General features: G+C 67.1%; 47 protein-coding genes, 1 tRNA gene and 1 pseudogene (1 of these 49 running past the window's edge). 12 read left to right on the top strand and 37 right to left on the bottom strand.

Going from position 1 to position 57,013, the window contains the following annotated elements:
* Positions 1 to 431 precede the first annotated feature (431 nt).
* The 3 genes from ABE543_RS11865 to mtnC all read left to right on the top strand — a co-directional run bounded on the left by ABE543_RS11865 (position 432) and on the right by mtnC (position 2,407).
* The gene (locus tag ABE543_RS11865; protein WP_053516701.1) at positions 432 to 1,073 is read left to right on the top strand and encodes a methylthioribulose 1-phosphate dehydratase; all 642 of its coding nucleotides are present in this window, start codon (positions 432 to 434) and stop codon (positions 1,071 to 1,073) included.
* A 77-nt stretch (positions 1,074 to 1,150) separates the two neighbouring features.
* A complete protein-coding gene (locus ABE543_RS11860; RefSeq protein ID WP_053516703.1) occupies positions 1,151 to 1,708 on the top strand; it encodes an acireductone dioxygenase in 558 nt (185 codons plus the stop codon).
* Between the two features lie 3 nt (positions 1,709 to 1,711).
* The gene (gene mtnC, locus ABE543_RS11855) at positions 1,712 to 2,407 is read left to right on the top strand and encodes an acireductone synthase (protein WP_065182688.1); all 696 of its coding nucleotides are present in this window, start codon (positions 1,712 to 1,714) and stop codon (positions 2,405 to 2,407) included.
* A gap of 87 nt (positions 2,408 to 2,494) precedes the next feature.
* Here the strand turns inward: mtnC and ABE543_RS11850 are convergent.
* The 6 genes and pseudogenes from ABE543_RS11850 to ABE543_RS11825 all read right to left on the bottom strand — a co-directional run.
* A pseudogene (locus ABE543_RS11850) lies at positions 2,495 to 4,996 on the bottom strand (glycoside hydrolase family 2 protein); the annotation flags it as partial.
* A 201-nt stretch (positions 4,997 to 5,197) separates the two neighbouring features.
* Entirely contained in the window at positions 5,198 to 6,424 is a 1,227-nt protein-coding gene (locus ABE543_RS11845; RefSeq protein WP_346475715.1) for an AGE family epimerase/isomerase, read from the bottom strand.
* Positions 6,421 to 7,416, bottom strand: a complete 996-nt coding sequence (locus ABE543_RS11840; protein WP_053516706.1) for a carbohydrate kinase — start codon at positions 7,414 to 7,416, stop codon at positions 6,421 to 6,423. The genes ABE543_RS11845 and ABE543_RS11840 overlap by 4 nt, the downstream gene beginning before the upstream one ends.
* Positions 7,417 to 7,423: 7 nt before the next feature.
* The gene (gene fucP / locus ABE543_RS11835) at positions 7,424 to 8,737 is read right to left on the bottom strand and encodes an L-fucose:H+ symporter permease (protein ID WP_262101333.1); all 1,314 of its coding nucleotides are present in this window, start codon (positions 8,735 to 8,737) and stop codon (positions 7,424 to 7,426) included.
* Positions 8,738 to 8,796: 59 nt separating this feature from the next.
* Positions 8,797 to 9,849: a LacI family DNA-binding transcriptional regulator gene (locus ABE543_RS11830; protein ID WP_053516709.1), complete on the bottom strand. Its 1,053-nt coding sequence runs from the start codon at positions 9,847 to 9,849 to the stop codon at positions 8,797 to 8,799.
* 96 nt (positions 9,850 to 9,945) lie between these two features.
* On the bottom strand, positions 9,946 to 12,330 hold the full coding sequence (locus ABE543_RS11825; RefSeq protein ID WP_262101352.1) for a GH92 family glycosyl hydrolase: 2,385 nt from the start codon (positions 12,328 to 12,330) through the stop codon (positions 9,946 to 9,948).
* Between the two features lie 611 nt (positions 12,331 to 12,941).
* Here ABE543_RS11825 and ABE543_RS11820 point away from each other — a divergent pair.
* Together ABE543_RS11820 and ABE543_RS11815 are read left to right on the top strand one after the other, a co-directional pair.
* Positions 12,942 to 16,016, top strand: a complete 3,075-nt coding sequence (locus ABE543_RS11820; RefSeq protein ID WP_193396325.1) for a TonB-dependent receptor — start codon at positions 12,942 to 12,944, stop codon at positions 16,014 to 16,016.
* Positions 16,017 to 16,173: 157 nt separating this feature from the next.
* Positions 16,174 to 16,368: a heavy-metal-associated domain-containing protein gene (locus ABE543_RS11815; RefSeq protein WP_053516712.1), complete on the top strand. Its 195-nt coding sequence runs from the start codon at positions 16,174 to 16,176 to the stop codon at positions 16,366 to 16,368.
* 88 nt (positions 16,369 to 16,456) lie between these two features.
* Here the strand turns inward: ABE543_RS11815 and cueR are convergent, their stop codons facing one another.
* From cueR to hisS, 17 genes are all read right to left on the bottom strand, one after another.
* Positions 16,457 to 16,897, bottom strand: a complete 441-nt coding sequence (cueR, locus tag ABE543_RS11810) for a Cu(I)-responsive transcriptional regulator (RefSeq protein WP_322523465.1) — start codon at positions 16,895 to 16,897, stop codon at positions 16,457 to 16,459.
* Positions 16,898 to 16,910: 13 nt separating this feature from the next.
* On the bottom strand, positions 16,911 to 19,403 hold the full coding sequence (locus ABE543_RS11805) for a heavy metal translocating P-type ATPase (RefSeq protein WP_346475714.1): 2,493 nt from the start codon (positions 19,401 to 19,403) through the stop codon (positions 16,911 to 16,913).
* 151 nt (positions 19,404 to 19,554) lie between these two features.
* Positions 19,555 to 22,512, bottom strand: coding sequence for a TonB-dependent receptor (locus ABE543_RS11800; RefSeq protein WP_346475713.1), 2,958 nt, complete (start codon positions 22,510 to 22,512; stop codon positions 19,555 to 19,557).
* 295 nt (positions 22,513 to 22,807) lie between these two features.
* Positions 22,808 to 23,548: a copper homeostasis protein CutC gene (locus tag ABE543_RS11795; RefSeq protein WP_197600509.1), complete on the bottom strand. Its 741-nt coding sequence runs from the start codon at positions 23,546 to 23,548 to the stop codon at positions 22,808 to 22,810.
* Entirely contained in the window at positions 23,545 to 24,543 is a 999-nt protein-coding gene (locus ABE543_RS11790; RefSeq protein WP_053516718.1) for a N(4)-(beta-N-acetylglucosaminyl)-L-asparaginase, read from the bottom strand. The genes ABE543_RS11795 and ABE543_RS11790 overlap by 4 nt, the downstream gene beginning before the upstream one ends.
* A gap of 50 nt (positions 24,544 to 24,593) precedes the next feature.
* Positions 24,594 to 25,616, bottom strand: coding sequence for a glucokinase (locus ABE543_RS11785; protein ID WP_346475712.1), 1,023 nt, complete (start codon positions 25,614 to 25,616; stop codon positions 24,594 to 24,596).
* 156 nt (positions 25,617 to 25,772) lie between these two features.
* Positions 25,773 to 27,362, bottom strand: a complete 1,590-nt coding sequence (locus tag ABE543_RS11780; RefSeq protein ID WP_253118761.1) for a calcineurin-like phosphoesterase family protein — start codon at positions 27,360 to 27,362, stop codon at positions 25,773 to 25,775.
* 124 nt (positions 27,363 to 27,486) lie between these two features.
* On the bottom strand, positions 27,487 to 28,107 hold the full coding sequence (gene hisIE, locus ABE543_RS11775) for a bifunctional phosphoribosyl-AMP cyclohydrolase/phosphoribosyl-ATP diphosphatase HisIE (protein WP_053516720.1): 621 nt from the start codon (positions 28,105 to 28,107) through the stop codon (positions 27,487 to 27,489).
* The gene (hisF, locus tag ABE543_RS11770; protein ID WP_053516721.1) at positions 28,097 to 28,873 is read right to left on the bottom strand and encodes an imidazole glycerol phosphate synthase subunit HisF; all 777 of its coding nucleotides are present in this window, start codon (positions 28,871 to 28,873) and stop codon (positions 28,097 to 28,099) included. The genes hisIE and hisF overlap by 11 nt, the downstream gene beginning before the upstream one ends.
* Positions 28,867 to 29,601: a 1-(5-phosphoribosyl)-5-[(5-phosphoribosylamino)methylideneamino]imidazole-4-carboxamide isomerase gene (hisA, locus tag ABE543_RS11765; protein ID WP_053516723.1), complete on the bottom strand. Its 735-nt coding sequence runs from the start codon at positions 29,599 to 29,601 to the stop codon at positions 28,867 to 28,869. The genes hisF and hisA overlap by 7 nt, the downstream gene beginning before the upstream one ends.
* Positions 29,598 to 30,200, bottom strand: coding sequence for an imidazole glycerol phosphate synthase subunit HisH (hisH, locus tag ABE543_RS11760; RefSeq protein WP_346475711.1), 603 nt, complete (start codon positions 30,198 to 30,200; stop codon positions 29,598 to 29,600). The genes hisA and hisH overlap by 4 nt, the downstream gene beginning before the upstream one ends.
* Entirely contained in the window at positions 30,197 to 31,270 is a 1,074-nt protein-coding gene (gene hisB / locus ABE543_RS11755) for a bifunctional histidinol-phosphatase/imidazoleglycerol-phosphate dehydratase HisB (RefSeq protein ID WP_111186555.1), read from the bottom strand. The genes hisH and hisB overlap by 4 nt, the downstream gene beginning before the upstream one ends.
* Positions 31,267 to 32,361 carry a histidinol-phosphate transaminase gene (gene hisC / locus ABE543_RS11750; RefSeq protein ID WP_263178068.1) on the bottom strand — a complete coding sequence of 365 codons (1,095 nt, stop codon included), beginning with the start codon at positions 32,359 to 32,361 and terminating at the stop codon, positions 31,267 to 31,269. The genes hisB and hisC overlap by 4 nt, the downstream gene beginning before the upstream one ends.
* The gene (hisD, locus tag ABE543_RS11745) at positions 32,358 to 33,653 is read right to left on the bottom strand and encodes a histidinol dehydrogenase (RefSeq protein WP_065175580.1); all 1,296 of its coding nucleotides are present in this window, start codon (positions 33,651 to 33,653) and stop codon (positions 32,358 to 32,360) included. The genes hisC and hisD overlap by 4 nt, the downstream gene beginning before the upstream one ends.
* Positions 33,650 to 34,561 carry an ATP phosphoribosyltransferase gene (hisG, locus tag ABE543_RS11740; RefSeq protein WP_053516728.1) on the bottom strand — a complete coding sequence of 304 codons (912 nt, stop codon included), beginning with the start codon at positions 34,559 to 34,561 and terminating at the stop codon, positions 33,650 to 33,652. The genes hisD and hisG overlap by 4 nt, the downstream gene beginning before the upstream one ends.
* Positions 34,562 to 34,594: 33 nt before the next feature.
* Positions 34,595 to 34,921 (bottom strand): YerC/YecD family TrpR-related protein, encoded by a 327-nt coding sequence (locus ABE543_RS11735; RefSeq protein ID WP_065182704.1) that lies wholly within the window; start codon positions 34,919 to 34,921, stop codon positions 34,595 to 34,597.
* Positions 34,922 to 35,091: 170 nt separating this feature from the next.
* The gene (gene hisS, locus ABE543_RS11730; RefSeq protein ID WP_346475710.1) at positions 35,092 to 36,489 is read right to left on the bottom strand and encodes a histidine--tRNA ligase; all 1,398 of its coding nucleotides are present in this window, start codon (positions 36,487 to 36,489) and stop codon (positions 35,092 to 35,094) included.
* A gap of 138 nt (positions 36,490 to 36,627) precedes the next feature.
* Here hisS and ABE543_RS11725 point away from each other — a divergent pair, with 138 nt between their 5' ends.
* Entirely contained in the window at positions 36,628 to 37,380 is a 753-nt protein-coding gene (locus ABE543_RS11725) for a helix-turn-helix domain-containing protein (RefSeq protein ID WP_053516731.1), read from the top strand.
* A gap of 91 nt (positions 37,381 to 37,471) precedes the next feature.
* Here the strand turns inward: ABE543_RS11725 and thrC are convergent, their stop codons facing one another.
* The 5 genes from thrC to ABE543_RS11700 form a co-directional block, all read right to left on the bottom strand.
* Positions 37,472 to 38,758 (bottom strand): threonine synthase, encoded by a 1,287-nt coding sequence (gene thrC, locus ABE543_RS11720; RefSeq protein ID WP_346475709.1) that lies wholly within the window; start codon positions 38,756 to 38,758, stop codon positions 37,472 to 37,474.
* Between the two features lie 29 nt (positions 38,759 to 38,787).
* A complete protein-coding gene (locus tag ABE543_RS11715; RefSeq protein WP_346475708.1) occupies positions 38,788 to 39,702 on the bottom strand; it encodes a homoserine kinase in 915 nt (304 codons plus the stop codon).
* Positions 39,699 to 42,203, bottom strand: a complete 2,505-nt coding sequence (thrA, locus tag ABE543_RS11710) for a bifunctional aspartate kinase/homoserine dehydrogenase I (protein ID WP_346475707.1) — start codon at positions 42,201 to 42,203, stop codon at positions 39,699 to 39,701. The genes ABE543_RS11715 and thrA overlap by 4 nt, the downstream gene beginning before the upstream one ends.
* 357 nt (positions 42,204 to 42,560) lie before the next feature.
* The gene (locus ABE543_RS11705) at positions 42,561 to 43,511 is read right to left on the bottom strand and encodes a DMT family transporter (protein WP_065182708.1); all 951 of its coding nucleotides are present in this window, start codon (positions 43,509 to 43,511) and stop codon (positions 42,561 to 42,563) included.
* A gap of 126 nt (positions 43,512 to 43,637) precedes the next feature.
* Positions 43,638 to 44,333: an AraC family transcriptional regulator gene (locus ABE543_RS11700; protein ID WP_346475706.1), complete on the bottom strand. Its 696-nt coding sequence runs from the start codon at positions 44,331 to 44,333 to the stop codon at positions 43,638 to 43,640.
* 80 nt (positions 44,334 to 44,413) lie between these two features.
* On the opposite strand from ABE543_RS11700, the gene ABE543_RS11695 reads away from it, so the two are divergent.
* Positions 44,414 to 45,187: a DUF6491 family protein gene (locus tag ABE543_RS11695; protein ID WP_065175574.1), complete on the top strand. Its 774-nt coding sequence runs from the start codon at positions 44,414 to 44,416 to the stop codon at positions 45,185 to 45,187.
* On the opposite strand, the gene ABE543_RS11690 is transcribed toward ABE543_RS11695, so the two are convergent.
* The 6 genes from ABE543_RS11690 to ABE543_RS11665 all read right to left on the bottom strand — a co-directional run bounded on the left by ABE543_RS11690 (position 45,184) and on the right by ABE543_RS11665 (position 52,462).
* Entirely contained in the window at positions 45,184 to 46,227 is a 1,044-nt protein-coding gene (locus ABE543_RS11690; protein ID WP_229765795.1) for a linear amide C-N hydrolase, read from the bottom strand. The genes ABE543_RS11695 and ABE543_RS11690 overlap by 4 nt on opposite strands.
* 95 nt (positions 46,228 to 46,322) lie before the next feature.
* Positions 46,323 to 46,751 (bottom strand): BLUF domain-containing protein, encoded by a 429-nt coding sequence (locus ABE543_RS11685; protein ID WP_128988643.1) that lies wholly within the window; start codon positions 46,749 to 46,751, stop codon positions 46,323 to 46,325.
* A gap of 89 nt (positions 46,752 to 46,840) precedes the next feature.
* Positions 46,841 to 47,968 carry a hybrid sensor histidine kinase/response regulator gene (locus ABE543_RS11680; RefSeq protein ID WP_053516742.1) on the bottom strand — a complete coding sequence of 376 codons (1,128 nt, stop codon included), beginning with the start codon at positions 47,966 to 47,968 and terminating at the stop codon, positions 46,841 to 46,843.
* Positions 47,965 to 48,540, bottom strand: a complete 576-nt coding sequence (locus ABE543_RS11675) for a chemotaxis protein CheB (protein ID WP_128988641.1) — start codon at positions 48,538 to 48,540, stop codon at positions 47,965 to 47,967. The genes ABE543_RS11680 and ABE543_RS11675 overlap by 4 nt, the downstream gene beginning before the upstream one ends.
* On the bottom strand, positions 48,540 to 49,364 hold the full coding sequence (locus ABE543_RS11670; protein ID WP_065175572.1) for a CheR family methyltransferase: 825 nt from the start codon (positions 49,362 to 49,364) through the stop codon (positions 48,540 to 48,542). Before ABE543_RS11670 ends, ABE543_RS11675 begins: the two co-directional genes overlap by 1 nt.
* Complete coding sequence (locus tag ABE543_RS11665; protein ID WP_346475705.1) at positions 49,361 to 52,462, bottom strand: response regulator; 3,102 nt, start codon at positions 52,460 to 52,462, stop codon at positions 49,361 to 49,363. The genes ABE543_RS11670 and ABE543_RS11665 overlap by 4 nt, the downstream gene beginning before the upstream one ends.
* Before the next feature lie 152 nt (positions 52,463 to 52,614).
* Here ABE543_RS11665 and ABE543_RS11660 point away from each other — a divergent pair, with 152 nt between their 5' ends.
* Together ABE543_RS11660 and ABE543_RS11655 are read left to right on the top strand one after the other, a co-directional pair.
* Positions 52,615 to 53,769, top strand: a complete 1,155-nt coding sequence (locus ABE543_RS11660) for a PAS domain-containing sensor histidine kinase (RefSeq protein WP_053516751.1) — start codon at positions 52,615 to 52,617, stop codon at positions 53,767 to 53,769.
* The gene (locus ABE543_RS11655) at positions 53,766 to 54,125 is read left to right on the top strand and encodes a response regulator (protein ID WP_053516753.1); all 360 of its coding nucleotides are present in this window, start codon (positions 53,766 to 53,768) and stop codon (positions 54,123 to 54,125) included. The genes ABE543_RS11660 and ABE543_RS11655 overlap by 4 nt, the downstream gene beginning before the upstream one ends.
* 15 nt (positions 54,126 to 54,140) lie before the next feature.
* Here ABE543_RS11655 and ABE543_RS11650 read toward each other — a convergent pair whose 3' ends face one another.
* The 3 genes from ABE543_RS11650 to ABE543_RS11640 all read right to left on the bottom strand — a co-directional run bounded on the left by ABE543_RS11650 (position 54,141) and on the right by ABE543_RS11640 (position 55,553).
* Positions 54,141 to 54,275 carry a hypothetical protein gene (locus tag ABE543_RS11650; RefSeq protein WP_258012811.1) on the bottom strand — a complete coding sequence of 45 codons (135 nt, stop codon included), beginning with the start codon at positions 54,273 to 54,275 and terminating at the stop codon, positions 54,141 to 54,143.
* 132 nt (positions 54,276 to 54,407) lie between these two features.
* On the bottom strand, positions 54,408 to 54,590 hold the full coding sequence (locus ABE543_RS11645; RefSeq protein ID WP_053516755.1) for a hypothetical protein: 183 nt from the start codon (positions 54,588 to 54,590) through the stop codon (positions 54,408 to 54,410).
* A gap of 886 nt (positions 54,591 to 55,476) precedes the next feature.
* Positions 55,477 to 55,553 (bottom strand) — tRNA-Arg (locus tag ABE543_RS11640).
* Between the two features lie 109 nt (positions 55,554 to 55,662).
* Here ABE543_RS11640 and ABE543_RS11635 point away from each other — a divergent pair.
* From ABE543_RS11635 to ABE543_RS11625, 3 genes are all read left to right on the top strand, one after another.
* A complete protein-coding gene (locus ABE543_RS11635) occupies positions 55,663 to 56,265 on the top strand; it encodes a phosphatase PAP2 family protein (protein ID WP_180875943.1) in 603 nt (200 codons plus the stop codon).
* 77 nt (positions 56,266 to 56,342) lie between these two features.
* Entirely contained in the window at positions 56,343 to 56,675 is a 333-nt protein-coding gene (locus ABE543_RS11630) for a hypothetical protein (protein ID WP_053516758.1), read from the top strand.
* Positions 56,676 to 56,758: 83 nt separating this feature from the next.
* Positions 56,759 to 57,013, top strand: the start of a protein-coding gene (locus ABE543_RS11625) for a polysaccharide biosynthesis/export family protein (protein ID WP_180875995.1). Its footprint extends 846 nt past the window's final position; only the first 255 of its 1,101 coding nucleotides appear in the window; its start codon is at positions 56,759 to 56,761; its stop codon lies off the right edge, out of view.

Raw genomic sequence — 57,013 nt, 5'->3', positions numbered from 1 at the left:
GGGGGCGGGTGGCGCGGGCCACCCTGGCCGGGCCCCCCCCCGCCCCCCCACCCCACCCCACCTCCGACAGTCTCCTGGCGCGTCTGGTTGGTCCACGTCTTGCGTGGATGAATTCGTCCAGGGAATGAATTTTCGTAGGTCGATGAATCCTCTGTAGAGCGGAGCCATGCTCCGCTCCGAGCAAGCGCAGCGAAGCGACCCGCTTTTCGCTTTTCCTTCTTCACTCCGTGGCTGACGCGCACGGAACCTGTCCGTGGCCGGGCGGGTGGGCTGTGCAGGGATGTCCGCGGCAGGGATGCCGCGGCCAAGCCCCCAAGGATGGGTTTGGCGTCCTCTGCACAGCCCACCCGCCCGGCCAAAGCAAGAAATCCCGCCCGGCGAGACAGCCACGAGGGGCTCAGCCGTTGGCCGAATCCAGTAAAATCGCCCGCATGAACGCCGCCCCCCTCCCCTACGACACCGCGCGCCTGAGCGAGCTCGCCCAGCTGCTGATCGACAACGTCCGCGAACTGGCCCAGGCCGGCTGGACCCCGGCCACCAGCAGCAACTTCTCCCATCGGCTCGACGACCGCCATGCGGCAATCACCGTCTCCGGCAAGGACAAGGGGCGGCTGATCGAGGACGACATCATGGTCGTCGACTTCGATGGCCAGGCCGTCGGCCGTCCCCTGCGCCCGTCCGCCGAGACGCTGCTGCACACGCAGCTGTACCGGCGTTTCCCGGAAGTCGGCTGCGTCCTGCATACGCATTCGCCGGTGCAGACCGTCGCCTCGCGCCTGTATGCACCGCAGGGGCACATCCGCCTGGAAGGCTATGAGCTGCTGAAAGCCTTTGCCGGCAACAGCACGCACGAGATGGCCATCGACGTTCCGGTGTTCGCCAACACCCAGGACATGAACGTGCTGTCGGCCCAGGTCGAGGATCTGCTGGACCGCCAGACGCTGTGGGGCTACCTGATCGATGGCCACGGCCTGTACGCCTGGGGCCGCGACATGGCCGAAGCGCGCCGCCACCTTGAGGCATTCGAGTTCCTGCTGCACTGCGAACTGGAACTGCGCAGGCTGCGTGGCTAGCAGATTCCAAACCGCAATCTGCGCCCGCCCGCCACCCTGCTACCCTGTCCTCCCCCCGAGACGTTCAAGCTGCCGCCATGAGCCGACTGCGCATCTACGACGACACCCGCCCCGAATCCCCGCTGCTGGACAGCCAGGACGGCGCCATCATCGCTGCCGAGCTGCAGAAGATCGGCGTGACCTTCGAGCGCTGGCAGGCCACCGCACCGGTCGCGCCGGGCGCCAGCCAGGACGAGGTGTTCGCCGCTTACCGCGCCGACATCGATCGCCTGGTCGCCGAACGCGGCTTCAAGAGCGTGGATGTGGCGTCGATCGCGCCGGACAATCCCAACCGCGCCGAGCTGCGCAGGAAGTTCCTCGACGAGCACTTCCACAAGGAAGACGAAGTGCGCTTCTTCGTTGCCGGCTCGGGGCTGTTCACCCTGCACGTGGGTGACAAGGTCTACGAGATCGAATGCGTGAAGGACGACCTGATCGCCGTGCCCGATGGCACCACGCACTGGTTCGACATGGGCGAGGAGCCGAGTTTCGTGGCCATCCGCTTCTTCACCGAGCCGGATGGCTGGGTCGGCCACTTCACCGGCACCGACATCGCGCAGAAGTTCCCCCGTTACGTTCCGACCCAGGCATCCTGATCCATGCAGCCCCGCGTCATCCTGACCGACATCGAAGGCACCACCAGCAGCATCTCGTTCGTCAAGAACGTGCTGTTCCCCTATGCGCGCCAGGCCCTGCCCGGCTTCGTGGCCGAGCATGGCCAGCGACCGGACGTGCGCCGCTGGCTGGACACGGTGGCCAGCGAAATCGGCGGCGCCTGCCAGGACAGCCTGGTCGCCGAGACCCTGCAGGGCTGGATCGACCAGGACCGCAAGCACACGGCGCTGAAGGCGCTGCAGGGCCTGATCTGGGACGCCGGCTATCGCCGTGGCGACTACACCGCGCACTTCTATCCGGAAGTGGCGCCGGTGCTGAAGGGATGGCATGCCTCGGGCCTGCCGCTGTACGTCTACTCCTCCGGTTCGGTGCCGGCGCAGAAGCTGTTTTTCGGTTTCAGCGACGCGGGCGATCTCAGCCCGCTGGTGTCAGGCTGGTTCGATACCGAGATCGGCGGCAAGCGTGAGGCCGACAGTTACCGCCGCATCGTCCAGTCCATCGGCGTGCCGGCAGGCGAGATCCTGTTCCTGTCCGACGTGGTGGAAGAGCTTGATGCCGCGCGCGAGGCGGGTCTGCAGACCCGCCTGCTGGACCGTCTGGACGACTATCCGATGCCGCGCGTCGGCGACGCCGCCCACGGTCACGAGCGGGTCGAGAACTTCCAGCAGATCCAGCTGTAACACGATCCCTTTCTGGTCGCTGCCAACCCGGGTTGGCACCGGCCCAGGCCAGGTACCGCCGACGGGGCAGCCTCCACCATCGGTGTGGCTGCGCACCTCCAGCGCCTCGCGCAGCGTGGCCAGATCCACCGGGCCGCGCACGCTGATGTCGCGGCTCTCGCCCGGCAGCAGATCGAGCAGGTTGTCCTCCAGTTGCACCTCCAGGGCACCGAAGTCCACCCATGCCGCGCGCACGAATGCGCTGCTCTGCAGCCGCAGCCGGTAGTGGTCCCCCTCGATGTCCAGCGTGGCCCTGAGCGCCTGGGGGGGCAGCACCTGATCCTTGGCCTCGACGAATCCCACGACCTGACGTGCAGTCGTCTTCCCTCCCTGCAGCACCTCGAACACGGCAATCGTGCGCTTCGGATCGGCACCCGCCAGCAGTTCGGCATCACTGAAATCGCCGACCGCCGTCACGCCCGCAGCCGCCAGGGTCACCGCCTGTTCGCGACGACGTAGCACTTTGCCGTCGACATCCATCACCCGCAGCCGCCAGCGCGCCTCGCCGGCGTCGCCATCGTTGAGCAGACGCACGCGTGTCGTGCCCTCGTCACGCAGCGCCGCCACGGCAACGGGAGCGAAGAAGCGCCGCGCCTGGTAGTGCAGCGCCTTCCAGCGCCCGAAGTAGTCCACACTCGACCAGGACGCACCCGGCCATACGTCATTGAGCTGCCAGTAGAGCGAGCCCATCGTGTAGGGGCGTGAGGCGCGATGGTGCAGCGCTGCCAGAGCGATGCCATCGGCCTGCATCACCTGGCTGAGATACACGAAGTCCCCGAAATCCTTCGGCGTACCGTAACCCCGCTCGATATAGTGCAGCAGACGGCTGTTGCCCTCGCCCGCCATGAATTTCTGGTGCGCGCGAATCACCGGGCTGTCGATCCGCTGCTCGGCGCGGGTTGCGATCTGGTCCACCGTAGCCACGGCCGGCCACGCCTGCAGGCCGTACTCGGACATGAAGCGCGGCATCTCGCGCAGATAGGCCTGCACCGGCAGCGCCGGATTGCCCCACACCTGCCAGTAGTGCTTGTCGCCACGGGTGGAGTCGTTGGCCTTCTCGTCGAGGTCGTTGCTGGGCGAACTGGACCAGTACGGCACCCCCAGCCCTTCTTCACGGACCACCGCACGCAGGTCATTGCCGAACAGGTCCACATAGCCCTGCCAGACCTTTGCTGCAAAGGCCGGATCCGCGGCCTTCAGGTCGCGGCCATGGCCCCAGTCCTTCCACGCGGTTTCCTCTTCGTTGTTGCCACACCACAACACGATGCTCGGGTGATGGCGCAGGCGGCGCACGTTGTCGCGTGCCTCGGCAACCACGCTGGCGCGGAATGCCGGGTCGTAACCGGGCTGCATGCCGCCGCCGAACATGAAGTCCTGCCAGACCAGCAGGCCCAGTTCATCGGCAATATCGAAGAACACATCGTCTTCGTAGTAGCCGCCGCCCCAGTTGCGCAGCATGTTCATGTTGGCGTCGCGCGCGGCGGTCAGCACCTGGCGCATGCGCGCGGAATCCACATGGGCCGGGAACGCGTCGAAGGGAATCACGTTCGCGCCCTTGGCGAAGACCGGCACGCCGTTGATCACGAATGCGAAGCCCTGGCCGCCGTCAGCGTCCTTGTCGCGGCGCAGTTCGACCGTGCGCAGGCCGATGCGCTGCTCGCGCGCGAGCGACTCGCTATCGCCGCCGTCCAGGCGGACCGCCACCACGTAGCGATCCTGTGCCCCGTAGCCGACCGGCCACCAGCGGCGCGGCTGGGCAAGCGCCACCGGCAGCTCCACCGTATTCGCTCCCGGGGCCACTGCAACCTGCCGCTGCACCCGCGCGACACTGCGCATCTCCGGATCGAACACCTCCACATCGACGGCCGCGGTACCCGCGGCAGCGTCCTGTTCCACCTGCAGCACGACCGCAAGCTTCGCCTGCTGCGCGTCCAGCATCTCGGTGCGTACGGCCACATCGCCGAGGCGGCGCTCCCCCCAGGAATCCAGGTCGATGCCACGCCAGACCCCGGCGGTGACATAGCGCGGACCCCAGTCCCAGCCGAAATGGTAGGCCGGCTTGCGCGCGAAATTACCGACCATCGCATCCTTCGGCTCGTCACCGTAGGGCGAAGGATAATTGCCAGCAATCCTGTTCGGCATCGCCTGGACAGCGGGCAGCAGCGTGCGGATCGGCGAACGGAACACGATCTGCAGCGTGTTGCCCGTCGCCTTCAGGCGGCCGTCCACGCGCACGCGCCAGCTGCGGTGAGCGTTGTCGGCGCGCAGCAGCGGCCTGCCGTTGAGGGTGACTTCCGCGTACGTATCCAGACCGTCAAAGCGCAGTTCCGCGTTCGGCCTGGCCAGGGTCGCGGCGTCCACATCAAAGCGTGCACGGTATTCCCATGCCGCCAGGCCGATCCACTGCAGCTCGGCCTCGGCGGCGCCGACGTAAGGATCACGGATCAGTTCATGCGCCAGCAGGTCGGTGTGGATGCTGCCCGGCACCTGCGCGCTGCGCCATTGCTGCAGGCCGGGATGCGCCGCGCCCTGCGCGTCGCCCGGCAGCATGCGGAACTCCCAGCTTGCCTGTAACGGAGCGGCCGCTGCCGGGAATACGAGAGTGGCAATCCACAACAGGGCCAGAGAGGCGAATGGGCAAACGGCACGGAAAGGGCGATGCACGGGCGGGACTCCTGTTGTGTCCGCCGGGCATGGCCCGGCGCTACCGATCATGCTTCGCCGGGCATGGCCCGGCGCTGCCGGTCATGCTCAACGCACGACGTTCAGCACTTCGTAGCAGGCACCCATGGTGTGGTAATCCACCTTGCCTGCGGGGCTCTTTTCATCGCTGTACTTGCGGTTGTCTGCATCGAGGATGCGGAACCAGGCGCCGTAGCGGTGATCGACGAAGTGCTCCCAGGAATAGGCCCAGATGCGGTCGTACCACTGCCAGTAGCGGTCATCACCGGTGCGCGCAGCCATCAGCGCAGCGGTTGCCAGGGTTTCGGCCTGTACCCAGAAGTACTTGTCGTCGTCGCAGACGAAGCTGTCGCCGCCGATCGGCGCGCCGTCCATGCCCGGCTGCCGCCGTGACTCCGGCGCGAAACCGTAGTACAGGCCACCACGGGCCTCGTCCCAGCTGCGCTCCACGGCCACGTCGAACAGATGACGCGCCGTCGGCACCAGCCAGTCGGCCTGCACGTGCCGATCCAGGATCAGCAGCAGTTTGGCCCACTCCGTCTGGTGGCCCGGCTGGAAGCCCCAGGGACGGAACAGATGCTTGGGGTCGTCCAGGTTGTAGTTCCAGTCGATCTCCCAGTTGGAATCGTAGTGCTCCCATACCAGGCCACCGGCCTTGGCTGCCTGTCGACGGGTCATGGTGTCGGCCAGCTGCAGGGCACGTTCCACATAGCGCTGTTCGCCACTGGCCTCGAACGCAGCCAGCATGGCCTCGCACATGTGCATGTTGGCGTTCTGTCCACGGTAACCGGTGAAGTTCCACTGGCCGTCCGCCTCGTCCCGGTACAGACCGTGCTGCGGCTCCCAGAAGCGCGCCTCCAGCAGCTGCCAGGTCTCATCCATCCACGCGCGGGCCTGCTCGATGCCGGCCTTCAACGCGCAGCTGTAGGCCAGCAGGACGAACGCCACGCCGTAGCAGTGATTCATGTCGTCCTCGACCTGGCCATCGCGCAGGGTCCAGGCATAGCCACCGGTGGCCGGATTGCGGTGCACCTCACGCAGATAGCGCACGCCATGCTCGACGGCCTCGCGGTACTCGGCCTTGCCGAACTCGCGATAGGCCATCGCGTAGTTGAAGACGAAACGGGTGCTGCTTACCAGATGGCGATGGCTGGCATCGTAGACGCTGCCGTCGTCACGGAAATAATGGAAGAAACCACCGGCCGGATCGATGCAGCGCGGATGATAGAACGCCAGGGTATCGGCGATATGCGCGCGCAGGAACGCGGGCGAACGGAAGTCGGGCGAGGTGCTCATGCGGTAATGTCCTGTGCCTGCAGCAGCTGCTGCACTTCGTCGAGCGAGGGCATCGCGGCGAACGCGCCCTTGCGGGTAACGGCCAGCGCGCCGACCGCGGCACCGAAGCGCAGCGTGGCGTCGATGGCCTGCGGGTCCCGGCAGAACGCGCTGAATCCCGCGCCTGCGCCACCCCGCTCCAGCAGTCCCACCAGCACGCCTCCCACGAAGGCATCACCGGCTGCGGTGGTATCGACAGCGGCGACCTGGAAGCTGGTCACCGTGCCCTGCGCTTGGCGGGTGTACCAGCGCAGCGTGGCCGCACCATCGGTCACGATCACCCAGCGAGCCTGCGCCGCCAGCAGCCGCTGCAGCACCGCGTCCTCGCCGCCGTCGCCCAGGGGCGCCGCCAGGTAGTCCAGTTCTTCGCGCGACAGCTTGACCAGGTCCGCGCGTTCGAGCGCCTGCCACAGGCGCGGCGACGGATCGACATCGGCCGGCCACAGCGCCGGCCGCAGGTTGAGGTCGAGACTGACCACAGCCCCGGCAGCGCGCGCGCGCTCCATGCCCGCGAAGGTTGCGTCCGCGATGGCCGCCTCGGTCAGGCTGTTGGAGCAGACGTGGAAGCACTGCGCACTGTCGAAGCAGGCGGCCTGGAAATCACTGTCGCGGAACAGCAGATCGGCCGCCGGCGGACGGTAGAAGCTGAAGCTGCGCTCCCCCTCTGCATCGAGAGCGACGAACGCCAGCGCGGTCTTGGCGGCATCGGTGCGGACGATGTAATCGGTACCGACACCGTGCTCGGCCAGGCTTTCGGCCAGGAAGTCGCCGAACATGTCGCGGCCCAGCATGCCGACGAACTGGGTCTTCGCGCCCAGCCGCGCGGCAGCCACCGCGACGTTGGCCGGTGCCCCGCCGGCGTATTGCAGGAACGCGCGCGGCGTGTCCGCATTGGCCGGCGGCTGCGCCAGTAGATCGATCAAAATTTCGCCGAAGCAGACAATCGCACCCATTCCGGACTCAGCCTCCCTGCGTTGCGGAGGCCGGCGTACGTGCGCCGACCAGTCCGTAGAAAATGATGTAGACGTAGCACAGCAGCGGCAGGATGAAGCTGGCCTGCACCCCGATGTGGTCGGCCAGCACGCCCTGCAGGTACGGCACCACGGCGCCGCCGACGATGGCCATGATCAGCAGGCTCGAGCCCTTGTTGGTCAGCGGCCCCAGGCGCTCGATGCTGAGCGCGAAGATGGTGGGGAACATGATCGAGTTGAACAGGCCGATCGCCACCACCGAGTACAGCGCGACACTGCCGGCGCTGGCCATGGTCAGCGCCAGCAGTCCGACGTTGACCAGTGCGAAGATCGCCAGCAGGCGGCTCGGCGAGAAGCGAGCCAGCAGCGCCGAGCCGGCAAAGCGGCCGACCATCGCCATCGTCCAGTAGGCGGAAACGTAGTGTGTGGCCTCCTGCTCGCTGAATCCGCCGATGTCGGGCATCGACAGGTAGTTCACCAGGAAGCTGCCGATCGACACTTCCGCACCGACATAGAAGAAGATGCCAAGCACGCCCAGCAGCAGATGACGCTGGCGCAGCGCATCCAGATAGCTGTGGTGATGCCCCTGGTCGGCCTGTTCGGTCGCATCGCTCAGCGCCGGCAGGCGGAACAGGAACACGAACAACGCCAGCAGCACCAGCGCCACCGCGAGGCCCACATACGGGCCCTGCACGGCCTGCGCCTCGGCAGCACGATAGGCCAGCTGTTCGGCGGCCGGCATCGCCGCCATTTCATCGGCGCTCTTGACCGTATTGGAGAGAATCAGCATGCCGCCGAAGATCGGCGCGATTGCCGTACCCAGCGAGTTCAACGCCTGCGCCAGGGTCAGCCGGCTGGAGCTGGTCTGCTCCGGGCCCAGCAGCGCCACATAGGGATTGGCCGCCACCTGCAGCACGGTGATGCCGGTAGCGAGCACGAACAATGCACCCAGGAAGGCGCCGTAGATCCGCAGTTCGGCCGCCGGCCAGAAGCCCAGCGCACCCACACCTGCAATCAGCAGGCCGGCCACGATGCCCTTCTTGTAGCCGAGAGCCGCGACCAGGCGGCCAGCGGGCAGCGACATCAGGAAGTACGTACCGAAGAAGGTGAACTGCACCAGCATCGCCCGCGCGTAGTTCAGCTCGAACACCGCCTTCAGGTGTGGAATCAGGATGTCGTTGAGGCAGGTCAGGAAGCCCCACATGAAGAAGATGGTGGTCACCACGGCCAGGGCCTTGCTGTTGGTGACGGCCGGTGCGTTGCCCGGGGAACCCGACGGACGGGGCGTTGCTGAGATCGGCATGCGGAACGCGCCTCGTTGCGCGGAATCGTTGTTGCGTGGAAGGAGTAACGGCAGTGAAATCAGGTCGGCCGGGCGGCACTGCTTTCGCGGATCCGCAGCTGCACCGGAGCCACCGTGCGCCGTGGCGGCGCATCCGGTTCGTCCAGGCGCTGCAGCAGCAGTGCCGCCGCCTGCCGGCCACGCTCGCGCGGGTCGGCGGTCAGCGTCGTCAACGGTGGCACCGCCACCGAAGCCTCGGAAATATCGTCGAAGCCGGTGACAGCGAAATCGCCGCCCGGCCGGATGCCGCGCGAGTTCAGGCCCAGCATCAGCCCCAGCGCGACGGTGTCGTTGTAGCAGACCGCTGCGCTCGGCCGATGGCCATCGGCGAACAGTTCGTCGGTGCGTGCAGCCGCCTCCAGCCGGTTCGGCGCCGATTCGATCATCCAGCCGGGTGGCAGCGACAGTCCAGCCTCAGCCAGCGCCTGCTGGAAGCCGGCACGGCGCTGGTGGCAGGAACTGGACGCCGCGTGGCCGCCGAAGAAGGCGATATGGCGATGGCCGCGCTCGATCAGGTGGCGGGTGGCCAGATAGGCCCCATGCTGGTTGTCCAGCGTCAGGAAGTCCCAATCGGCCCCGTCCAGCTCACGGTTGAACAGCAGGACGTTGGCATTGGCTCCCAGTGCCTGGCGCAGCTGCGTGGCATCGCTGCCTTCGGCCGGCGACAGGATCAGCCCCGCCGGGGTGTGTTCCATCAGCGTGGACAGCACCGCCTGCTGGCGTTCCGGCGATTCGCCGGTGCTGCCCAGCAGGGTCACGTAGCCACGCCCACCCAGCGCCTCGTCGACGCCGGAGGCGAATTCGGCGAAGAATGGATTGGACAGGTCGTTGATCACCAGTGCGATGCTGGAGGACGTGCGCCGCCGCAGGTTGGCTGCTGCGCGGTTGTAGACATAGCGCTGGCGCCGCAGCTCGGCCTCGACCTTGGCCCGGGTATCGACGTTGACCAGCGGGCTGCCGCGCAGCACCAGCGACACGGTCGCCCGCGACACGCCGATGGCGCGCGCGATGTCGGTCACCGTCACTGCCTTGCCGGCGCGTTTGCTGGAAGTGCTGCTGCCGTTGTCGTTCATCGTATTCCCGGGCTCCGCTGAGGGCTCAAGCCTAATGGATCGCGGCCGTCTCGTGCCGTGCCGTTCGCTGGGTCGCCGCGAACGGCACAGCCCCGATCAACGCAGCTGGCTGCCAGGTGCCGCGCACCAGGACACCGGCAGATCCTTCACCGCCGTGCCCCACCCCTGGGTCGGCGCCTGCGCGTCGAGGGCGAAGTGCAGGCGCGGGCCCTGCTGCAGGCGCTCCCAGTCCAGCCAGACCGGGGCATGCGCCTGGCCATCGACCTGCACGCCCTGCACGTACTGCAGGCGGCGGCCGTCCGCCCCCGGGGCATTGATGCGCAGGGTGCGGCCATTGCCCATGTCGACCTCGACCCGGGCAAAGCGCGGCGTATGCAGCAGGAACTGGCCACTGCCCGGTACTGCCGGGTACATGCCGATCGCACTGAACAGGTACCACGCCGACATCGTTCCAAGATCGTCGTTGCCGGTCACGCCATTGGGCGCATTGGTGAACAGCTGCTGCGCGGCCCGCACCACCGCGGCGGTCTTCCACGGCTGGCCGATCAGGGTGTAGAGCCACGGCGCGTGCAGATCGGGTTCGTTGTTCGGGTTGTAGCGGAACTGGTTGTAGTAGCTGTAGGGTCCGACCACCCATTCGCGCCGCGCGGCATTGAGCGGGTCGGCCTGCAGTGCATCCATCGCGAAGAAGGCATCGAGCCGGCGCCCGGCCTGCTCACGACCGTCCATCGCCTCGACCAGCCCCGGCATGTCCTGCTGCGCCAGCCACTGGTACTGCCACGCGGTGCCTTCATGGAAGCCGTGGTGGGAACGGGGGCTGTAGTGCCCGTCGGCCGGGGTGTACCACTGCCCATCCTCGGTGCGAGGCCGCGGGAAGCCGCTGAAGCCGGTCTCGGCGTCGCGGACCTGCGGGTCCCACACCTTGCGCCAGTTGCGGCCGCGCTCTCGCAGCGTCGCCGCATCCCGGGCGTGACCCAGGCCATCGGCCATCTGCGAAAGCGCGCAGTCGGCCAGTGCATATTCCAGAGTGGCCGAGCCGCCGTGATGCGGATCGACGTCCATGCCCTTGGACGGGAACGCACGGTCGTAGACCACGTAGCCCTTGTCCAGATAGGTCGGATTGCCCGACCGGCCCGCATGACGGGAATTCAACGGCGGGGTGCCGAACGCATTGCGGCGCAGCGCATCCCACGCCTGCGATTCACGGCCCTTGAACGCACCGAAACGCCACAGGTCGACCATGAACGGGGTCACCGGATCGCCGGTCATGATGTTCGTCTCAAAGTTGGCGTAACCCCAGCGTGGCAGCCAGCCCCCCTGCTCGTCGATCGCCAGCAGCGTGCGGCCGATGTCACGCGCCACATCGGGGCGGGTCAGCGCCAGCCATTGGTTCTGTGCACGGTAGGTATCCCACAGCGAGAAGTACTCGTAGTAGGTCCAGCCATCCGCGCGATGGATGCCATCGTCGTAGCCGCGGTAGCGGCCGTCGGCATCGCTGCCGGTCAGCGGCTGCAGCAGCGCGTGGTAGGCGGCGCTGTAGAACACCGTGCGGTCATCAGCACTGCCGCCCTGCACGCGCACCCGGCCCAGCTCCTCGCGCCACGCCTGCTGCGACAGCGCGCGCATGCGGTCGAACCCCATCAGCGCTCCGCCCTGCATGCCCTCGGTGCGCAGGTTGGTGCGCGCGCCTTCGGCATCGACGTGCGAAATCGCGCTCACCGCCGTGACCGACTGCCCCTTGTCCAGGTCGAAGCTCAACCAGGCACCGTTCGGCTTCTGCTCGCCTTCCATGCTGTGGCGCGCCCCCGGCAGGCCACCGGCCTCGCCCCAGGTACCATGCGCCTTGAACGGGCGATCGAACTCGATGCGGAACCACGTCGTGTACTGGTGGCCACCGCAGAAACTCTTGGTGACCAGCTTGCCCTCGACCACGCGGTCGCCGACCACGTCGATCACGCTGCCGATCACCGAATGGCGTTCATTCGCCTGGCCGACATTCACCAGCACGTGGCCATCGCCGCTTCGCTGGCTGAAGGTGTAGCGCTCGGCGGCGGCACGGGTGCGCGCGGTCGCCTCGGCATCGATGCCACCGTAGCTGGTCAGGCGCACCTTGTAGTAGCCGGCCTGGCCGATTTCGCCGTCATGCGTGTACGACGCGGCGTAGGTCTTGTGGTTGAAGCTCTTGGCGTCGGCGGTGTCGAAATCGCCACCGGGACCGATGCTGCCGGTCACGGGCAGGACCGAGACCTGGCCGCCCTGCTCCCAGCACCCGGCACCGGACAGGAAGGAGTGGCCGAAGCCACGGATCTTCTCGTCGTCGTAGCGCCACCCCGAATAGTGGCTGCCGATGGGGCTGACCTGGATCAGGCCGAAGGGTGCCGAGGCGCCCGGGAACGTGTTGCCATCGTCCTTGCTGCCGATGAAGGTGTTCACCTCGCGCTCGAGTGCGGCCGGGGCGGCCTGCAGCATCACCGGCGACATCGCCAGTGCGAGCAGCCAGGCCAATCGCGTCAACGGGCGCGGCGTCGAGGGGACAGCGGGAGCGGACGGCACTGGGCGCATGTCGGGTTCCTGTGGTCGATGGTGCGGTGGCAGACGGCTGGAGCCTGCAACGCCTTCCGCTGAGCGCTGCCTGCCGGCAGCCTGCTCCCCGTGGAATGGCGCGAGACCCGCGCAACCGTGAATTTAGATCGATTCAAGTAGAGCATGGCGATTCGCGCCAATGCATTCTGCGCCGCAGCATACGTCCCGCCGCGCGGCCTCCTGGCCGGCCTGCCGGGGAATCGCGCGAGAAAACGTTTCCAGCAGATTCAGAAAAACGTCACACCCCCGCCACGGCAATACCATATTGCGCAGCAGCATGCGCCGACGGGCAACCCATGCTAAAAAACGCCCGCCCATCGCTTAGATCGATCCAAGACGACGTTGCGGTGGCCGGGAGTTTGGGGAAGCAGCGACAGGACGGGCCGGCACAGACACAGGATGCAGTTGCAACTGCGTAGCGACCGCACCGGCATCACCACAGATTAGATCGATTCAAGTCATCCGCACCACGTCACACGTCAGCGGATCAATCCAGGAGAGAGGGAGAGATGGGAATGAGTCACTCAAAACGCATGCATGGCCAGGACGCACTGTCGCTGGCCATCGCGCTGGCATTGGCCGCTGCCGTCCTGCCGGCGGGCGCCGCGGCGCAGCAGGCCACCACCGGCACGCCCGATGCCACCACCCTGGACAGCGTCCAGGTCACCGGCTACCGCTACGCCATCGAAAAGAGCCTTGAGCAGAAGCGCGACGCCAACGCCGTGGTCGAAGTAATCACGGCCGAAGACGTCGGCAAGTTCCCCGACAAGAACGTGGCCGACGCGCTGCAGCGCGTACCGGGCGTGGTCATCACCCGCGACGGCGGCGAAGGCAAGACGGTCAGCGTGCGCGGCCTCGCTGCAGACCTGACGCTGACCCAGTTGAACGGCAACTACGTCGCCACCTCCGAGACCAACGACGAGGCGACCCGCTCTTTCAACTACACCCTTCTGCCGTCCAACATGCTGTCCAGCGCCGAGCTGTTCAAATCGCCGGAAGCGCGCATCGATGAAGGCGGCATCGGCGGCACGGTCATCCTGCACACCCGGCGCCCTCTGGACATGGAGTCCAACTCGGGCTTCGTCACCCTTGAAGGCACCTCGTCAGACACCAGTCACGACATCGATCCGCAGGCCTCCGCACTGTACTCGTGGCACAGCAAGGACGAGCGTTTCGGCGTGCTGGTCGGCGTGACCCAGCAGAAACGCACCAGCCGCACCATGGAAGTCACCACCGAGAACTATCAGTGGTACGGCACCGATACCGATGCGCGCGACGTGCATGGCAACCCCATGCTGCAGGACGGCATCGAGTACTGGTGGGGCAACTCCGGCTTCAACAACCAGAACGGTCGCAACTACACCGACTTCTTCATGCCGACATCGGTCAATTTCGCGGTGAAGGAGGAAACGCGCGAGCGCAAGGGCGGGCAGCTGACCTTCCAGTTCAAGCCGGTCGACAACGTGACCATGACGGCCAACTACTTCCGCTTCGAGCTGGAGGGCAACTACGCCCAGCACATGCTGAAGGTGCCGGAGTGGAGCATGGCCCGCTTCAATGGTGACGGCAACTGGGCCGGCGGCCGCATGCTCAACGGGCTGGACTTCGATCCCAGCGGCACCGTCGTCACCGGCGCGCAGTTCGAGAAGCTGGCCGGCAAGACCTATTACTGCAATGAAGCCGAGGCCGAAGCGGCCGGGCTCGAGCCGGGGGGCTGGGGCCCCGATGACTGCACCATTCCGACCCCGCAGCTCACCGGCGGCTACAGCCGCGAAAAGGCGCTCTCGCAGACCGCCGACCTCAGCATCGACTGGGATATCAGCCCGCTGTGGAAGGCGTCGTTCACCGGCGGCCGTACCTGGTCCGAAGGCGGCCCCTCGATGAACTTCCGCATGTCAGCCAAACCGCGTCGGCAGACCAATGGCGTGTGGGAATCGTCCAGCAGCACCTCCTGGGACCTGACCGGCACGCCGTCGGGCACCTTCGCACCCGACCTGCAGCAGCAGCTCATGGCCGGCATCGCCGAGATCGACACCGGTTCGACCGACTCGTCCTGGAAGCAGACCGAGATCAAGCAGAACTATTTCCAGGCCGATGTCACCAAGCTGTTCGAATCCGGCTGGCTGGACTCGATCCAGTTCGGTGCCAAGTATCGTGACGGCACGGTGCACCGCAACACCGGCAATACCTACTGGGTGTGCCAGGGCCGAGACCCGTCGGACTACGACAACAACCGCTACCAGAGCGGCTGCGACCCTACGGCCAATATCGCCCAGCCCGGCTTCTTCCTGTCCAACCCGATCAGCAACATCCCCGGCGGCTTCAATACCAACGTGTTCCCGGGCATCAACTATCCGGCCTACATCGATTACCTGAACAAGACCTACGGCGGTTCGCACAACCGTGTCGAGGACGACTTCATCTACAACGTCAACGAGAAGATCTACTCGGGCTACTTCCAGGCCAACTTCCGCACCGAGCGGGTGCGCGGCAACGTGGGCGTGCGCGTGGTGCGCACCAAGCAGCTGGCGCAGTCCACCGATTCGATCGAGCGTTTCGACGACTACTTCCTCGACAACGCCGCAGGCGCACCGATGGCGTGCTCCGACCCGGCCGCGGCGGCCTACCCGAACTACAGCTGCGAGAGCGGTTTCGTGCGCCTGCCCTACAACTTGGCACAGAGCAAGAGTTTCGAGCTGCTGGGCGTGGACCGCACCTACACCGACGTCCTGCCGAGCTTCAACATCGCCTGGGACATCACCGATACCCTGCTGCTGCGCGGCGCCGCCTCGAAGGTCATCGCACGCCCCGGCTACACCGAGATCGGCGCTCCGGGCAGCCTGCGCTACTACAGCGAGGAGTACGTCAACGACCGCCGCGTGGCCGGCGGTGCACCGACCCCGGGCTGGACCGGCGACGGCAGCAACAAGCAGCTTGAACCCTTCGAGGCCACCCAGTTCGACCTCGGCCTGGAGTGGTACTTCCAGCCGGGCGCGGTGGCCGGCGTGGGCCTGTTCCGCAAGAACGTGGACAACTTCACCGTGCCTGTCGTGCGCGACATGCAGATGCAGGTCGGTGGCGAAACCGTGACCGTGCAGGACTACGAGACCCGTGCCAACGGCCAGGACGGTGTGTCGCAGGGCGTGGAGCTGTACGGCCAGTACACCTTCGATTTCGGCGTCGGCGTGCAGGCGAACTACACCTACAACGACACCAACCTGGCCTCGATCGTGCTGGATGGGCAGAACATCGGCTCGTCGCCGCTGGTCGGCAGCGCCAAGAACCAGGCCAACGTGACGGTGTTCTACGAGAACGACAAGTTCCTTGCCCGCGCCTCGTACAACCGTCGCGGCCAGGTGGTCGGCGGACTGAACAACGGCATGACGGTCTACACCGAGCCGTACGACCAGCTTGATCTCAACGTGGCCTACAACCTCACCCCGGAGTGGACCCTGACCGCGTCGGTGATCAACGCCACCAAGTCCGAGCAGCGCGTGCATCTGGGCAATGACACCAAGGCCCGCCTGATCTCCAATACCTACGCGGGCCGCCAGCTGTACTTCGGCGCGACCTGGAAGTTCTAAGGCAGTCGCCCCGCCCGGCGCGGGGACATTCCTCCACGGCAGCCACGCTGGTACAGGTGGCTGCCGTTTTTCATGGGCATCGCGGAGGCATCACTTGACCCTGCCATCGCTGGAAGGTGCACACTGGCTGCATTCCCCGGAACCGAAGGAGCTACAGATGGACTTCCATGTTGACGGCATGACCTGCGGCGGATGCGCGCGCAGCGTGACCCGCGCGATCCAGAGCGTTGATCCGCAGGCACGCGTGGTCGCCGATCCGCCGACAGGCCGCGTGCAGGTGCAGACCACGGCCAGCGAAGCGGAGATCTTCGCCGCTGTGAAGGACGCAGGCTTCCCGCCGCGCACCGCCTGATCGCCCGGCTCCGGGCGATGCCCACGTCCTTCTGAAGGAGCCACAGCACTCCCGCCGCGCAGGTGCGAAGGCCCCTGCGCCCCGCGGCTCAGCTACGGCGCGTCTGCCGCCGCCGCGGCGCGACAGGCTCCGCGCCTTCCTCGCCCTCCTCCAGCCGCTGCAGGATCGGGCACTCCGGCCGCTCGTCGCCCGCACAGCAGCTGAGCAGCGACTTCAGCGTATCGGCCATCTGCCGCATCTTGTCGATGCGCTGCTCGAGATCATCGATGTGCTGCTCGGCCAAGCGCTTGACGTCGGCGCTGTGCCGGGACGTATCGTTCCACAGTCCCAGCAGATCCGTGATCTCCGCGACCGAGAATCCCAGGTCCCGCGCGCGGCGGATGAACCGCAGTCGATGCACGTCGGCGTGCGAATAGGCCCGGTAGCCGGACGCCGTGCGGTCGGCAGCAGGAATCAGCCCGATCTGCTCGTAGTAGCGGATCATCTTCGCCGAAACGCTCGATGCCTTCGCGGCCTCACCGATGTTCAAGACAGTCTCCTTTTCAGTGGCTGGCGGCGTCGGCCATCGGCGCCCGGAAGCGACGCAGGCGCAGTGCATTGCCCAGCACGAACACGCTGGACAGCGCCATCGCACCGGCAGCGAATATCGGCGACAGCAGGATGCCGAAGGACGGATACAGCACGCCGGCAGCCACCGGAATCAGCGCGGTGTTGTAGGCGAAGGCCCAGAACAGATTCTGCCGGATGTTGCCAAGGGTGGCCCTGGACAGCGCGATTGCATTGGGCACGCCCAGCAGACTGCCGGACATCAGTACTACATCGGCCGATTCCACCGCCACATCGGTACCGGTGCCGATGGCCAGGCCCACATCCGCCTCCGCCAGCGCCGGCGCATCGTTGATGCCGTCGCCGACGAAGGCGACGTGACCATGCGCAGCCTTGAGGCGTCGCACCGCCTCCACCTTGCCTTCGGGCAGCACTTCGGCCACGACCTCGTCGATGCCCAGCTGGCGTGCGATCGCCTGTGCGGTGCGCGCATTGTCGCCGGTGATCATCGCCACCTTCAGTCCCAGCGCATGCAGTGCGGTGATGGCGGCCGGCGTGCTCGTCCTGATCGGGTCGGACACTGCGATCACCGCTGCCAGCCGGCCATCGAAGGCGGCGTACAGCGGCGACTTTCCTTCACCTCCCAGGCGCTGCACCAGCGCGGCAACGCCATCGATATCAACGCCCTGCGTTCGCATGAACCGGTCGGCCCCGACTTCAATGCGGCTTCCCTGCACGATCGCACGCACCCCCATGCCGGTGACCGATTCGAACTCCTGCAGGGCCGGCACGGAGATGCCCTCCTCCTCGGCGGCCATCACGATCGCGCGCGCGATCGGATGCTCCGAGCGCGATTCAACGGCTGCGACCGCGCCCAGCACCGCCGCTCGCGCAAAACCGTGGCTCAGTTCCAGATCGGTCAATCGCGGGCGGCCCTCGGTCAGGGTTCCCGTCTTGTCCACCGCCACCACCCGCGCATCCTTCAGCAGCTGCAGTGCCTCGCCCTTGCGGAACAGCACGCCCATCTCCGCGCCCCGCCCGGTGCCGACCATGATCGAGGTCGGCGTTGCCAGCCCCATCGCACAGGGGCACGCAATGATCAGCACGGCCACGGCATTGACCAGGGCGAAGGTAAGCGCCGGGGACGGCCCGAGCAGCAGCCACGCCACGAAGGTGGCCAACGCGGCCAGCATCACCGCAGGCACGAACCACAGCGTGACCCTGTCGACCACGGCCTGGATCGGCAGTTTCGACCCCTGTGCCTGTTCAACCAGGCGGATGATCTGCGCAAGCACGGTCTGCGCACCTACCGCCGTGGCACGCACGGTCAGTGCTCCCTGCTGGTTGACCGTACCACCGACCACGGCCGCGCCCGATGCCTTTTCAACCGGAACCGGCTCACCGCTGATCATCGACTCATCGACGAAGCTGCGCCCCTCGACCACCTCGCCATCCACCGGGACGCGTTCGCCAGGACGTATTTCCACGAGGTCGCCACTGACCACCTCGCCCACCGGGACGTCGACCACCCGACCGTCGCGTACTACGTGGGCGACCTTGGCCTGGAGCTTGACCAGCCGCTTGATGGCTTCCGACGTACGGCCCTTGGCACGCGCCTCGAGAAAGCGGCCCAGCAGGATCAGCGCGACGATCACCGCCGCAGCTTCGTAATAGACGTTCACCGTGCCGGGCGGCAGCAGCCGCGGTGCGAAGGTCGCGATCACCGAGTAGCCGAACGCCGCCGCGGTGCCCACCGCGACCAGCGAGTTCATGTCCGGTGCCAAACGCAGCAGTGCCGGAATGCCCTTCTGGTAGAAGCGCCGGCCGGGAATCACCAGGACCAGCGTGGTCAGCACGAACTGCACATACCAGCTGGCCTGCAACCCGATGGTCGACATCACCCAGTGGTGCATGCCCGGGATCAGATGCGATCCCATCTCCAGTATGAACACCGGCAGGGCCAGCACGCTGGCCAGTATCAGCGCGTGTTTGAGTTCAGCACGCTCGGCGTCCTTCTTCTCCCCGCCGTCATCGGCCTGCGCGCTGCCATCGAGAAGACGAGCGCCGTAGCCCGCCCTGTCGATCGCCGCCAGCAGCGCCTCCACGTCTGCTGCGCCGCGAACAGTGGCACGCTCGGTGGCCAGGTTGACGCTCGCCGCGCTCACGCCCGGCACGGCCAGCAGTGCGCGTTCGACCCGGCCCACGCAGGACGCGCAGGTCATGCCCTCCACGGCCAGCTCCACGGTCGTGGCCGCAACCTCATAGCCGACCTTGTGCACCGCCTGGATCAAGGCGGCGCGGTCCACCGGCCCCGACGGACGGATATCGGCACGTTCCGTGGCCAGGTTCACCGAGACGCTGCCGACCCCCTCCACCTTGGCCAGCGCGGCCTCGACCCGGCCTACGCAGCTCGCGCAGGTCATGCCTTCGATGGGCAGGCTGATCGGATCAGGCACGGAAGCGGCGGTGTTGGCGTGCGACAGGCTCATGACTGGATTCCCGGGTTCCTTCTGGACAGGAACAGGCTAAACCTTGCCATCGTGGGAAGGTCAAATCCAGCCTGTCCTGTCCGGCGGCCCAGCGGTCTGTTCATCCGCGGGGCATGGATCCACCGGTCGAGGGTGGATCCATGGCGCGGGCTCAGAACGTGAACACGTATTCCAGCGCGAACTCGCGGCCGACCGCACCGAGCAACCGGGTCGGCGCGAAATCGTAGTCCAGCTTGTAGGGATCCTTGTGGTTCCAGCTGGCCGAGTTGAAGACGTTGTTGACGTACACATTGACCTTGGCGCGTTCAGTCACCTGATAGCCCACATTGACGTTCCAGGTGATGAACGGTCCAACCCGGCCGTAGTAGCGCGCCGTGCGCTGGCCGGCGTTCGGATTCGGATTCGGCGAACCGTCGGGACGCGTGGCAGGTTCCAGGCAGTCCAGCGAAGGACTGTCGCTGGGTACGTAGCCATCGGCGAACGGCAGGCAGCCGCCGGGATTGTCCAGGCGGTCGGTGCCCCAGTGGTAACGCACGCCCGGCACCGAGCCGATGCGGTCGGCGTACACATTCGCGTTCCAGTGACCACGCTGCCAGGCCAGGCTCGCTCGCAGCTTGCTGCGCAGGTCGCGGTCACGGCGCTGCGGATTCGGATCCGCGGCATAGCGCTGCTCCTTGGTCGACAGCTGGTTGGTGTAGTTCACGCCGAACTGGAAGCTTCCCCATGCCGCGCTGTCCCACCGGTAACGCGCGGTCAGGTCGATACCGCGGACCTCCCGGCTGGCCAGGTTGAACGGCCCCCGCTCGATCGACACCAGGCGGCCATTGCTGTCGCGGTTCACGCGCGCGAGGATGCCGGCGCAGTAGTCCGCACCGGCCGGATTGGCCCACGGCGTGCCGTCGATGTTCAGTCCCGTGCGGCAGCCCGCTTCGCTGGCCAGCACCTCGTCGGCGCCGACATCGACGATCATGTCCTCCAGCTTGATGGCCCAGTAGTCGGCACTGATCGAAAGATTGGACATCACATCCCAGACGAATCCGACCGTCCATGAATCCCCCGTTTCCGAGCGCAGCAGCGGGGTACCGCGACGATTCACGTCGAACGTGTACCAGACATCGGTATTGCCCACGCCACAGTTGTTGACCAGATAGGCACCGCTTTCGATGCAACGCAGGCGGTCATAGGTCTGCACCTCGGAACTGCTGGGCTGCCCCAGCAGGTAGTGCATGTCAGGCGCGTGGAAGCTGGTGGCGTAGGAACCGCGTACCAGCAGCGACTCCACCGGCCGCCATTCCAGACCGACATTCCAGGTGGTCTCCTTCTGGCTGCCGATGTCCAGCGCCTCTGCATTGGCGTCGGCCTTGTAACTGCCGTAACGGTCATAGCGTGCCGCCGCGGTGGCGATCACGCTGTCCAGCAGTGGAATCTTGAACTCCACGCCCGCCGAGTAGCGCGTGCGCTCGCCGCCACCGCGATCAACGTTCTGCAGGTCGAAATCGATGCCGGCGCGAGGGTCGGGAGCGAGGTGATATCCCTGTTGCGCCACCTCGGCCACCGCCGCGAACGAAACAGGCCCCGCCCAGCCCTGGAACAACTCACCGGTGATGTCCGCCGACGCCTGGTTGACCCAGGAAGACGCACGGTTCTTCGCCACCGTACCCATCTGCCAGTACTGGTCCGGCGTGAGCGGGTTCCACCAGCGTGCTTCGTCCAGTGCGTAGATCGCTTCACCATCCGCCGTCGTACCCAGGCGCGGGCCGAGGAAGAAGTCATAGGACTTCTGCTCGTCCACTACATTCTGCCGCTCTTCCACGCGGTAGTAGGAACGGCCGATGGTGGCACTCCAGTCGAAGCGGTCCGCCAGGCGCCCGCGCAGGCCTGCACTCCAGTCCCAGGACAGCTCCCGGTTGGTGTTGCGAAGGGTGTCCAGGCCGCCCACTTCGTTGGGCGTGAACTGGCGCACGCCCAGGATCGCGCGGTTGCGGTTGGCATCCCAGTAGTAGCCGTTGTCATCATCGATGAGCGTCACGCTGGGCGGATTGGTCCCCCAGATCGCCTCCGACCGGTACACCGCCAGGTTGGTCCAGCCCTGCAGGTCGCTGTCGAAATCGAACGTGGCATACAGATTGCCGGACACATTCTCGGCACCACCGGTCAGCAGCCAGTTGGCATAGTCGGCCGTCATGCCACACAACTGCCCGGTATTGGTGATCGTATCGGTGTTGTAGTTGTAGACCCGTCGATCGGCGGTGTAGTACTCGCCGTCGAACTTCTCGCAGGTGCCGGTCGGCGGCGCCAGTCGCTGGCCGGTACCCGGGTCGATCAGGGCCAGGCCGGCGGTAGGACGGAAACCGACCTTGCGCTGTTCCATGTTCCAGGAGGGGCGCGGCGCATCATCGGCATCATCCATCTGCGGCCGGTCACGGCCGAACAGCGGATCGCGCTTGGTGTACTGCAGCGCGTAGGTCACGCTCCAGTTGTCTCCGGTCCTGCCACCGGCCCACGACAGATCCCAGGTATCGCGACCACCTTCAGTGGAGGTGCCGCCGCGCACGCGCACTTCGTCGCCGTCGTAGTGGGTCTTCAGGATGACGTTGACCACGCCTGCAATGGCATCCGAGCCGTAGATCGCAGAGGCGCCGCCGGTCAGGACCTCGATGCGCTCCACCGCAGCGGCGGGAATGTTGCCGTAGTTGGAGAAATTGGTCTCCCCGCCATAGGGCAACGGGTAGTCGGCCACGCGACGGCCATTGACCAGCAGCAGTGAGCGGTTGGGGCCCATCCCGCGCAGATTCAGGCCGCTGGCGTTGGGCGTGTGCGAGCCCCACTGCGAAGCCGCCTCCACGGTGCCGGTGGCTTCGGTCAATGTCTTCAGCGCATCGTACACGCTGACAAAGCCTTCCTTCTGGATCTGCTGCGCGGTGATCACGTTGACGGGAGCTGGGCCTTCGACGCTGGCGCGCTTGATGCGCGAGCCAGTGACGGTGACCGCGTCGAGATCCTTGGTGGACGAACCTGAGACTTCCTGTGCATTGGCAGCCAGCGGAAGCAGGGCCAGGACCAGGGCCTGGGACAGCAGGTGACGACGATTGCGGACGAACTGAGCCATGTGGTCGCTCTCGGAGGGTGTGGTCGCACGGATGGGTGGTGGCGCGGCACTACGGAAGATCCAGGTGCCGGGTCGGTTCAAGCCGGTTCCGGCGCCCCCCTGTGGATCGATCCAAACTAAAGCACGGCTGAACCGGAGAGAGCATTCCGCGGCGCAACACGCCGCTGCGGATCCGCTGCCGTCCCCGCTTGAAAAGCAGATGAATCAGTGGCTTGCGCAGGTTGGCCGCCGCAGGCCGGAGATGAACTGATGACACGCGAGTGGCAGACCCGCGCGGAACCGACTTCGCCCGGTATCAGGACAGATCGCCGTCCAGCGCCCGCCGCAGCCCCGCCACGATTGCGGCATCGGTCTGATCCCAGTGCGGGTCCAGCCCGCGCAGTGCCGGGTTGTGGAACTGCATGGCCGAGTGCCGGCGGCTCTTGGCCGACGCGTGCAGCTCAACGCAGCCGCTGTGCCGCGCCACCGCAGCGATGTTGGCCGGGTCCAGGCCAGCACCCGCCATCACGCTGATGCGCCCCGCCGCCCGGGCGACCAGGCCTTCCAGCACGTCGACACCGGCAGCCGCGCTGGCCTGTCCCCCGGACGTCAATACACGGCTGCACCCCAGAGCGATCACCTGCTCCAACGCCGCCGGAAGGTCACGCGCGGCGTCGAAGGCACGGTGGAACGTCACCTGCAGCGGACCCGCCGCCTGGATGAGCGCGCGGCACAGGGGCAGATCGATATCGCCCTGCCGGTCCAACGCACCGATCACCACGCCATCGCAGCCCAGCGCACGGCACTGTGCGATATCGCGCAGCATCAGCTCGGCCTCCAGGGCGTCGTAGTGGAAATCACCCGGCCGCGGCCGCACCAGCACGAACAGCGGAATCGACAGGCGTTCGCGGGCCATGGCGATGCTGGCGAACGACGGTGTGGTGCCGCCCTCGGCAAGGTTGTCGAACAGTTCGATGCGGTCGGCACCACCGGCCTGCGCGGCCAACGCCGAAGCCAGCGAGTTGCTGGCGATCTCCAGGGTGAGCCGCGTGCTCACGCCTGTGTGCTCGTGTAGATCGACGGTGAATCGCGCAGGTCGTCCTGGCGCTGCGCATCGCAGACGGCATAGACGAAACCGCGATGCAGCGCATAGGCGCCCACCTCGCCCTGCTTGTTCATGGCCAGGAAGCACACCTGCAGGGTCCTGCTTGCCTCGGGACGCTTGCGTACCACGCGGTCGATCGCCTCACGGCAGGCCTGGGCGGGCGTTCGACCCTGGCGCATCAGCTCGACCACCAGGAACGAGGCCGCATTGCGGATCATCTCTTCGCCCACGCCCGATGCGGTGGCGGCACCGACCTCGTTGTCGACGTACAGGCCGGCGCCGATGATCGGACTGTCGCCGACCCGGCCGTGCAGTTTCCAGGCCATGCCGCTGGTGGTGCAGGCACCGGCGAGATGGCCCCGGGCATCCAGCGCCAGCATGCCGATGGTGTCGTGGTTGTCGCTGTTGCCGGGAAGGCCACGTCGCTCGGCGTTGATCTGGGGCTGGTACTTCTCGGTCTTCAACCACTCGCGCCAGGCCGCTTCGGCCTGCGGCGTCAGCAGACGCCTGCGCTCGAAGCCCTGCTGCACGGCGAACTGCTGCGCCCCTTCACCCACCAGCAACACGTGCGGGCTGTTCTCCATCACTTTGCGGGCCACCGACACCGGGTGCGGGATGTCGACCAGCGCGGCCACCGCACCGCAGCGGCCATCGCCGTCCATGATGCTCGCGTCCAGGCTCAGCACGCCGTCCCGATCCGGATTGCCGCAATGGCCCACGGTGGGATTGCACAGCTCGCTCTCGGCCCAGCGTGCGCCGGCCTCCACTGCGTCCAGGGCACTGCCGCCCTGCGCCAGGACCTTCCATGCCGCCTGGTTGGCCGGCACACCGAAGTCCCAGGTCGAGACCACCTTCGCTCCGCCCTGCACACGTGCCTGTACGCCCGGCAGGGCGGCCATGCCAGCCGCCAGCGCTCCGGCCTGCAGGAACTGCCTGCGATCCACCATGTTGCCTCCCAGTCTGCAACGTGTCGCCGGCCCGATGCCGGCAGCACCGATCAATCGTGTACGTGGTACCGCGCCGCATGCCAGACGGCGGCGCCCAGCACGCCCAGTTGGCCGTGTTCGACCCGCCATACCGGCACCTGCCGCAGCACGTCGGCCAGCACGCCCTTGTTGAGGAAGCGCTCGCGGAAGCGGCCATCGGCGAGGAAATCCTGCACGTGGGTGGAAATGCCGCCCGCCAGGTACACCGAGCGGGCCCCCACGGCGATGGCGGCATCGCCGGCCAGGCTGCCCAGCCAGGCGCAGAACACCTGCAGCGTCTCCACTGCAAGTGCGTCTTCGCCGCTGCGTGCGGCGCCGATCAGCGCTTCGGTGCTGGACCACACCGGAGTGACGCCACGCAGCTCGCACAGGCACGGATACAGATTCATCAGACCGCTGCCGGACAGCACACGCTCGTTGTCCACATGTGGCCACCGCTGCAGCAGCCTGCCCAGCACCTCCAGCTCCAGCGCGTTGCCGGCCCCCAGGGCAGCGTGGCCGATCTCGCTGGGCAGCACCGGACGCCCGCCATCGGCGAAGCGCAGCGCCGCGCCCAGGCCGGTACCGGCCCCCAGCACCAGCGCCGGGAACGCCATCGCCGGGTCGGCATCGCCGTTCAATGGAACCAGGGTGTCGGCCTGCAGGTAGGGAATGGCCAGTGCCACCGCCTCGAAATCATTGATGAGCTGCAGATCGCCCAGACCGGACTGTGCGCGGGTGGCGGACAACGACACCGTCCACGGCAGATTGGCATTGATCAGCACATCGCCATCGAGCAGGCCGGCGATGGCGACCACCGCCGACCGCACCGGCAGTGCGAGGCTCCGGGTGAAGTCGGCCAGAATCGCCGCCAGGCTGGAATGATCGGCACACGCGTAGGTGCGATGACTGCCCAGCCGTGGTGCCTGTCCCGGCAGCGTTTCAGCCAGCGCCAGGCGGGCAAAGGTACCGCCGACATCGGCGACGACCAGGCTTCGCGGAAGACCGCCGCGGGAGGAGTCGGTGGAAACCGGGGGCACTGCTGCGATGGTCACTCTGGCCTGCTTGAATCGATTGAATCGCACCGATTCTCAGGCATCAGGGTCGCTTTGCCTAGCGCGGCGCAGCGCCGGCAGCCGAACCTGCCATGGCCTTGTCCGCAGCGTCCGGGTGGCGGCAGCCGGGACGCAGCGCGCAGCGGCACCTGCGGATCAGGGCTCTGCGGTCTGCAGACTATAACGGGTGGTGGCGGTGAATACCGCACCATCCGGCTGGGTCGAACGCACGTCGATCCTGTGGTCGCCCACGGCCAGGTGGGTGGGCAGCGCGCCGCGCCACAGATGCGGCGAAGCGGTGGCCTCCGGCGAGCGATCGTAACCACGCAGCACGCTGGACAGGTCGTCCGCCGCATTCTCCACCAGCAGCCGCGGGTCGGGCTGGCGGACCTGCTTCATCGGCTGCCATGCCCCACCGTCCACGCGGTACTCGACCACGCTCGCGTCCTCACCCATGTACACGTTGGCGTACACGCCCCACGCCGGATACGCGCCCTGGCGCAGCACCTTCGGCGCATGCAGGCCGATCTGTTCGCTGGCTGGCGCGCCGGCCACGCGATACTGCAGGCGATAGCTGCCGTTGCCAGCCACATCCAGCAACGCGTAGCCCTTTGGCGTGCCGTCGCTCATGGTGCTGTCCGGCACGCCGGCAGCATCCTTCACACCGGACCAGAACGCACCGCAGTTGGCACCGACGTTGTACTCGTGCAGGGGCTTTTCGCCGTGCCAGCCCTCGGCCTTGCCATGGTAGACATGCTGCTGGGTGTGGCTGTGGCCGCTCAGGACCAGCACGTTGCGGAAGTCCTTCAGCAGGTCGAACAGGCGCTGCCGGTCGGCGTGCCGGAAGCTCTCGCGACCCGGCGCCGCATCGAACAGCGGAATGTGCATGCCCAGCACCAGCAGGCGGTCGCGATGAAGACCCTTGAGGTAGGCGGCAAGGAACGCGAACTGATCCTCGCGCAGGCCACCGACATAGCTCGGCCTCGCCTTCGGGTCATACACCACATCGTCGAGGAACACGAAGCTGGCACCGCCCTCCTCCACGGCGTACGTGTCCGGGCCGTAGACGTTGCGCCAGCTGTCCAGCGAATGCTCGTCGACGGCGGCATCGAAATCGAGATCGTGGTTGCCCGGCACATGGAACCACGGCACGCCCAGCTGCGTGGTGACCTTGTTGATGGCCGGATACAGCGTCAGGTCATCATTGACGATATCGCCGAGCGTCGTGCCGAGCCGCGCCCGGGTCTGGCCGACCAGCGGCGCCACGATGGACTGCTGGTAGTAGCCGATGTCCTTGAGGCTTGCGGTCTGTGAATCAGTGAACACCAGCATCTGGAAACCACGCCGGTTGTCATGACGATCCGTCTGCAGCGCGAAGTCCCAGTTGCGGGTGGCATCGCCGGTTGCGGCGATGCCACCGTACTTCAGTGCAGGCGAGCCGTTGGGCTGGAAATGACGCCAGAACGACGGCAGCCCGTCGCTCGCCTTCGGGAACGCGTACGCATCCGGCTTGATCACGAACACCGTCTGGCCCTCGCGCACGGGCAGGCTGTAGCTGCCATCGGCTGCGGTCTTCACGATGCGCTCGCCGTTGGACACCTGCACCCCGGCCAGGCCCGGGTCGGTCGCACCACGGCCGGGCCTGCCGTCGCGTTCCAGGTAGACCTTGCCGCTGACAACCGCATCCGCAGCCCAGGCCGGCGAGGTCAGCAACAGGCAGCACAGCCACGCAGCGGGCGATTTCATGGGCAATCCGGCAAAGAAGAGGACTGCCTATTGTAGAGCGGAGCCATGGCTGTCTGCCGCGCGGATGCAGCCGGGCCGGCGCCGGCGCCGAAAGCGCGTGCGGACCGCAGGCCACATGCAGCCATCAACGATGGCGCGTTTCCAGCACCCGGCGCGCGTCGTCAAGCGACAGGCCGCGTGCGCGCAGCAGCACCAGCAGGTGGTACAGCAGGTCCGAAGCCTCGCCCAGCAGCGCCGCGTCATCCTGTGCGACTGCGGCCAGAGCGGTTTCCACGCCCTCCTCGCCCACCTTCTGCGCGATACGGCGGATGCCGTCCTCGAACAGGCGGGTGGTGTAACTGCCGGGTGGACGCTGTGCTTCACGCGTGGCCACCAGTTGCCCCAGCCCGCCCAGGAAATCCTTCGGCGCCTGGTCGAAGCAGCTCTCCGCACCGGTGTGGCAGGTCGGTCCTGCCGGGCGGGCCAGCACCAGCAGCGTATCGGCATCGCAGTCCACGCTGATGGACTGCACCGCCAGCACGTTGCCGGACTGCTCGCCCTTGGTCCACAGGCGCTGCCTGCTGCGGCTGTAGAAGGTCATGTGCCCGACGGCAAGCGTCGCGGCCAGCGACTCCGCGCTGACGTAACCCAGCATCAGCACCTGCAGGGTATCGGCGTCCTGCACCACCGCGGGCAGCAGGCCGTCCCCCTTGCTCCAGTCCAGCCCCTGCAGGGCCTCCAGCGACGGTCGCACCTCAATAGACATCCCGTACCTCGATCTGCTGTTCGCGCAGGTAGCGCTTCAGGTCTGCAATGGCGATGGCGCCGCTGTGGAACACGCTGGCGGCCAGCGCACCATCCACGTCGGCGCGGTCGAAGGCCTCGGCGAAATGCTCCATCGTGCCCGCACCGCCGGACGCGATCAGCGGCACCTGGCACAACGCACGCGCCTGCTGCAGCTGGGCCACATCGTAGCCGCGGCGCACCCCATCGCTGTCCATGCAGTTCAGCACGATCTCGCCTGCGCCGCGGCGCTGTGCCTCGACGATCCAATCCAGCGTCCGTATGGGTACCGCTCGGGTCTTGTCCGGGTCGCCGCTGAAGCGGCGCACCCGCCATTCGCCATCGGCCTCGCGCACCGAGTCGACGCCGACCACCACGCACTGCACGCCGAACTCGGCAGCCAGCTCGTCGATCAGTGCGGGACGGCCCAGTGCCGGCGAATTGATCGAGATCTTGTCGGCACCGGCAAACAGCACCCGCCGTGCGGTTTCCACGCTGTCGATGCCACCGGCTACGCAGAACGGGATATCGATCAGCCGTGCGATGCGCTCGACCCAGGCCACATCGACCGAACGCGCCTCGGGGCTGGCGCCGATGTCGTAGAACACCAGCTCATCGGCCCCCTGGTCGCGGTAACGCTGCGCCAGCTCGGCGATATCCCCCATGTCCACGTGGTCACGGAAGCGCACCCCCTTGACCACCCGTCCTTCGCGCACGTCCAGGCAGGGAATGATGCGGCGACTCAGCATGCCAGCGCCTCCGCCAGGTCCATGCGCTGTTCCAGCAGCGCCTTGCCAAGGATGGCGCCGCCACAGCCGGCAGCACGCGCATCGGCCACGTCGGCCACATCGCGGATGCCACCGGAGGCCTGCACCTGCACGCCCGGCAGCAGCGACACCAGGTGCTGGTACAGGCCGATGTTCGGCCCGGCCAGCATGCCGTCGCGGGCGATATCGGTACACAACAGGTGGCGCATGCCCGCCCGTGCATACCGCAGCGCAAGGTCATCCAGGGTCACGCCCGCGTTCTCGGTCCAGCCATGCACCGGCAACTGCCACTGGCCCTGAGGGTCCTGGCGTGCATCCAGCGCGATGGTGATGTGATCGGCACCGAACGCCTGCAGCCAGCCGACCACTTCATCGGGCCTGCGCACTGCCAGCGACCCTACCACCACCCGGCTCGCGCCCGCATCGAGAATGCGCGCCACATCATCACGCCCACGCACACCGCCGCCGGTCTGCACCTGCAACGTCGTCTGCGTGCGAACCGCCGCCAGCAGCGGGGCCAGCGTGTAGCCACCGGCACGCGCTGCGTCCAGATCGACCAGGTGCATCCAACGCGCGCCCTGCGCGGCGAATGCCTGCGCGCGCGGCAGGGGATCGTCGCCGTAGTGCGTTTCCTGCGCGTAATCGCCCTGCCGCAGCCGCACCACACGGCCTTCGCGGATATCCAGTGCGGGGTAGACGGTGAAACTCATGCAGCGGTGCCCTCGAGGAAGTTGCGCAACATCAGCGATCCGGTATCGCCGGAGCGTTCGGGATGGAACTGCGCACCGAAGTAGCGCCCCTGCTCCACCACGGCAGTGAACAGGCCGCCGTGATCGCAGGCGGCCACCGTGTGGCTGTTCAATGGCGCCGCATAGCTGTGCACGAAGTAGGCGCTTGCACGATCAGGCACATCGCGCAGCAGCAGCGAGGACCGCAGTGGCAGCAGGCGGTTCCAGCCCATGTGCGGCACGCGGATGCCGCACGCCGGTACCAGCTTGCGCACCACCCCGGGAATCAGGCCGAGCGCTTCCATGCCGGCTTCTTCCGAGCGCTCGAACAGCAGCTGCATGCCCAGGCAGATGCCCATCAACGGCACCTCGATCCGTCGCAACGGCTCCACCAGTCCCTGCGCGTGCAGGCGCTGCATGCCCGGCCCTGCCGCACCGACGCCGGGCAGGATCACCCGCCGTGCGCCCGCCAGCCCCTCTGCGTCGCGTACCAGGCGCACACTGGCGCCCAGCCGTTCCAACGCATAGCGTACGGAACCCAGATTGGCACCGCCGGCATCGATCAGCGCGACTTCGCTCACAGGGCCCCCTTGGTCGAGGGCAGCGCCGTACCCTGGCGCGCCAGCGCCGGGCGCAGCGCGCGGGCCAGCGCCTTGAAACAGGCCTCCACCTTGTGGTGGTCATTGTCGCCACGCACCTGCAGATTGAGATTCAATCCACCTGCATCGCACAGCGAGCGGAAGAAATGCGGCACCAGTTCGGTCGGCATGTCGCCAACGCGCTCACGCTTGAACTCGCCCTCGAAGACGAAATAGGGCCGGCCACTGAAGTCCAGCGCTGCGCTGGCCAGGGTCTCGTCCATCGGCAGGGTGAACCCGTAGCGGCCGATGCCGCGCTTGTCACCCAAGGCTTCGCGCAGCGCCTGGCCCAGCGCCAGCCCTGTGTCCTCGATGGTGTGATGCTCGTCGATGTGCAGGTCGCCCTCGGCGCGGATGTCCAGCGCAAAACCACCGTGCTTGCCGATCTGTTCCAGCATGTGGTCGAAGAACGGCAACCCGGTGCGGATGTTGGCGTCACCGGCGCGATCCAGATCCAGCTCGACGCGTATCTTCGTTTCCTTCGTGTTGCGCTGGACCACGGCCGTGCGCGGCGCATCGGCCAGTGCGTGGGCGATGCCCGGCCAGTCCCAGTCACCGCCGAACTGCTCCGTGCGCAGCTGGAAGCCACGGATGTTGAGGTTGTCGGCGAACTGCAGGTCGGTGATGCGGTCGCCGACCATCGCCGAGCGTGCCCAGTCGATGCTGCGGTCCTGCAGGTAGGTCGTCATCAGGCCGATGCCGGGCTTGCGGGTCGGGGCATTGTCCTGTGGCCAGCTGCAGTCGATCAGCACATCACGAAACACGATGCCCTGGCTTTCGAAGATCTGCAGCATCAGATCGTTCGGTCCGTCGAAGCTGGCGCGCGGATAGCCCTCGCTGCCGAGGCCATCCTGGTTGGTGACGATGACGAACTGGTAGCCGGCATCACGCAGCTTCAGCAGTGCCGGAATCACCTGCGGCACGAAGCGCAGCTTCTCGTAGGCGTCGATCTGGAAGTCGGAAGGTTCCTCGATGAGGGTACCGTCGCGGTCGATGAACAGGATCGGGGTCATGCAACGGCCCTCCGGGCCGACAGGGCCGCAAGCACGCGGTCATTCTCTTCGGGGCTGCCGATGCTGATCCGCAGCGCATCGTCCAGCTGCGGGGCTGCACGCTGGTCGCGCACCACCACGCCGGCCGCCAGCAACGCATCGAACGCGCCCTGGGCATCGGCAAAGCGCACCAGCAGGTAGTTGCCTGCGGACGCATGGACCTGGCGTACGCCAGGCAGGCCCTGCAGCGCAGTGCGCAGGCGCTCGCGTTCGGCGATCACGGTGGCCACGCGCTCGCGTGTGCGTGCCAGCGCCGCCGGCTGCAGCGCCTGCACCGCCAGTTCCGCGCACGGCGTCGGCACCGGATACGGTGCCTGGCAGCGACGCAGCACCGCGATCAGTTCCGCTGCGGCGATCAACGTTCCGATCCGTGCGGCCGCCAGCGCATGGGCCTTTGAAAGCGTACGCAGCACTGCCACATTGGCGTGCGTGGCAAGCAGGGAGGTCGCCGAAGGACGCTGCGCGTACTCGACATAGGCTTCATCGACCACGACCAGCGCCCGACCGCGCAAGGCTTCGGCCACACGCTCGATGTCGGCCAGGGCGATATCGCTGCCGGCCGGATTGGAGGGCGCGCACAGAAACACCAGCTTCGCATTGCGTGCTCTGGCCGATTCGATCACCGCATCCAGGTCGGCGTGCAGGCCGTCGGCGGCATCGACCAGGGGCACTTCGATCAGGGGCGCGCCCTGCAGCCGTGCACAGACTGCATACATACCGAACACCGGCGGCGTGACCAGCACACCATCGCGCCCCGGCACGCACAGCGCACGCACCAGCAGGTCGATGGCTTCATCGCTGCCACGCCCGACCAGCACCTGTTGCGGCTGCACGCCGTACAGCGAAGCCAGTCCATCGCGCAACGCCTGTGGCTGGGGCTCTGGATAGCGCCGGCTGCGGCCCTCGGCGTCCGCGGGGTTGGCCCAGGCCGATTCGTTGGCGTTCAGCCAGACATCGCCCTGCACTGCCGCACTGCGCGCCGAGCTGTAACCTGCAAAGGCCTGCAGGTCGGTGCGCACCAGCGCCAGTACCTCGTCGATCCCGGCATTCATGCAGCCACCTCCATGCGCAGGGCAACGGCGCGCTCGTGCGCGTCCAGCCCTTCGGCGCTGGCAAGGGTGCGCGCGCAGCCGCCGATCGCCGCCAACCCGGCGGCGCTGGCACTCTGCACGCTGATGAAGTTCTGGAAGCTGGCCACGCTGACACCACTGTACGCACGTGCGGCGCCTGCGGTGGGCAGCACATGGTTGGTACCACTGCAGTAGTCGCCCAATGCCTCGGGGGTGTAATCACCCAGGAACACCGAGCCTGCAGCCTGCACCCGATCAAGCCAGCCGCGTGGTTCGCGCAGGGCCAGGATCAGGTGCTCAGGGGCGTAGCGGTTGCTGATCGCGAAGGCATCGGCCAGCGTGTCGACCAGGATCAGGCGCGACGCCGAAAGCGCCTGGCGGGCGATATCCTGCCGCGGCAGCAGCGCGACCTGGCGTTCCACTTCGGCCTCGACCGCGGCCAGCATCGCGGCATCATCGGTCAGCAGCAGCACCTGCGAATCGGGGCCGTGTTCGGCCTGCGACAGCAGATCGGCAGCCACAAACGCCGGATTGGCACCGGCATCGGCAATCACCAGAACTTCCGACGGCCCTGCAGGCATGTCGATCGCCGCTGCACCGTTCTGCGCGACCTGCTGCTTGGCTTCGGTGACGAAGCTGTTGCCGGGCCCGAACAGTTTGTCGCAGGCCGGAACGCTGGCGGTGCCATAGGCCATCGCAGCGATCGCCTGCGCGCCGCCCAGCTTGAAAACGCGTTGCACGCCGGTCAGCCGGGCAGCCACCAGCACCGCCGGATCGGCGCTGCCGTCGGCGCGCGGGGGTGTGCACAGCACCACCTGCGGGCACCCGGCCAGCTGCGCCGGCACGCCCAGCATCAACGCCGTGGACGGCAACGGTGCGCTGCCGGCCGGCACATACAGGCCGACCCGGCCGATCGGCCGCAGCATGCGTTCACAGACCACGCCCGGCGCGGTCTCCACCGCATAGCCCTGGCCCATGCCTGCGCTGTGGAAGCGCGCGATGCGCCCGGCCGCTTCCACCATGGCCTGGCGCAGATCGCCTGGCACCGCCGCTTCGGCAGTCGCGAATTCGGCGTCAGACACTTCAAAAGACGGCAGTTGCACACCGTCAAAGCGTGCGGTGATCACACGCAGCGCCTCGTCGCCCTGCGCGCGCACCTGCGCGATCAGGGTCGCGACCGCATCGCGCGTCTGCTGGGCCACGGCCTGCACCGGGCGGGTCAGTGCCGCGCTGCGCGCAGCCTCATCAAGTTGCGACCAGATCAGACGATTCATGCCAGCGACCGCTCCACGCTCAACACCATCAGGCCCTGCGCGCCCGCACGCTCAAGCTCTTCCATGCGCTGCCAGCTCAGTGGTCCGGGGCACATGGTCTGCAGCCGCAGCGTGCCGCCGTCAGCCGGCAGGCGCTCCAGCGGCCCGGCATCGGCCAGCAGCTGGGCCAGGGCATCAACACGGTCTTCGCTGGCGCGGAACATCAGCAGCTTGCGGTCCTGCTTCTGTACCACGCCATCGAGACGGCGCAGCAGCATGGCGCGCAGGCCCGCTCGAGCGTCATCGGGCACGCGCACCGCACCGGCCAGCACCGCCTCGCTGTCCAGCAGGTTGTGCACCGGCACAAGCTGGTTGGCACGCAGGGTGGCACCGCTCGACACCAGATCGCAGATCAGGTCGGCCGTGCCCAGCCGTGGGGCGATCTCAACCGAACCGGACAGCTCCACCACCTGCGCGTCCACGCCCTGCTCAACCAGCCATGCCTTGAGGATGGCGGGATAGCTGGTGGCGATGCGCATGCCGGCCAGCTGCGCCGGCCCCTGCCATTGCCAGTCCTCCGGCACCGCCAGCATCAGCCGGCACTGGCCGAAACCCAGCCCCCGCAGGGCCTGATAGGCATCCGGCAGGCCGATCTGGCGACGCGCGGCGGCCTGCTCGTCCAGTTCGTTGCGACCGACGATGCCCAGGTCGCAGACACCGTCGGCAATCAGGCCAGGAATGTCGTCGTCGCGCACCAGCAGCAGGTCCACCGGCAACGATTCTCCGTAGCAGAACAGCTTGTCGCGGCTTTCGCGCCAACTCAGGCCGCAGGCACTGAGCAGGTTGCGGGCGGGCTCGGCAAGCCGCCCGCTCTTCTGGATGGCGATACGCAGCCGGTCTCGTGCCGGGGCTGCCTGGGTTGCACTCATGGGAAGGTCTCGAAGTTCGGTACGGGGCGCGGATCAGCGCGAGGCCAGACGGTCGATGGCGGCGGCATAGCCTCGATGGCCATGCTCGAGCGAGCGCGCCACCCGCCCGGTGGTGGTCACGCTGACCCCGGTGCGCTCGTGGATCTCGCGGTATGGCACCCCCTGCTGCAGCAGCGGCACCACTTTCCAGCGGTCGGCCATGGCCTCCAGCTCGGCCGGAGTACACAGGTCACGCAGGAAAGCCATGACCTGCTCCGGCTCACGCAGGGCCGCGAACGCCTGGGCCAGGGCTTCCAGATCGGCCTGGGGGTCTTTGGCGGCGATGTCGGGGCGGGCTTTCACGGGGCGGATCTCTTGCATCAATGTAATAGCGCGCTAGTACATTAGCGCATTCTTGCGCAGTGCGTCAAACCACCCCATCGCCTCCACCCGAGCATTCAGGTTCCGGAAACGAAAAACGCCCGCCAGAGGCGGGCGTCATCCAGGTCAGCGCCGCCCCACCGGGAGAGCGGCGGCACGGCAATGTCAGTTCACACCATCACCTTCGACTGTTCCAGTTCCACCTGCAGGGTGCTGGCCAGCTCCTCGCGGGATACCTCGAACTGCTGCTCGCGGAGCAGATCCTTCACCGCCACCACCCCGCGCGCCAGTTCGTCCTCGCCGGCGAGCGCCACGAAGCGGATGCCCGCCTTGGCCGCGTACTGGAACTGCTTGCCGATCTTCTTCGGCTCCATCTGCACTTCGGTGTTGATGCCACCGGCCCGCAGGCGGCGGGCGATATCCAGTGACTGCGCCATGCCCTGCTCGTCCATCAGCGCCACCAGCGCCTGCACGCTGCTGGCCTCGATTCCGTCGATCAGGCCCGCCTCACGCAGCTGCCAGAACAGGCGCGACAGGCCGATCGAAATGCCGACGCCGGGCAGCTTCGACTTGCTGTAGTGGCTGGCCAGGTCTTCATAGCGGCCGCCGGAGCAGATCGAACCGATCTGCGGGTGGTCGGTCAGCGTGGTCTCATAGACGGTGCCGGTGTAGTAATCCAGGCCACGGGCGATGGAGAAGTTGAGGCAGTAGGCACTCTCCGGCACACCCAGCGCCTGCACCAGCTGCAGCACTTCGCGCAGCTCTGCCACGCCGGCACGCAGCGTTTCCGAGGACCCCGCAGCGTCCTCCAGCGCCGAAAGCTGGGCCAGCGCATCGGCATGCCCCTGCGAACGCACGGCCACGAATGCCAGGATCTTCTCGACCTGTCCGGCCGGAATGCCGAACCCGTCGCCCACCAGCGTCTCGCGCACGTAGTCGGCGCCCCGCTTGTCCAGCTTGTCCACTTCACGCAGCACCGCCAGCTGGCGCTCGCCCTCGGCCACGTCCAGGCTTTCGAAGAAGCCACGCATCAGCTTGCGGTTGTTCAACTGGATGCTGAAGTCTCCGATGCGCAGCTCCGAGAACACCGCGTGGATCACCGCCAGCACTTCGGCGTCGTACCGCACGCTCAGGCTGTCCTTGCCGATCACGTCGATGTCGCACTGGTAGAACTCGCGGAAACGGCCGCGCTGGGCACGCTCACCACGGTACACCCGCTGCATCTGATAGCGCCGGAACGGGAATGTCAGTTCGTGCTCATGCTCAGCCACATAGCGCGCCAGCGGCACGGTCAGGTCGAAGCGCAGGGCCATTTCCGGAAGCGAGCGGTCACCCGACTCGGCGGCATTGGCCAGCGCACCGGTGGACTGCACGAAGTACACCTGGCGCTCGGTCTCGCCACCGGACTTGGTCAGCAGCACATCGGACAGCTCGAACACCGGCGTCTCCACCGGCAGGAACCCGAAGCGCTCGTAGTTGCGGCGGATGACGTCCAGCATGCGCTGGAACGCAATCTGCTCGCGCGGCAGCAGCTCAAGGGTGCCGGGCGGGGTACGGGGCTTGATCACGGGAGCAACTCCTGCTGGAACGGGACGTGGGAGGGGGCGACATTCTAGCGCCCTGGAGCGCGCGGCCGCCTGACGCAGGGTCGAACAGCCGCTTGAAGTATCATAAGGCCCTCCCCGCCCGCGATACGCCCACGCACCATGTCCCGGCCTTCCGGCGCCCCGTCCGCCAACAACGACACCGCCGGGCAGTCCTGCTCCACGTTGGACTGCCTGCACTGCTCGGTCCGCCACCTGGCGGTGTGTTCGGCGCTGTCTCCTGATGAAGTGCAGGCACTTGAACAGGTGACCGTCTCGCAGGCGGTGACGATGGGCAGCACCCTCGCCCGCACCGGCGAAGAGCGCCAGCATGTCTATACATTGACCGCCGGCGCACTGCGCCTGGTGCGGACGCTGGCCGACGGCCGCCGCCAGATCAATGGCTTCGTGCTGCCGGGCGACTACCTGGGCCTGAGCGGCAGCGACCATCACCGCTACGACATCGAGGCGATCGCTGACAGCCGGGTCTGCCGCGTCGCGCTGCCGCAGATGAAGGCGCTGCGCGGGCGTTATCCGCACCTGGAGCGCAAGCTGCTGCAACGCGCCTGCCAGGAGCTGGACGCTGCGCAGGATGCGGCCCTCGCCCTGGCGCGGCTGCAGCCCGCGGAAAAGCTGGCTGACTTCCTGCTGCGCCTGGCCGCGCGCGAGGCGCGGCTGGGCGGCGACGGCCTGCGCGTCTCGCTGCCGATGGGGCGCGGCGACATCGCCGACCACCTCGGCCTGACCATGGAGACGGTCAGCCGCACCTTCACCAAGCTGCGTCAGCAGGCGCTGATCGCGCTGCCGCACCTGAACGTCGTGGAGATCCTCGACGAGGACGGGCTGCGCCAGCTGGCGGGCGACGTCCAGGGTTGAGCGTCGCGCCGCGACCTGCGCCCGGTGGTACCGGGCGCCCCACCCTGCCCCTTGCTTCAGACGACACCGCGCCATGCCCGGCACCTGTGCGTCAGCGCAGCAGCACCTCGCGCAGCGCCGCATAGTCGGCAGCCAGCGGTTCCGCATGCGCGGGACGCTGCAGCAGCGCCGCCAGCGCCGGAGGCACCGGCACTGCTTCGCCGATCAATGGCTCCACCACCGCCTCGAACTTGGCCGGGTGCGCGGTTGCCACCACCGCCCAGTCGCCCTTCGCCCCGCCCGCGCGGAGGTCCTTCAGCACCTTCACTGCCGTCGCGGTATGCGGGCAGAACAGCTCGCCCCCGCTGGCGTGCGCACTGGCGATGGTGGCGCGGATGGTCACATCATCCACCGCGAAAGCACGGAAGGCTGCGCGCAGTTCGGCATCGTCGCCGTCGTACAGCCAGCGCAGGCGCTCGAAGTTGCTCGGCGCGCCCACATCCATCGCATTGGCGACCGTGGCGACACTGGGCTGCGGCTGATACGCGCCGCCCTCGAAGTACTTCGGCAGCACATCATTGGCATTGGTGGCCAGCACGATCTGGCCGATGGGAACCCCCAGCGTGCGTGCGAGCACCGCAGCCATCGCGTTGCCCAGGTTGCCGGTCGGCACCACCAGATTGAGCCGGCGCCGATGCTGCCCATGATGGACGAGTGCCGCATGCGCGTAATAGCTCATCTGTGGCAGAAGACGCCCCAGGCTGATGCTGTTGGCCGAACTCAGCGGCACGTCCACCTGCAACGCCCGATCGGCCAGCGCCTGCTTGACCATGGCCTGGCAGTCGTCGAACGAACCCGCCACGCGCAGCGCCTGGATGTTGTCGCCGAAGCAGCCGAGCTGGTGCGCCTGGCGCGGCGATACCCGGCCATCCGGATACAGCACCACCACGCGCACGCCCGGTTGGCGATGGAAGGCCGCCGCCACGGCGGCACCGGTATCACCGGACGTGGCAACGACGATCGTCAGGTCGCGTCCCTTGCCCGCCTGCAGCCTCGACAGCGCGCCTGCCAGGAAACGTGCACCGATGTCCTTGAAGGCCGCAGTGGGACCATGGAACAGCTCGAGGACGTAGTCGCCGCCGCCAAGCGGACGTAACGGCACCGGAAAATCGAACGCCTCACGGCAGATCGAGGGCAGCGCCTCCTGCAGCGCGTCGCCGTCGAAGAAGGGTGCCAGCAGATCGGCGGCGGTTTCGGCGAGGGTCTCGCCCTGCTGCACATGATGCGGCGCAGGCAAGGCGCTGGGCACATACAGCCCCCCATCGGGGGCGAGGCCGGCGGCGATGGCGGCACTCAGGCCGACGGCCGGCGACTGGCCGCGGGTGGAAACGAATTGCATGGGATCGGCATCCAGTGAGAGGAAAGAAGTCAGCACAGTCGTGCTCCCGCCGCGTCCAACGGCGAGACCCACGCGTCACTGTCGAAGCCCGCAGCCGCAAATGCCGCGCGGACCTGCCCTGCGGCAGCCTGCGCCTGCACCGCATCTTCGAACCAGGCGAACACGCTGGGACCGGCACCGGAAATACCCGCGCCCATTGCGCCCGCCGACAGCGCGGCGTCACGCGCTGCCTCGAATCCAGCGATCAGGCCGGCGCGGCGCGGCTCGATCAGCACATCGCGCAAGCCGGCACGCACCAGCGTGGCATCGCCGCGATGGCAACCGCTCAGGACCAGGGCCAGATTCGCGCTCTGGGCGACAAACTCGCGCAGCGCGTAACTGCCCTGCAGCGCCTGCCGTGCCCTGCGCGTTTCCAGCACGGCATGCGGATGCACCAGCAGGCTGTGCCAGCACGCAGGCACCGGTACCGGCACCACCCTGTCGGCGGTGCACAGCGCCAGCCCGCCCGCCAGCAAGGGTCCGACGTTGTCGCCATGGCGACCGCCGCTGGCCACCGCTTCGCCGTCGAGCGCGTGCGGATACAGGGCGGCGCGTGGCAGTGGCGCATCCAGCAGCGCGTTGGCTGCAACCAGTGCCGCGACGCAGGATGCTGCTGAGCCACCCATGCCGGAGCCGAACGGAATGCCCTTGTCGATCTCCAGCTCGAACCCGTAGCCCAGGCCCAGGCCCTCGCGCAGTGACAGCAGTGCCGCGCCAGCCGTGTTGCCCGCTGCCTCCAGTGGAAGCTCGACCGCACTGCCACGGATCGCCGCGATACGCACCACAGGCTCATCGATGCGGCGCACGCTGACCGTGTCGCCGATACCGGCGATGGCATGGCCCAGAATGTCGAACCCCACTGCCACATTGGCCACCGATGCCGGCGCGAATGCACGGGCGATCACAGGCGCGCCCCTTCACCGGCCGCCACCCGCAGCAGGTCGGCAAACACGCCTGCAGCCGTGACCTCCGGTCCCGCGCCGGGCCCCTGCACCACCAGCGGATTCTCACAGTAGCGGCGGGTACGGAACTGCACCACGTTGTCGGTCAGGCGCAGGTTGGCGAACGCGTGTGCCGCCGGCAGCTCGTGCAGACCCACCGACGCGCCGTCCGCGTCAAGCCTGGCCACATAGCGCAGCACTGCGCCGCGCTCGCGCGCGTCCTGCAGGCGTTGCTGCAGTGATGCATCAGACTCGCCCAGGCGGGCCATGAAGTCCTCGACGCTGCCTTCGCGAAGCAGCGCCGGCACCAGGCTTTCCACCTGCACCTGTTCAAGACTGAGTGCGTGGCCGGCCTCGCGCGCCAGGATCACCAGCTTGCGCGCGACATCCACGCCCGACAGGTCATCGCGGGGATCCGGCTCGGTGTAGCCCATCGAACGCGCCTGCGCCACCAGCGAGGAGAACGGCTGGCTGCCGTCGAAGCGGTTGAACAGCCAGGCCAGCGTGCCCGAGAAAATGCCTTCGATGGCCAGCACCTCGTCGCCGGTATCGACCAGGTCGCGCAGCGTGGTGATCACCGGCAGGCCGGCGCCCACCGTCGCCTCATAGCGGAAGCGCGCGCCGCTGGCAGCCGCCGCCGCACGGATCCGCTGGTAGCGCGACAGCGGGCCGGCGCCTGCCTGTTTGTTCGGGGTGACCACATGGATGCCCGCGGCCAGCCAATCGGCATAGCGCTCGGCGACCTCGCTGCTGCCACTGCAGTCGATCACCACCGCATGCGGCAGGTGCGCGGCCAGCAGGTGCTCAGTGAAGCGGTCGAGATCGCTGGCCTCACCGCCCGCCTGCAGCGCCTGCCGCCAGTCGGCATGCAGACCATCGGCCTCCAGCCGCATCCGCGAACGCGATGCCAGTGCACGCAGGCGCAGATCGACATTGGCCTTGGCCAGCAGCTGCGGGCGCGCCGCCAGCAACTGATCCAGCAGCGCGGCACCGACGTTGCCCGGCCCGATCACGCCCACCGCGAACGTCTGCGGCGACAACCAGAATCCGGCGTGGGCGGCGCGCAGCGCGCGCGTCGCGTCAGCGCTGTCCACGGCCACCGAGATGTTGCGCTCGGAGGAACCCTGGGCGATCGCCAGGATATTGACCTGCGCCCGGCCGAGCGCCTCGAACAGGCGCGCAGCCACACCTGGCTGGCCCGCCATGCCATCGCCCACCGCCGCCAGCACGCTGACCCCTTCGTGGACCTGCACGCGCTGCACCTGGCCGACCGACAGTTCATGGGCAAAGGCCTGCAGCAATGCTCCGCGGCCACGGCCCGCTTCGGCAGCCCGCACCACGCAGCAGATCGAGTGCTCCGAAGAACCCTGCGAGATCATCACCACCGACACCTGCGCCTGGCGCAACGCTGCGAATACGCGCTCGGCGGTGCCGGGCACACCGATCAGGCCAGTCCCCTCGAGATTCAGCAGGGCCAGGTCGGGACTCAGCGTGAGCCCCTTCACCGGTCCGCGCGGCGAGCGCTCGGCGCTGATGCGCGTACCCGGATGGGTCGGCTGGAAGGTGTTGCGGATGAAGATCGGCAGCCCGAGCCGGATCGCCGGCGACATCGTCTGCGGGTGCACCACTTTCGCGCCGAAGTACGCCAGCTCACAGGCTTCGTCGTAGCTCAGCGACTCCAGCTGCACCGCCTCCGGCACCAGGCGCGGGTCGGCCGACAGCACACCATCGACATCGGTCCAGATGTGCAGCTCGTCGGCATTGAACAGCGCGGCGAAGATCGCGCCGGAGTAGTCACTGCCGTTGCGGCCCAGGGTGGTGATGCGGTCGTTGCGGTCCCGGGCAACGAACCCGGTGGCGACCACGCGCGTCTGCGGATGCTGCAGGCGCCATTTCGCCAGACGGTCGGCGCTGGCTTCCCAGTCCACATCCACGCCCAGCTCGCCGTGGCCGACCACGAGCACGTCGCGTGCATCAAGGACGGCGCAGTCCTCGCCGCATGCGCGCAGGTACGTACCCAGCAGCTGCGCGGAGAACACCTCGCCCAGGCCCTGCACGCGGTCGAGCACTTCACGCGGCAGCTCCCCGATCACGGTCAGCGCGGCCAGCACTTCGGACAGCTGCTCGAAACGCGCGTCGATCCACTCCACGGTGTCGCCCACCTGTTCGCCGAGCAGGGCCACCGCGGCCCCACGATGGCGGGCACGCAACGCATGCCAGGCCTCGCGCCACCCCTCGTCTCCCCGCGCCGCCAGCTGGGACAGTTCAATCAACGCATCGGTGACGCCCTTCATGGCCGAGACAACGGCGACCTGCTGCGATTCGGGGCGGGCCCGCAGCAGGCTGCCTACATGGCGGTAGCGCTCGGCGTCGGCCACCGAAGTGCCGCCGAACTTGTGCACGACCGTGGACGGCGCGGCCAGCTCGGCCGGGGCAACAGGAGGGGGGAGAACGTGGGAAGACATGCAGACCTCGGCAGGAGGCCCCGTCGCATGCAGGTGTCGAGTTTCCCCGCCACCTGGATGGTGCGGGGCCGTGGTTTTCGGGAGTTACACGAAGACGACGGGCCGCACCAGGGCAGTGGTGACGGTGGTGGTGGTAATGGTGGTGATGGCGGCCGGTGCAGTCGGACGCCCCGCGATAGCGGGTGCAATCAGACTGACGGTGGCGGCATCAAGGACCATGACGGACAGAAAACACTGTTCAGCCCGCTGCTGTCAAGTGCTGCAGCGCAAAAACTCCCTGCGCCGATCATCTGCCAACGTGCCGTCATTTGGTTGCAACTGAGACAAAGCAGCGATCGTCGACTCTGAGATGGCCATTCAGCCGGCATGTTCGGCGATCGCGCGTGGCGCGCGGTGAGCGTGCGCGCACAGCATCACTCCCGCCACCAGGAACACGATCGCCAGTGCCTCCAGCACGGTTGGCCAGCGCTGCTGCCAGGCAAATGCGTACAGCAGCGCGAACAGGGTTTCGAACACGATCATCTGCCCGGTCAAAGTCAGCGGCAGCAGACGGCTGGCACGGTTCCAGAATGCGTTGCCCACGATCGACGCCACGACCGCGACACCTGCGCTGATGGCCCAGAATGCGCCCCATTGTGCGGCCGTATGGCTGCCGGCGGACCCGGCGAAGGCCATCGGTACCAGCAGCAGGGACAACCCGCCGGTGGTGACACCCGTCAGCAACGACCAGTCATGGCTGGACAGATCCGGGCGCCGCGCCAGCCAGCGGCTGTTGCCGATCGAGTACAACGCCCACGAGAACAGTGCACCGAAGGCACACAGCAGGCCGATCAGGCGCTGCCGCCAGGGCGTCGCCAGGTGTTCGGACATCAGCGCCTCCCACCCGACCAGGGCCACGCCGAGCACGCACAGCGCCAAGGCGGGCAACAGCTGCTTCAGGGGAACCGCCCCCTGCTCGCGCACGCCCACCAGGGTCACCACGACCGGAATCAGGCCGACGATCAGCGAGGCCGCAGCGCCACCGGCCCACTGCACGGCCGTGGCCAGCAGCAGGAAGTACACCAGGTTGCCCGCCAGGCTCAGCCACAGCAGGCCGTACCATTCTGCGCGCCCCAGCCTCGGCGCCAGCCGCATCCAGCGCGGCAGCAGCAGGATCACGGCGATGAGGCCATAGACCAGATAACGGCCGGCAGACAGCTGCAGGGCATTGAACGTGTGCAGCACGGCGGGGGCCAGGAACACCACGCCCCACAGCGCGCCCGCGGCTACGCCATTGGCGATGCCCAGGACCATCGGATTGTTGCGCATTGCGGATTCTTCGGGGGAGAAGAGGCCGCGCAGTGTAGCCGCCCACCGGACGACCTCTCTTGACCCAGGCTATTGCTGTCCCGGCAGCGCCGGACGCACTCGGCGGCGTTCCCGCAGCGCCATGGATCAGAGGCTGCCCCGCCGCCAGGCCGCAGGGGTTACGCCGCTCTCCCGGCGCAGCGCTCGGGTCAATGCGCTCTGTTCGGAATACCCCGCGGCCAGCGCAATCTCGCTGATCGGCAGCGCACTGGTCCGCAGCTGGTGCTTGGCCCAGCGCAGGCGGCAGGCACTGACCCAGGCCTGCGGACTCAAGCCGAATTCGCGCTGGAACAACGCATGCAGCCGGCTTTCGCTGACGCCGACGAATGCCGCCATGCGCGCGACCGGCCAGGGCTGCCCCGGGTCGGCCTGTACCGCCGTGCACAGCCCCTGCATGCGCGCGCCACTGCCTGCCGGTGCAAACACCCTCAGCAAGGCAGGCAGCAGCAACGGCAGCGGCTGCCCCTGCCGCACCTCGGCCAGCCCCTGGCGCAGGGCCAGCGGCAGATGCAGCCACCGCTGCCTGCACAGGTGCTCCTGCGTGTCGTCGTCCAGAACATCCGGACCGCAATCAACGATCACGAAACCGTTCGGACCCTCCGCCATCTGGTCATGCGCCTCGCCGGCGGCCACGAATGCGCCCTGCAGAAGGTCCAGCCGGCTGCCCCGCCCTTCCAGCTCGAACTGCAGCTCGCCCTGCAGTGGCAGCACCCATTGCGCGTAGTCGTGGCGATCCAGGCCGGTGGCCTGGCCATAGTGCCGGAGGTGGAAAATGGCGCCCATTCGGCAAGTCTGCGCGCCTGACACCGGCGGTGCAATTGACTGCTATAGTCGGGCCGTCTATCCAGCAAGGAGTGCAGGTCATGGCATATCGACAGGTTTCCCTGGCTCTGGCCGCGAGCATCGGCCTGTCCCTTTCCGTCACCGCCAGCGGGCAGGAACGCCGGGCGCCGGCACCGCACTGCCTCGACGCCGTGGGCGTGCAGGAGGTGGAGCAGGCCTCGCCGCGCTCGATCGCCGTCCGCGCCGCGTCCGGCCAGGCCTACCGGATCGACTTCAGCGAAGACTGCCCGAACGTGCGTGCGGCCACCTCCCTGAAGCTGGAAGCGCCGGCAGGCTGGGCCTGCGGCCGCCCCAGCGAACGCGTTGTCGTGGACGGGCACAGCTGCGCGGTCAGCGCGGTCAGTCCAGTGCAGAACCGCGACTACGCCACTGTCGCCCGTGACAGTGACCGCCTGAGCACCGCGACCCTGCCTGCGGTGACCATCAGCGAGCGGCGCGAGCAGCGCCGCAGCTTCGGCGGATCGCCCTCCTACTGTTTCGCAACCCGCAACGTCCGTGCCTGGTCCTCCGATCAGCAGGGGCTGCTGGTGGAGACCAATCCACGCCGCAATGGCGGCCACCGCTACTACCGCGTCGAACTGGGCGGCAGTTGCCGCCAGCTGGACCGCGCGCCTCAGGTCAGCTTCCAGTCCGGGCTGCAGAACGGCCTGATCTGCGGCAATCCCGGCGATCGCATCCTCAGTGCCGAGTTCGAGCCCGGCGACGAGCGCGGCCTGGGGCCGCTGCCGCTGTACACCCGCGGCAGCTGCCAGATCCAGGCGGTCTACCCGGCCGCGACCCAGGCGTCGAACTAGCTCCCGACACCGAGGAAGGTGAACGGTGCGCTGGGAACGAAATGCTCCAGCGCATCGCCGGAGAAGGTGTTGCGCTGGTCCTTGCCCAGGTCCAGCTTGAGCACCTTGCCACCGAAGTCGATCCTGTTGAGGTCCACCCAGAACGTATTCGGCGTCATCGCGGACTCGAAGAAGTACAGGCGTCGCTTGTGGTCGGCCACGGTGCGCCAACGCGTGGACGAGATATTGGGCTCGCCCGGCGTGGTGATTCCGTACGGCACCGAGACATTGCGGATCACACTGAACACACTGGCCAGTGCCACCACGGGGTCTTCCGCCTTGGGAATCGCATTGATGTAGAACGACGCGCGTGCAAAACGGTCGGCCGATCGGTTGGTGCCCGGCAGCATCACCGTGCCGCCGATCTGCTGCCAGTAGCTGTTGAGCGCAAGCTGATGCTCGAAGATGGGCGAATTCGTCATCACCTGATAGCGGCGATCATGATGGATGACCTGACGGCCACCGATGTACTCCACGATCGCGCTGTCGCCGCTGGCATCGGACAGAGAGAGATGCAGGGTCGCCTGCCGGTCCTCGCCGGGCACCTTGTCGGTGACGATGGAGTACGGCTCGCGCTGCAGCGCCGCCACGGCCTCTGCAACTGTCGCAAAATTATCCAGCACGTACTGCGCCCACAATGAAATGGCTAGGCCGGGCTTGCTGCCGCGCTGCTGCGGATACTCCGATTCCACCAGCCATAGCAGATTGGCGACCAGCCCCTTCTCGTTCATGCCATCGGTGGTCGACACGTCGTAGCCGGTGGCCACCACGCTGCCGTACCGTGCAGTCCATGCCAACGACTTCGGCCCGGCCTCGCCGGTCCGTGCAATTCCGCGCGGCAACACGTACAGGTTGGTCGCCACATCGACCTTCCAGTCCATCGACCGCGCCGTGATCACATCGCCGTTGTCACCCAGATAGACCGCACGTGTGCAGGCCAAGGCAGGCATTGCAGCGCCTGCCAGGGCCGCCACCAGCAGCGCGGCCCCTGTGTGCTTCATCATCCGTACCATGTTGCCCCCGTCCATGCCCTGGAGGTCCAATCTCAGCGCATGCAGGGTGAGACAGCGGTGAAGCCCGGCGCCCCTGCCGCGACTCAGCCGGCGTGGAGCGCCGGCTGCACGATGTCGGCGAGCAGGTCCACCGCCGTCGGCGCCGCGCGGTCGCCCTGCAGCGCACGGCTGAATCCGGCCCAGTCGCCCACCGTGAGTCCATGCAGCATGGACGCCTCCACCTGCAGGACACGCATCGCCCAATAGGGAAACTGGCGCTGGCCAAGCCTGCTGCGCGCCAGCTCGACGATGTCGACATGGCTGCCGGCCTGCAGGATGCGCTCATAAACCGAATCAATGCCATCCGGCGGCCCTTCGATGTACTGCAGGAAGCGCCCGCCATCATGCAGCAGCACCCCGGTCACGCCAGCCAGCTTGTTGAAACGGGCGGCGTCGTCCACCAGCGCCTTCAGGCGATCTGCGGAAAGATCCGGCAGCGCCTGGCTGACGTAGGCGATGGCTCGCAATGGCATAGCGCTTCCCTGGCAAGATGTGCAGCCACGGTAGCAGTTGCGGATGAGCCCGTCATAAGGCTGCGCCCCGCTTGCTGAAGAATTCAGGTTCAGGCCATGTCCGGTCCACCGCACCGCCGTGGCAGTGCCGCCTCCAGCACAACCTGCCCCGCGTCGTTGCGCGCGGTCAATCGACCGCCGTGAGCGCGCACGAACTGATCGACGATGTACAGCCCCAGGCCGAGGCCCTTGCTCTGGTGGAAGCTGGCCTTGAAGGGCTCGAACAGCCGCGGCAGCAGCGCCGCGTCGATGTGGCCGGCATTGCTGACCCGCAACACCACCCGCTGCGGGTCACGCCCGTCCAGTTGGACATGTGCTTCGCCGGCATGCGTCAGTGCGTTGCCGATCAGGTTCGATGCGACCTGCCCCAACCGGTCCATGTCGCCCTGCAGGACGGTATCGCCCTGCGCCTGGAAGCGGATCCGCTCGAGTCCGTGGGCACTGCCCGCCTCCGCAATGACCGCGCGGGCCAGGGCGTCGAGGTCGCAGGTCGTGGTCTGCAATCGCAGGCCGCCGCTGCGGATGCGCGAGAAGTCCAGCAGCTGCTCGACCATCCGTGCCATGCGCAGCGTGCTTGCTTCCAGGTGCTGCAATGTCTGCTGTGCAGCGGAATTGCCCGCAGGCAGTTCCAGGCTGAGCTTGTCCGCGCAGAGCAGGATGGCTGACAGCGGCGTCCGCAGGTCGTGGGTAAGCACCGCGGCCATGGTCTCGTTCAACTTCAGCGCGCGCTCCAGGGCTTCGTTGCGCACCTTCAGCAGCTGCCGCTGCTGGTACAGCTCGATGAACACATTGACCTTTCCGAGGATCACCTGCGGCGCCACCGGCTTGTGCAGGAAATCCACCGCGCCGGTCTCGTATCCCTTGAACGCGCGCACCGGATCATCCGGCGACGCGGTGAGGAAGATGATCGGCACGTCACGGCTGCGCAGCGAGCCCCGCATCAGTTCCGCCAGCGTGAAGCCGTCGATCTCGGGCATGTGCACATCCAGCAGCGCCAGCGCCACCTCGTGCTCGAGCAGCAGTTCGAGCGCCTGGGCGCCGGAGCTGGCCAGCAGCAGGTTGACGCCCTCGCGCTGCAGCAGTGCCTGCATCGCCACCAGGTTCTGTGCAACGTCATCGACGATCAACAGGTTGACCGGGGCCTGGGCCTGCGCAGGGTCCGGTGGCAACAGGTTCATGAAAACAACTCCTTCAAGCGGCGACACATCAGTTCAAGGGGCAGCACCGCATCGGCGCCGGCATGCTGCAGGGCCGAGGCCGGCATCATCGAAGCTTCGGCCTCTTCGGGGCATTGCAGCCAAGCGCGACCTCCCGCCTCGCGCACTGCCGCCACGCCTTCGGAGCCGTCACTGCTGGCGCCGGTCAGCAGCAGTGCCAGCACGCGCGGACCAAACACCGCCGCGGCCGATTCAAACAGGGGGTCGATGGCCGGACGCGAATACAGCACAGGGGGATCGATCGACAGGGCAACCGAGGATCGGTCTTCCACCAGCAGGTGATAGTCCGGCGGCGCAAACGTCACCGTACCGCGCTCTATCGGCTGCTTGTCCTCCGCCTCGCGCACCGGCACCGCGCAATGCGGCGCCAGCACCTCGACGATGCGGCTGTTGCGGTCACGGGGCACATGCAGAACCACCAGCACCGGCACCGACAGGCCCGCCGGCAGCGCCTGCACGATGGCCTGCAGGGCAGCGACCCCGCCAGCGGATGCACCGACCACTATCACCTCCGGCAGACCGGCGTCATTCATCAGGCGACCTTCCGGTACAGCCGATGTTCGCGCGAACACACGTCGAACGCGTCGTGATGGCAACCGAACTGCAGCGACTCCTTGCTGCCCAGGCCGAGGAAGCCACGATGCACGAGCGCTTCCCGGAACAACCCCACGGCCCGGTCCTGCAGGTCCCGGTTGAAATAGATCAGCACATTCCGGCACGACACCAGGTGCACCTCGGAGAACACCGTGTCCGTCGCCAGGCTGTGATCGGCGAACATGATGTTGCGTCGCAGGTGACGGTCGAACACGGCCCCGTCATACGCCGTCGAATAGTAGTCCGACAACGACGCCCTGCCCCCCGCCGCCAGATAATTGCGGCTGAACTGCGCCAGGCGATCGATCGGGTATGCGCCGGCCTCGGCGGTCACCAGGGCCCCGGGATTGATATCGGTCGCATAGACGATGCTGCGCTCCAGCAGCCCTTCTTCGTGCAGCAGCACCGCCAACGACCACACCTCCTCGCCCGTGCTGCAGCCCGCCACCCACAGCTTCACCGAAGGATAGGTGCGCAGTACCGGCACCACCTGCTCGCGCAGGGTGCGGAAATACGCCGGGTCCCGGAACATCTCCGAAACCTGCACGGTGAAGAACTGCATCGCCTGCGTGAACAGCTCCGGCTCGTGGAGCAGGCGATGCTGCAGGTCCGACAGCTTCTCGCACTCGTAGCGCTGCATGGCCTGGCGCATGCGCCGCCGCAGCGACGACACCGCGTAGCTGCGGAAGTCGTAGTGGTAGCGCTGATAGATCGCCTCCAGCAGCACCTTCAGCTCCAGGTCGAACAAGGCCTGCTCGTTCATTGACGCGAGCACCACACCCGGCACAACGAAACCAGCTTGTCGACATCGATCGGCTTGGCGATGTAGTCGTTGGCGCCGGCCTGCAGGCAACGCTCGCGGTCATCGGGCATGGCCTTTGCGGTCAACGCGATGATCGGGAGATCCTGCAGGTGGCGCTGCGCCCGGATCTCGCGCATCGCCGTCAGACCATCCTTCTCCGGCATCATGATGTCCATCAGCACCAGGTCCACCTCGCGCTGCGCCAGCCGATCGACCGCCTCCTGGCCGTTGCGCGCGATCTCGAGGTTGACACCCAGCGGCTCGAGCACGCTCGACAGCGCGAAGATGTTGCGCACATCATCCTCGGCCAGCAGTACGGTGCGCCCATCAAGGATGGTGTCGCGCCGGCGCGCCTCGCGCAGCAGGCGCTGCTGATCGGTCGGCAGGCTCGCCTCCACGCTGTGCAGGAACAGGGTGACCTCGTCCAGCAGGCGCTCGGGAGAGCGCGCACCCTTGATGATGATGCTCTTGGAATAACGACGCAGCCGTTGTTCTTCCTCGCGGCTGAGCGCACGGCCGGTGTAGACGATCACCGGCGGGAAGCCGACGTCATCATTGCCGGCCATGTGTTCAAGCAGGTCGTAACCGCTGCCGTCCGGCAGGGAAAGATCCATCACCATGCAGTCGAACGTGACACTGCTGAGCTGCTCCAGCGCTGCGGCCAGTGTGCCGACGGCGACGATCTGCAGTTGATCACGCCCCAGCAGCAGCTCCAGGTTGCGCCTCAGCTCGCTGTCATCCTCGACGATCAGCAGGCGCCTGACATCGCGTTGGCTGGTCTGCTCGAGCTGCTCGATGGCCGCCGCCAGCCGCTCGCGCGTGGTCGGCTTGATCGCATAGCCGATCGCGCCCAGCTCACGGGCCACCTGGCTGCGGTCCATCGCCGAGACCACGTGCACGGGGATGTGCCGCGTGTCCGGGTTGCGCTTCAGACGCTCCAGCACGCTCAGACCTGACACGTCGGGCAGGCCGATGTCGAGCAGGATGCCGTTCGGCCGTAGTTCGGCAGCCAGCGCCAGCGCTTCCTCTGCCGTGCCGGCAACCACGCAGTCGAAGTCCAGTTCATGCGCCAGCACCACCAGCGCTTCGGCGAATGCCACGTCGTCCTCCACCGCCAGGATCAGGCGTCCCATGCGCTGCCGCCGGCCACGATCATCTGGAACGTGTGTGGCAGCTGCGGGCGGGGGCGCAGGCGCAGTCGGCGCCATCTGTGCAACCACCGGACGCGCTGCCGGAGTGGCCACGCGCGCGGGCTCCGCTCCCGGCTCCGGCGCGGACACGGGGGCGCCCTGCAGCGGAAGCTCCAGCACGAAGCAGCTGCCACGCCCCGGTTCGCTGTCCACCTGGATTTCACCGCCCATGCGGGCAGCCAGGTCGCGCGAGATCGACAGGCCCAACCCGGTGCCGCCATAGCGCCGGCGGGTACTGCCATCAGCCTGGCGGAAAGCCTCGAAGATCACCTGCAACTGCTCGCGCGCGATGCCGATGCCCGTATCACAGACCTCGAAGCGGATGCGGCCACTGCCGCCGGGACGCACGTGCAGGCTGACCTTGCCGTGCTCGGTGAACTTCAGTGCATTGGCCAGAAGGTTCTTCAGAATCTGCTGCAGGCGCTGGCTGTCCACCACCAGCTGACCCGGCGCCAGCGCATCGGCGCTGATCTCCAGGGCAAGCCCCTTCTGCCGCGCGATCGGATCGAAGGTCTCGCGCAGCCGCTGCAGCGCGCTGTCGACCGCGACCACTTCATCGCTCAGTTCGACATGCCCGGCTTCGATGCGCGACAGGTCGAGAATGTCATTGATCAGCGCCAGCAGATCGTTGTTCGACGACAGGATTGCCCGTGCGTACTTCACCTGCTCTTCGGTGAGCGTACCATCCTTGTTGTCGGCCAGCAGCTTGGCCAGGATCAACGAGCTGTTCAGCGGCGTACGCAGCTCGTGCGACATGTTGGCCAGGAACTCGGACTTGTAGCGCGACGTCGCCGCCAGCTCGTTGCTGTTGCGCACCAGCTGGCTCTGCGCAACCAGCAGGGCCTGCTTCTGCGCCTCCAGCTCGTGCGTGCGCTCCTCAAGCTGTACGTTGCTCTGCTCCAGTTCGGCCTGCTGCTGTTCCAGATGGGTCTGCGACTGCAGCAGGCTGCGGCTCTGCTCTTCCAGCTCCTCGTTGGCCACGCGCAGTTCCTCCTGCTGGGCCTGCAGCTCCTCTCCCTGGCGCTGCGACTCCTCCAGCAGCACGACCAGCTGCGCGCGCAGCAGCGACGCCCGCAGGGCCATGCCGATGGTGTCGCCACAGCGGTCCAGCAGTTCGCGGTCCAGATCACGCTGTTCGCCGACGCTGGATCGACCCAGCTCGACGATGCCGACCACGGCACCGTCACTGCTGATCGGTGCAAGGATCCGCTCACGCACCGGAACCCGCCCCAGGCTGCTCTGGAGTTCAAGTACCGAGGCCTCATCGCCCTGCAGGTGGCGGGTGCGCAGGTCGCGCGCGACCTGTCCGGCCAGCCCCTCCTGCAGCGCCAGCGACGTCGGCATGCCGGCCGGCAACGCCAGTCCGCCCGTCAGTTGCAGACGGCCGCCCTCAAGCCGGTACACGGCGCCGACATCGGCCTGCAGCTGCGAGGCCAGGCTGGTCGCCGCCGCCTCGGCGATCTGCTCCGGCCCCAGGTCTCCCCGCAGGCTCATGGCCACGGCGTTCTCCGCCTCCTGCAGCCACAGGGCGCGCATGGCCTGCCGGCGCGCCTGGATGGCGCGGGACACGATCAGCGCGATCATCAGGAAGGCCGCACCGCCGATGGTGCGATTCACCAGCGAGAATGCCGAATTCGTGCTTGCCGGGGCGATGTGATAGCCCACCATCAGCAGCGCGCAGGCCAGCACCGCGACCACGAACGGTGCGCGTGCACTCCGCTGGAACACCGTCACGCCAACGGCCAGGAAGTAGGCCAGCCACACCGCATACCCCAGAGGCACGACAAGTTCCAGTGCGATGGTTGCGGCCAGCAATGCGGCAGCAGTCATCCATATCCAGCGGTCGCGCGAGGTTGCACCGGGACGCATACGGGGCGATTCCAGAAGGCAAAGAAGTGCGTGATGGTACCCCGTGTCGTATTCAGCCGCATACGACCAATGGCACGGGTCATCCCTGCACACATCCTTCACACTGCAGTGCCTAGCTTTCCGGCCCTCACAGGGGTAATGCTCATTTCCACGTGGACGCACCCGCTTCTACGAGGTCCGCTCTGACGGACACTTCCCAACAGCTGCGCCTGCTGATAGACAGCGTGCGGGACCATGCGCTGTATCTGCTCGATCCCGAGGGCATCGTCTGCAGCTGGAACCCCGGGGCCGAACGCATCAAGGGGTATGCAGCCGAGGAAGTCATCGGGACCCACTTCGGACGCTTCTACCTGCCAGCAGACCGCGACGCCGGCGAGCCGCAGCGGCTGCTCCGGCTGGCCGCGCAGCAGGGTCATTGCTCCGCCGAAGGCTGGCGCGTCCGTCGCGACGGCGCCTCGTTCCGCGCCAGCATCGTGATCGAGCCGGTGCTGGAGAACGGCGAACTGCTCGGCTACGTCAAGATTACCCGCGACATCACCGAACAATGGCAGGCGCAGCGCCTGCTGCGTGACGCACAGCGTGCACTCCGGCAGACCCAGCAGTTCGAGACGGTCGGCCGGCTGAGTCGTGGGCTCTCGCATGAATTCAACAATCTGTTGACCACCATCGGCAACGCACTGGATCTGCTGGCGCTGCGCGTGGGCAGTGATCCGCGGGCCCACGAACTGCTTTCCACTGCACAGACGGCGACCGACCGCGGCGCATTGTTGACCCGCCAGTTGCTTGCGTTCAGCACCGGGCAGACCCTGATCCGTGAACCGGTGGACGTCAACGAACTGATCGTCGAGTCCTTGCCGGGCCTGCGGCGCGCGCATGCCTCGGGTACACTGCTGGGCACGGAACTGGCTCACGATCTGCCGCCGGTCTGCACCGACGCGCTGCAGCTGCAGACCGCCCTGGCGAACCTGGTCGCGAACGCTGTCGAAGCCACGGCCGATGGCGGCCACGTGCTGATCGCCACCGCACTGGAGCATCGCCTTGATCCGGATGGAGAGGCTGGCCAGCAGCGCCGATACGTGACGGTGAGCGTGCGTGACCAGGGGCGTGGCATGCCCGTCGATGTGGCGGAACGCGCGACAGAGCCTTTCTTCACCACCAAGGACATCGGCAAAGGCAGCGGACTGGGCCTGAGCCAGGTGTTCGGATTCACCACCCAGAGCGGCGGCTTCGTCGATGTCTCCACCACGCCAGGCGTCGGCACCACAGTCAGCCTGCTGTTACCCGCACTAGAGGAACCCGCCCCATGACCGATGATCCGATCCGCGTGCTGATGGTGGAGGACCAGACCGACCTGCGCGAAATGATAGGGCTGGCCCTGCGCGATTTCGGCATCGACGTGGCGACCACGGCCGACGGTCATGAAGCAGTGGCCCTGCTGCGCGGCGATACCCGCTTCGACGTGGTGTTCAGCGACGTCAGCATGCCCAATGGCATGTCCGGCATTGAACTGAGCGAACACGTCGCGCGCGACCAGCCGCACGCCCGCATGATCCTCTCCTCCGGCTATGCGCGTTCGCAGCTGCCTCCCCTGCCCGAACAGGTCGAGTTCCTGCCCAAACCCTATCGGCTGCGGCAACTGGTGGAGCTGCTCAGGCAGGACTGAGCCTCGCCAAGTGCGTCAGGGGAGTTTTTCCCTGTCCGCACGCCTGCTGCGGCCCCTGCGCCGACGGTGAACCCGGCTGCAGATTTCAAGAATTCCGAGCACGCAGGCGAACACCGCGGCCACTTTGCCAAGGGCGATCAGCAGGTGCATGGCGACTCCCGTCTGGACCGAAGGCGTGCAGGTGGCCGGGTACCCCTCCCGGCATTGGGGGCCACTGTAGGCCCGGCAAACCCATGCAGCCCGCAGACTGCTATGCGTTTCCGGCAAGAATCACCCGCGGACTCAGTCATCCAGAGAGTCGGCCTCGCCCGGTTTCCGGCTGATCCGTGATCTTCGCCAGCCGCCGTGGGAACGGAAGTAGCCGGTATCCCCGCTGACGGTATAGCGCAGCGCTGCCCACGCGGCGGCGACCAGGGAGGCCTGCCAGCCCCGCGCCTTGCGGAACGCGTACTGGAAACGCCCCATCACCCGGCCGCCGGGGGGATGATCGGGAAGGCGGGGCGGCGTGCGCGTCCAGGGAAGACGGCATGGCCCACCCGGCAGCACAGGGGGACGGCGCCCGGTCCGACGCCAACGGACGTCACGGCATTGCGATTCATTCGGATCCTGCTGGTCATGGGGGAAGCGCTGCGCACGGCAGGCTCAAGGCCTGCCACGAGTCCCCCTGCCGACCCGTCACGCTGCAGTGAAACTGGGCGCTGAGCAGTTAGCCTTGTGTGAAAACGGCTTGCTTACCTGACTGGATGTTCAGGCTCCCCGCCCCTCTCGCGAACCCTCGGCCCTCACCAGAACGAAATAAGGGCTGTAAAGAACGAGAGTCTTAACAGTTCATGCTGTATGGTCACTGCATTCGGCTTCTCTTCGGCGCGAAATTCCTCGCCTCCGTGTCCAGCCCCTGACCGGCAAGACACATGACCACTCCTGTTGCATTCCGGATCCTGCGGATCCGCCCTTTGCTGCGCCTGGATGCCACCATCGAACGGCTGGATTCCGTGCAGGCCAAGTGCAAGTCATGTGGGGACGAATCACGGATGTCGCATGGGTGCGGGCTCACCGATGTGCACGGGGGTGTGCAACTGAGGTGTCCCGCCTGCGGCTCGATCGATGTCTTGACGGCGGCGGATGCCTGGGGCCACTGGGTGCAGCAGATCAGGCACGATCGAATACTCGCACTCGCTGGCCTGTTGCCAGAGGACCTGGATCGCCCCTAGGTGAGCCTGGCGGAAGGCAGACCAGGCCGCCGCACGCCCTTTTCCAACGCACTGTGGCGGGTGGCAAGCACGCCGCAGCGAAGACAGCACGCCGCAAGCAGAAGCGGTACCCGCCTGATCATCTGCGGGCAATTGACCGATGGTGACCCCGGCCCGATTCGAACGGGCGACCTTCCCCTTAGGAGGGGGACGCTCTATCCAGCTGAGCTACGGGGCCTTGCGCAAGCGGTAAAGCATACCGCGTCCAGCTGAATGGACCAAGCCACCGACGATCGCCGCGCCATCGGCGGCAGGTATGCTGGCCGCCCCCACATCAGTCCCACCGGATGTCCGAGTTCTGGCTTTTCCTCTCCAATTTGGGCGACAGCCGCTGGCTGCTGCCCATGGCCATGGTGCTGCTGCTGGCATTGCCGCGAAGCGAATCGTCCTTGAGGCGACGCTGGGCCGTCGCCATCGCCGTGACCGCCGGACTGACCTTGGCCTCCAAGCTGGCGTTCATGGGCTGGGGGCTGGGCATTCAGCGTCTGGACTTCACCGGCATTTCCGGGCACGCCGCCATGTCCAGCGTGGTGTACCCGGTGGCTCTATGGCTGACGGTGAGCACTGGCGAACGCAGGGACCTCCGCTGGTTCGCTGCAGGCTCTCTGCTGGCCGGTGCAATCGCGTATTCACGACTGCCTGTTCAGGCACACTCGACATCGGAGGTCATCTCCGGCCTGGCTCTGGGCCTGGCTGCAAGCTGCGCGGTGCTGGGGACATCGGTCGCCCACTCGCGGCCGAAAGTCCGGGTGCTGTTGCTGGCCTGCGTGACGGGGCTGGTGGTTCCGGCGGCCATTTCGGATCTTCGGACACACGATCTCATCAGGGACGCCGCCAAGCTGCTGTCGGGGCGAAGCAGCACGCATGAGCGGCATGACCTCGGGAACTGAACCCGGCGCTTGACACTGCGGGCCTTCCGCCGCAAGATTGGGGTGAAATTTTCCCTAACGGAGTAGGTGCCTCTCCCATGTTCAAGAAGACGATCGCCGTTCTGGCCCTGGCGGCATTCTCCGCCTCCCCGATGATGGCCTTCGCGCAGGACGCGCAGGCAACCACTGACGCCGAGACTCCGGCTGCCGAAGTGACCGCCGGCGCTGAAGCCGCTGGCTATTCGAACGCTGCCATTTTCGGCACCACTGTAGTCGGCATTGCAGCCGCAGCTGTGGCTTACAGCATCGGTGGCGACAGCAGCAGCGGCAGCGACGACAATGGTGGCGGCGAACCCGGTGGTCCGGGTCCGGGCGGCCCAGGCACCGGCGGTACGGGTGGCACTGGCGGGACCGGCGGCACCGGCGGCTGATTCGCCCTGCTGTTCGAGCAAGCCCTCGCCGGGCAATGCACGGCGGGGGTTTTTTATGCCTGTCGGAAACCCACCACATGAACATGAAGCCTCTCCGTATTCTCGCCACTGCACTCACTGTGCTGGCCGTTTCCGGCTGCGCATTCGCGCCAGGTCAGCACCTGCGCCGAAGTGATGTCACTTCGCAGAGCAGCGACGATGGCCGACTGGAAATCGTCACCATCACCTCCAAGCTGATCGCCCAGGAGCATGCAGCTCGCAACGAACAGACGCTTCCTGCCGAGCTTTTCGATTACCAGCCTTCCCCTTACCAGGTCGGCATCGGTGACATCCTCTAC

It is taken from the genome of Stenotrophomonas sp. TWI169 (genome assembly GCF_039674705.1).
Lineage (GTDB): Bacteria > Pseudomonadota > Gammaproteobacteria > Xanthomonadales > Xanthomonadaceae > Stenotrophomonas > Stenotrophomonas maltophilia_P.
This window is presented reverse-complemented; position numbering and strand designations above follow the sequence as displayed.

Bases quoted from the DNA above. Each gene is read 5' to 3' on its own strand.
- ABE543_RS11865 (WP_053516701.1), top strand. From the start codon at position 432: ATGAACGCCGCCCCCCTCCCCTACGACACCGCGCGCCTGAGCGAGCTC.
- ABE543_RS11860 (WP_053516703.1), top strand. From the start codon at position 1,151: ATGAGCCGACTGCGCATCTACGACGACACCCGCCCCGAATCCCCGCTG.
- mtnC (WP_065182688.1), top strand. From the start codon at position 1,712: ATGCAGCCCCGCGTCATCCTGACCGACATCGAAGGCACCACCAGCAGC.
- ABE543_RS11845 (WP_346475715.1), bottom strand. From the start codon at position 6,424: ATGAGCACCTCGCCCGACTTCCGTTCGCCCGCGTTCCTGCGCGCGCAT.
- ABE543_RS11840 (WP_053516706.1), bottom strand. From the start codon at position 7,416: ATGGGTGCGATTGTCTGCTTCGGCGAAATTTTGATCGATCTACTGGCG.
- fucP (WP_262101333.1), bottom strand. From the start codon at position 8,737: ATGCCGATCTCAGCAACGCCCCGTCCGTCGGGTTCCCCGGGCAACGCA.
- ABE543_RS11830 (WP_053516709.1), bottom strand. From the start codon at position 9,849: ATGAACGACAACGGCAGCAGCACTTCCAGCAAACGCGCCGGCAAGGCA.
- ABE543_RS11825 (WP_262101352.1), bottom strand. From the start codon at position 12,330: ATGTCGCCGGTGATGCTGCAGGCCGCCCCGGCCGCACTCGAGCGCGAG.
- ABE543_RS11820 (WP_193396325.1), top strand. From the start codon at position 12,942: ATGGGAATGAGTCACTCAAAACGCATGCATGGCCAGGACGCACTGTCG.
- ABE543_RS11815 (WP_053516712.1), top strand. From the start codon at position 16,174: ATGGACTTCCATGTTGACGGCATGACCTGCGGCGGATGCGCGCGCAGC.
- ABE543_RS11805 (WP_346475714.1), bottom strand. From the start codon at position 19,403: ATGAGCCTGTCGCACGCCAACACCGCCGCTTCCGTGCCTGATCCGATC.
- ABE543_RS11800 (WP_346475713.1), bottom strand. From the start codon at position 22,512: ATGGCTCAGTTCGTCCGCAATCGTCGTCACCTGCTGTCCCAGGCCCTG.
- ABE543_RS11790 (WP_053516718.1), bottom strand. From the start codon at position 24,543: ATGGTGGATCGCAGGCAGTTCCTGCAGGCCGGAGCGCTGGCGGCTGGC.
- ABE543_RS11780 (WP_253118761.1), bottom strand. From the start codon at position 27,362: ATGAAATCGCCCGCTGCGTGGCTGTGCTGCCTGTTGCTGACCTCGCCG.
- hisIE (WP_053516720.1), bottom strand. From the start codon at position 28,107: ATGTCTATTGAGGTGCGACCGTCGCTGGAGGCCCTGCAGGGGCTGGAC.
- hisF (WP_053516721.1), bottom strand. From the start codon at position 28,873: ATGCTGAGTCGCCGCATCATTCCCTGCCTGGACGTGCGCGAAGGACGG.
- hisA (WP_053516723.1), bottom strand. From the start codon at position 29,601: ATGAGTTTCACCGTCTACCCCGCACTGGATATCCGCGAAGGCCGTGTG.
- hisB (WP_111186555.1), bottom strand. From the start codon at position 31,270: ATGACCCCGATCCTGTTCATCGACCGCGACGGTACCCTCATCGAGGAA.
- hisC (WP_263178068.1), bottom strand. From the start codon at position 32,361: ATGAATGCCGGGATCGACGAGGTACTGGCGCTGGTGCGCACCGACCTG.
- hisD (WP_065175580.1), bottom strand. From the start codon at position 33,653: ATGAATCGTCTGATCTGGTCGCAACTTGATGAGGCTGCGCGCAGCGCG.
- hisG (WP_053516728.1), bottom strand. From the start codon at position 34,561: ATGAGTGCAACCCAGGCAGCCCCGGCACGAGACCGGCTGCGTATCGCC.
- ABE543_RS11735 (WP_065182704.1), bottom strand. From the start codon at position 34,921: ATGCAAGAGATCCGCCCCGTGAAAGCCCGCCCCGACATCGCCGCCAAA.
- ABE543_RS11725 (WP_053516731.1), top strand. From the start codon at position 36,628: ATGTCCCGGCCTTCCGGCGCCCCGTCCGCCAACAACGACACCGCCGGG.
- thrC (WP_346475709.1), bottom strand. From the start codon at position 38,758: ATGCAATTCGTTTCCACCCGCGGCCAGTCGCCGGCCGTCGGCCTGAGT.
- thrA (WP_346475707.1), bottom strand. From the start codon at position 42,203: ATGTCTTCCCACGTTCTCCCCCCTCCTGTTGCCCCGGCCGAGCTGGCC.
- ABE543_RS11705 (WP_065182708.1), bottom strand. From the start codon at position 43,511: ATGCGCAACAATCCGATGGTCCTGGGCATCGCCAATGGCGTAGCCGCG.
- ABE543_RS11700 (WP_346475706.1), bottom strand. From the start codon at position 44,333: ATGGGCGCCATTTTCCACCTCCGGCACTATGGCCAGGCCACCGGCCTG.
- ABE543_RS11695 (WP_065175574.1), top strand. From the start codon at position 44,414: ATGGCATATCGACAGGTTTCCCTGGCTCTGGCCGCGAGCATCGGCCTG.
- ABE543_RS11690 (WP_229765795.1), bottom strand. From the start codon at position 46,227: ATGAAGCACACAGGGGCCGCGCTGCTGGTGGCGGCCCTGGCAGGCGCT.
- ABE543_RS11685 (WP_128988643.1), bottom strand. From the start codon at position 46,751: ATGCCATTGCGAGCCATCGCCTACGTCAGCCAGGCGCTGCCGGATCTT.
- ABE543_RS11680 (WP_053516742.1), bottom strand. From the start codon at position 47,968: ATGAACCTGTTGCCACCGGACCCTGCGCAGGCCCAGGCCCCGGTCAAC.
- ABE543_RS11675 (WP_128988641.1), bottom strand. From the start codon at position 48,540: ATGAATGACGCCGGTCTGCCGGAGGTGATAGTGGTCGGTGCATCCGCT.
- ABE543_RS11670 (WP_065175572.1), bottom strand. From the start codon at position 49,364: ATGAACGAGCAGGCCTTGTTCGACCTGGAGCTGAAGGTGCTGCTGGAG.
- ABE543_RS11665 (WP_346475705.1), bottom strand. From the start codon at position 52,462: ATGCGTCCCGGTGCAACCTCGCGCGACCGCTGGATATGGATGACTGCT.
- ABE543_RS11655 (WP_053516753.1), top strand. From the start codon at position 53,766: ATGACCGATGATCCGATCCGCGTGCTGATGGTGGAGGACCAGACCGAC.
- ABE543_RS11650 (WP_258012811.1), bottom strand. From the start codon at position 54,275: ATGCACCTGCTGATCGCCCTTGGCAAAGTGGCCGCGGTGTTCGCCTGC.
- ABE543_RS11645 (WP_053516755.1), bottom strand. From the start codon at position 54,590: ATGGGGCGTTTCCAGTACGCGTTCCGCAAGGCGCGGGGCTGGCAGGCC.
- ABE543_RS11635 (WP_180875943.1), top strand. From the start codon at position 55,663: ATGTCCGAGTTCTGGCTTTTCCTCTCCAATTTGGGCGACAGCCGCTGG.
- ABE543_RS11630 (WP_053516758.1), top strand. From the start codon at position 56,343: ATGTTCAAGAAGACGATCGCCGTTCTGGCCCTGGCGGCATTCTCCGCC.